Here is a 57,671-nt window from a genome sequence, read left to right as displayed (position 1 = left end):
CAGGTCGTCGATATGTTCGATACCGACCGACAGACGCACGGTGTCTTCGGTGACGCCGGCGCGCTTTAGCTCTTCGGGCGAGAGCTGACGGTGCGTAGTCGAGGCCGGATGGCAGACCAGCGACTTGGCATCGCCGATGTTCACCAGACGGGTGAACAGCTTCACCGCATCCTGGAAGCGGGCACCGGCCGCGCGGCCACCCTTGACGCCGAAGGTCAGCAGACCCGACGCCTTGCCGCCAAAGTATTTCTGGATCAGGCCGTGCGAGGCGTGGTCCTCAAGACCGGCGTAGTTCACCCATTCCACCTTGGGGTGGGCCTTCAGCCATTTGGCGATGGCGGTGGCGTTCTCGACGTGGCGATCCATACGCAGCGCCAGCGTCTCTAGCCCTTGCAGGATCAGGAAGCTGTTGAACGGCGAGATGGCCGCGCCGGTGTTGCGCAAGAGGACCGTGCGCACGCGACCGATGAAGGCGGCTGGCCCCAGCGCCTCGGTATAGACCACGCCGTGATAGCTGACCTCGGGTTCGTTCAAACGGCGGAAGCGCTCCTTGTGCTGCGCCCACGGGAACGTGCCGCCATCGACGATAGCCCCGCCGATAGAGGTGCCGTGGCCGCCGATATATTTGGTCAGCGAGTGGATGACGATGTCCGCGCCATGCTCGATGGGGCGGGTGAGGTAGGGCGTCGGCACGGTATTGTCGACGATCAGCGGCAGGCCCGCAGCGTGTGCCGCATCGGCCAGCGCCTTGAAGTCCACCACATTGCCCAGCGGATTGCCGATGGACTCGCAGAAGACAGCCTTGGTGCGGGCATCCGTGTTGGCGGCGACGGCGTCAAAGTCATCGGCGTCGATGAAGCGCACCTCGATGCCATACTGGGGCAGTGTGTGGGCGAACAGGTTGTAGGTGCCGCCATACAGGGTGCTGGTGGCGATGATGTTGTCGCCGGCCTCTGCGATGGTCAGGATGGCGTAGGTGATGGCCGCTTGGCCCGACGCTACCGCCAGGGCCGCAATGCCGCCCTCCAGTGCCGCAATGCGCTGTTCCAGCACATCGGACGTCGGGTTCATGATGCGGGTGTAGATATTGCCTGCCACCTTCAGGTCGAACAGGTCGGCCCCGTGCTGGGTGTCGTCAAAGGCGTAGCTGGTGGTTTGATAGATCGGCACGGCGACGGACTTGGTCGTCGGATCAGGCGTATATCCGGCGTGCAGCGCCAGAGTGTCGAACTTCAAGGACAAGAGGACCTCCCCATAAAACAGGCGGTCAAAATAACAGGGTCACCCGAAGGATGACCCTGTAGAAAACTTAGCTGTATGGGTAGAAAGTCTAAAGGTCGCCCCGCGCTCTCAAAATCTGCAGCAGGGTTTCGAATGAGAGCGCCGGTATAGGCGGCATCAGCGAGGTCTCGCCTGATGGATAACCGGACAGCAGCTTCACGACCACGGTCCCATCGGCATTGGCCCGTTCCACTTCAATCGAGATCCCGCTGGGGTGTTGGACAGTGCCTTTACCGGTTTCATCCAACGCGACGTGGATGGAATAGAGCTTGTCCATGCCCGTCGGATCGACAAGGCGCGAGTACAACAGCGAGGTGCCGCGCTGACCTGCCTGCGGGCCAATACCGGCAATTACATCAAACGATACTGCACCCTTGGTGATGTAGCCGTCAGCATTGACCGCACCGAAGATCGGGGCGTCATATCGAATGGCGACTTGCTCGACATAATCCAGTTGCCCGCCGGCGACATAGCTGGCCTGGCCCCTTGCACGCTCGACGCTTCCAAGCGTGGTCGCGATGAAACGGGAATGGCGGATAGATTCGCTCCACCCGGGGTTCTCGCGCAGTTCGTCAAAGGTGCCGTCACCGTCGGCGTCACGGTAGCAGTAGTAGTCTGTCGGCCTGTTCCACGCCGGAAAACCAGCCGTGTTGCGCCAGCACCACCATTCATTCTCGCCTTCAAGGAACTTCCATAGGGCGGCACCTGCGGGGCCGTATTTGTTGGCGTTGTTGACCGGTGTGGTGATGGTCACAAACTGGGCCGGGGAGATGTCCTGCGAGGCGATGATCTGGCCGTGATCGACTGTACGGAATACCGTGTCGGGCGTGACCGCTGTTCGAACGAGGACCAAGGGCTGCGCCACAGTGACCATGGCAGATAGTTGAGATGCGCGTCGGGCGGCTTCGGTGGCAGCCTCGCTTGCGTCGTCCTCGATCTCGTCAGGTTCGGCGATTTGGACGGCGTCCGCTGGCGGTACCTGTGTCGAGCCGATCGGTGTTTCGGGCGCGGCTTGCAGGAGCAGAGCGATGGCGATGGCGGAATAGACAGTCATGCGCGTTCTCAGCCCGGAATGAGGATAGGAGTGTAGGTGGTCGAGACACTCATGGTGGCGCGATAGATCATGCCCTCTTCAGGAGCCTTGAGGATGCGATAGCGGATATTGCCTTCCTCGTCGGTCGAGAGGATTTCGATCTCCAGCCCCATCAACTGCATCCGCGTCGGACCCTCGGGGTTCAGACGTGCCCGGGCGGTCAACCCCCTGATGGGGATGTGGCCGATGGCATCGTCCGGGCGGAATCCGGCACGTAGATAGATGATACCATTGCGGAAATCGCGTTTCCCCTGAAGCGCATAGATGGTCATGTCCATGGACGGACCGTCTTGCACATCGATCTGGGTATAGGGTGCAGGGGTCTGCAAGGCGATGCGGTTGCCCGTCTCGAACACGAACAGCGGCACCCGCATGAAGGGCGCACCCGAACGCATGACACTCTCGAAGCGACCGTCTTTGTCGGTGTCCTCGAAACAGACGAACTGATCCGTTGTCCACCAGCGGGCGTTGGATTCGGCTACCGCGCAATAGGCCCAGCCCGCCGTCGTGTGGATGCCGAACATCTTCGTGCCCGCAGGTAGCATCTTGGCCAGAGCAAAGCCCGACGGCGTGTCCGTATCCATGTCCAGCCTGGCCGCACGCATGGTGGTGGTGCGAAGGCGTATGACAGGATTGGTTCTGACACTGGCGATTTCCTCGCCAATGGCGACTTCGCCCTGTGCAGGCGGATGGATAATAAGCGGCGCGGTGTCTTGCGTGCGTGTCTGGGCTGATGCCTGAGCGGCATACGCCGCGCAGCCAGCAGCGATCACCGTCGTGATGATCCGGTTGATTGGTTTCAAGTATGCCCCCCAAAGCCGCCACCCTGTAATGGCGCAGCTTGAGAACAATGTAATCTTACTCGTCGGAGCGGGCAAAGAAAAAGCACCACCCGCGAGGGGCAGTGCCTTTTTGAACGGACTGGCTGTTCGACTTAGTTGTTGAACAGGAAGTGCATCACATCGCCATCCTTGACGATGTAGGACTTGCCTTCAGCGCGCATCTTGCCCGCTTCCTTGGCACCGGCCTCGCCCTTGAGAGCGATATAGTCGTCGTAAGCGATGGTTTCGCCGCGGATGAAGCCCTTTTCGAAGTCTGTGTGGATCACGCCCGCGGCTTGCGGGGCGGTGGCACCGACCGGGATGGTCCATGCGCGCGCTTCTTTCGGACCAACGGTGAAGTAGGTCTGCAGGCCCAGCAGCTTGTAGGCTTCGCGGATCAGGCGGTTCAGGCCCGGTTCTTCAAGGCCCAGGGTGTCGAGGAATTCAGCCGATTCCTCGTCGTCCAGTACGGCGATTTCGGATTCGATCTGGGCCGAGATAACGACCGAGTTGGCGTTGTCCTTGGCCGCGCGTGCAGCGACCAGATCAGACAGCTCGTTGCCCTTGTCGGCCGAGGCTTCTTCAACGTTCGAGACATAGAGTGCCGGCAGCGCGGTCAGCAGCTGCAGCATGTCCCATGCCTTCTTGTCTTCCTTGGAGATGTCGGCGAGGCGAGCCGGCTTGCCTTCGCGCAGCTGCTCGAGGGCGGCGTCGATCATCTTCAGGGTTAGTTGCGATTCCTTGTCGCCACCCTTGGCGCGCTTCTCGACCTGAACGCGGCGGCGCTCGAGGCTCTCGAGGTCGGCCAGCATCAGTTCGGTCTCGATGATTTCGAGGTCCGAGATCGGGTCGATGCGGTTTTCGACGTGGGTGATGTCGTCATCGACGAAGCAGCGGGCGACGAAGGCCACAGCATCGCAGTCGCGGATGTTGGCGAGGAACTGGTTGCCCAGACCTTCACCCTTCGACGCGCCACGCACCAGACCGGCCACGTCCACGAAGGTGATGCGGGCTGGAATGATTTCCTTGGAGCCGGCGATTTCGGCCAGCTTGTTCAGACGGGGTTCCGGCACGGCAACGTCGCCGGTGTTCGGCTCGATGGTGCAGAACGGATAGTTTGCAGCTTGCGCCGCTGCCGTCTTGGTCAGGGCGTTGAACAGGGTGGACTTGCCAACGTTGGGCAGACCGACGATCGCGACTTTAAGGGCCATGGTATTCCTCGTGAGCGCGTGCCTTTAGCCGTTCCAAGCCGATTTGTCAGTCCGCGCGATATGTTGGGGCCTCTATATGCGGAAAAGGGCGGCCTTTCGACCGCCCTTTAAAGGATTATTCCTCGCCGCCGACAACCGGCGGGGTCCGGATGGCAAAATCGACGGACTTGGTGCCTGCATTGGCGAAGGTCAGGTCGATCTTAACTGTCTGACCCGCCACCAGCGGCGCTTTCAGGCCCATCAACATGATGTGGTTGCCGTGAGGCTTAAGCTCGGTGCGTTGGCCTTTGGGCATGGCCAAGCCCTTGGCGAGGTGGGCCATCTTCATGACGCCGCCTTCCATCTTCATTTCGTGGACTTGCGCCATGTCGGCCTGAGCGGTCGCGACGCCCGTCAGGGTGTCATCGACGCTGGAGGTCAGGATGACGTAGCAACCGCCCGCCTTGGCTCCGTTCGGCGTCGGACGGCACCAAGCGTCCTCGATGGTGATCGTGCCCTCTACGGCGGTGGGCGTCGTCGGTGCTTCGACCGCCATGGGGGCGGCCGGAGCAGCCGGGGTGGCGGGCACTTCGGTCGGAGCTGCTTCATTTTGCTGGCCACAGGCCGCCATCGTCAGGGCAGCGGCAGTTGCGAGAACGAGTTTGAACTTCATGGAACTTGGTCCTTCGGGGGGCTTACTTAACGGGACGGTTGCGACCGAGGCGTCCGGACAGGAATGCGTCGGCCAACAGGGCGACCAGCAGGCTCGCGCCGGTCAGAGGATAGAGGATTGCTAGAGGAGTGACGATAGCCAGAACGCCGCGGTAACGGGCGTCGGGCAGGGACGGCGGGGCACCGCTGCGCAAGGGCGAGAGGCGCGGCGGCCTGCGTTTCCACCACATGACAGCGCCGCTGATGCACAGGAGCCAGATGCCAACACAACCGGCCAGCATAACGATGCGGTTGATCCAGCCATACTGCATGCCTTGGTGGACCATGATGCCCCATTCCATACCCTTGGCCATGGGGCCGAAGTCGGCATAGCGCACGTCGGCTTTCACGGCCCCGGTGGAGGGCTCGACATAGAGGATGCGGGTGTCCTCGACCCGTTGGGGCTGGGTTGAGACGGTCCATGTGTGGCTGAGGTCGCGAGGGATGGAGATGACCAGCGGGCGGGCCATCTTTTGCGCATCGATGCTTTCGATAACGTGCTTGAGCGATGGCGCACCCACGCTGGATGCATCTCTTGCAAGTCCGGTACCTTCCATCGTCCAGCCGAGGGGAGCGGAGCCATGATGGGGCGCGTTTTGCGTCCACGGTGTGGCCTCGGCAGGCGCGGGCGGGCGGCCCAATGCGGTCGTGCGCATAACGCCCATGAACTGGTCGCCCCACACCGCAGACCACGGCATGCCCGTCACGGCCAGAAAGGCGATAATGCCTGCGGTATAGAAGCCTGTGAGTGCGTGCAGGTCCCGCCAGAAGGGGCGGCGGCGGACATCGGATTCGCGCGTTAGCAAGACAGCTCCGCGACGTTTGCGCGGCCACCACAGATATATTCCTGTGGCGCAAAGGATGATTGCCCAACCTGCGACAATCTCGACGACAATGTTGAGGGCCTTGCCCAACGACCCGCCGAACACGCTGAGGGAATGAAGATCCCTGACGAGTTCGGTCGGGCCTTCGTCGGGGCTAATGCCGGTAAGGTCGGCGGTGTAGGGATTAACGAAGGCGCGCAACCGACTGCCGTCAGGGCGTTCCACGCCGATCTGGACAGCCTCGCTATCGGAAGCCGGTAGGTTCACACGGGCCGCCTTCCCACCCGCAGCCGTTTGTGCGGTGACAACCCAGTCGTCGGGTGTAGCCTGTGGCGCGCTGATGGCTACAGGCAGCATCTGGCGATGGGCCAACCGCTCTATCTCGTCTTTGAACAGATAGATGCCACCGGTCAGCGACAGCAGCATTAGAAACGGCATGACGATCACACCGGCATAGAAATGCCATCGCCACACAGTGCGATAAGAACTGTTCAGGACAGGGGCGGCCTGCGTTGGGTATTTTGAAGACATGGAAAAGCTTCCTGAAATCTCGGGCTCAGGCGCGGTTCAGCGCCACGGAACGGGATTTCAGGCGAGCGGCGGGGCCGTCGAGTGCGGGCGCGGCGGTGCACGCGAGGGCGGCGGAGGCGATGCGCGTAGTGGCGCGTAGGCGTCCGTTGTCGCCAGCTTGATCGCAAGGGCAGGTACCGGAGCCGGGGGCATCGGCAGCGACGCAACCAGCGGGAGGATACAGGCCGCGCATTTGGCTCCTAGAGCCTTGTGCGGCGGGGCGTCGGTCTCCCCGACGCGGATCGTCTGTAGCCCCTCGCTGGAGCAGATGATGATCGATTGCCCCGGCTGGACCGCCGCCATGGCGGCATAGGGCATGAGTGAACCCAGCACGATGGCGAACACCGCCGCCAAAAAGGCCAGCGAGCGATGTATCGACCAGTTGTCCGCTTTACATGAGTTCACACGGCTTACTACGGCGTCAGGCCCCTTTAGGGAACAGTGCAATCAGCCGCATCTCGACAGGGTGTGTCGGGTGTGACAGCGTTCTTGGGAACACAACGGAGTTTCCCTTATGCGCCGATTGTCTGCATCTATGGGTTTGCTGGCGACCACCGCCCTTTGCGCTGCTGTCGCCGGTTCGGCGATGGCTCAGCAGGTCGAGACAGGAGCGGGCGGGCCGGACCGTCTGGCACTGACGGTCTATAACAACGACATCGCGCTGGTTGAGGATGTGCGAAGCCTGAACATCGCCTCGGGCCGTGTCCGTCAGGAGTTTCCGGGCGTGTCGGCTTCGATCCGGCCTGAGACCGTGACGCTGTCGGGGCAGGGGCTGTCGATCGTCGAGCAAAACTTCGATTACGACCTGCTGACCCCGCGCAAGCTGATGGAAGGGGCCGTTGGCCAGCAGATCGAGGTCATCCGCACCAATCCGGGCAATGGGGCCCAGTCGCGCGAACAGGCGCGGGTATTGTCGGCCAACGAAGGTGTAGTGCTCCAGATCGGCAACCGCATCGAGGTACTGCGGGACGATGGCGCGCCGACGCGTGTCGTGTTTGACGGTGTGCCGCCCAACCTTCGTCCCCGCCCTACGCTGAGTGTCACGCTGGATGCGACGGGGACGCCGCGTCGTGATGTGACCCTGAACTATCTGACCAGCGGGCTTCAGTGGAAGGCCGACTATGTCGCGCGCTTTGACGAAAAGGCGGGCAAGCTGGACCTCAACGGATGGGTCACGCTCACCAACAGTTCCGGCTCGACGTTCAGCAACGCTGTCACGCGTGTTGTCGCGGGGCAAGTTAACGTCAGCGGCGGCAATAGCTATCGTGGCGGCGGGCGCGGCAATGGCCTCAACACCGGATCGAACGCCGAGGCAGGCGACGCGCACGTCTATCTGTTGCCGGAGCGCGTGACGGTCGCCAACAACCAGACCAAGCAGGTCGGCTTGCTGGACGTCAGCAATGTTCCCGCGACCAAGCGCTATGTCTTCCAGATGGGCGGCTTTGGCACCTTTGAACAGGCGCAGGCCGCAGATGTGGGCATCGTCTTCCGCAGCGAGCCAGCGCTGCCCGCAGGGGTGATGCGCGTCTATCTGCGCGGCGAAAACGGCGAGCCGCGCTTTATCGGCGAGGATCAGATCAGCCACTCGCCAGCGGGCTCCGATCTGGTGATCTCGACGGGCAAGGCATTCGATGTGACGGTACAGCCGCGTCTGGTGTCGTCCGAGAAGGTCTCGACCCGCCGCACGGACCGCGGCCGCACGCGATTCGTCATGGAATATCGCGTTCGTAACGCGACGGGAGAAGCCAAGACCGTAGAGGTACGCCAGCGCACCTATGGCCGCGATACCGAACTGACAGCCCAGAGCATCGAAGGCGATCTGGCCGATGCCTACACCGCTGTGTGGAAGGTGCCTGTTCCGGCCAATGGCGAGACGGTCCTGACGGCCACCATCACGACGGGCGGCTGATATGCGCCCGTTGTGCGCCGTATTGGCGTGCGCGGTCGCGTGGGGGCCTCTAATGGGGGCGACCCTGCCTGCAGTCGCGCAAGAGGTGTCGGTGCCACGCGCCGAGGCTGTGTCCGAGAAGCCCGAGAGCGTTTCTGTCGTGGTGTACCGCGACACGCCCGTCGATACGAACGAACTGCTTCGTCGCTCACGCCAAAGCTGGTCACGGCTGGATCAGGAAGGTCTGGCGCTGATCGTCGAGAAGCGGGTGGTCGACGTTCCGGCGGGCGATGGCGTTATTCGCTTCAAGGGATTGGCGACGGGGATTGTGCCACATAGCGCGACGGTTGAGGGGCTGCCTGCCGAACTGCTGGAGCAGAATGCCGACTATGACCTGATCTCGCCAGCAAATGTGCTGGAGCGGGCGATTGGCGAGACGGTGACGGTTGTTCGGGCCAACGCCTCCAGCGGCGAGGTGGTTGAACAGTCGGGCGTACTGCGTGCGGGCACCAATGGTGCCGTGGTTGAAATCGACGGTCGGTTCGAGGCGCTGGATTGTTCGGGTCTGACCGAGCGACTGGTGTTTGAGAGTGTGCCCGAGGGGCTGGGCGCGACGCCGACGCTGTCGATCAAGACGCGGGCGGAGCAGGCAGGTCGCTACGAGATCACGTTGGCCTATCTGGCGACGGGTCTTCAGTGGTCTGCGGACTATGTGGCGCGGGTGTCGCCGGACGAAAGCACGATCAATCTGGAAGGTTGGATCACGCTGGCCAATTTCGGCGGCACCAGCTTTGCCGATGCGCCTGTGGTTGTGGTGGCAGGTGATCTGGCCCGTGATGCCGACACGCGGCCTATCCAGTTACGGACGCGCTATGCCAACACCACGTGCTGGCCCCAGCAGAGGTCGCATGAGGGGTGGGAGTATGCTGAGTACCGCGCCGAATATGAAGGCCCGCCACTGCCGCCACCACCGCCTACGCCCGCTCCTGCGATGATGCGAGCGATGGCCGAGGAGATTGTAGTGACGGGTAACCGCGTGAAGGCCAAGCAGGAGGATCTGGGGGATTATAAGGCCTATGTCCTGCCACACCTTACCACTGTGGCTGCGCGGCAGACGAAGCAGGTGCTGTTCCTTGCACAGGACAATATCGCCGTAGAGCGCGTGCTGGTGGCTTCAATCCTGCCCGACGATGAGGCGGCCCCGCCAAGGCCTCTGACGGTTGAGTTGCGGGCCAAGAACGACGAAGCGTCCGGCTTGGGGCTTCCCGTGCCGGAGGGCAGCGTGGCCTTCTATATCTCCACCGCTGACCTTCAGACCGCCTATGCGGGGCGGGATAAAATCTCGGACACTGCTGTGGGGTTATCGCTCAGGTTGGACTTTCAGCCCAACGCCTTAGTCACCAGCAAGGTGTTGGAAACCGGGAGTGAACACACAGGTTTTGGCACCAGTCGTCGTCAGGTCGACAGCTATCGGCTCACATTGAATAATAGTTCCGATCGGGCGGTCGCGGTGGAGATGCCACTGGATTGGCGTTCTAACGCACGAGGCTTCCGGATCGAGCACGAGGGCCTGCGGAGCCACATCGATGCAGACACCGGACAACGGGTCTGGCGCACGCGGTTGGCGGCAGGGCAGACGCGGACGTTTGACGTCCGCTGGTCCTACGACGACCCGGAGTAGGCCTTAGCCGCCGTTCGCCGCTTGGCGCGGGCTGAACTTGGGCGCGGGGGCGAGGCGCATCACTTCGCCCTGATAGCGTTCGTCGTCGCCATTGATGGCGAAGGGCAGGGCATCGGCACAGGCTTGCAGCATGGCGTCCAGCCACGGCTGGTCGGCCTTGGCAAAGTCTCCCAGCACATGGGTGTGCACCAGCTTCGGATCGCCGGGGTGGCCTACCCCCATGCGGGCCCGGCGGAAGTCGGCGCCGAGGTGCGAGATGGCCGAGCGGATACCGTTCTGACCCGCTGCGCCGCCGCCCTTTTTCATGCGGAAGCGACCGGGGGCCAGATCGATTTCGTCGTGGAAGACGATGATCTTGTCGACTGGAACCTTGTAGAATCGCGCAGCCTCGCCAATGGCGCGGCCGCTCTCGTTCATATAGGTCTGCGGTTTCATCAGCAGGATCTTCTCGCCCTCGATCTCGCCATCCTGAATCTTGGACTGGAACTTGGCCTTCTCGGGGCCAAAGCGCCAACGGCGTGCGATCTCGTCAGCGGCCATGAAGCCGATGTTGTGGCGGTTCTTTTCGTACTTTGCGCCGGGGTTACCCAGACCTGCGATGATAATCATGGGGCTTCTCTAGCCTTGGAGACGGGGCAAAGAAAAGCCCCGCAGCGTTTCCACTGCGGGGCTTTGATCTTTAGAAGTCGAAGCGGATTAAGCTTCGGTTGCTTCTTCCGAAGCTTCTTCTTCAGCCTTCGGGCCGCCCGGCGACTTGACGGTCGCGATCATGAAGTCGCGGTCCGTGATGGTCGGGGTGGTGCCGGCCGGCAGGTTGGTGATGTCCGAGAAACGGATGTTGGTGTCGTTCTCGACCTTGGCCAGGTCAACGATGAACGATTCCGGCATTTCGTCAGCGCGGATCAGAACTTCAACTTCGTGACGAACGACTTCCATGGTGCCGCCCTGACGGACGAACGGAGCTTCGTCGCCGTTGATGAACTGGACCGGCAGCGAAATCTTGATCGGAGCCGATGCGTCAACGCGCATCAGGTCGAAGTGCATCGGACGATCCGAAACCGGATCGAAGTCGACGTTCTTGGCGATGACCGGCTGGGTCTCTTCACCGTACTTCAGGGTGACCAAGTGACCCAGCAGCTTGCCGGTGTACAGCGACTTGCGGAACTCGCGCTCGCTCACCGAAATAGCAACCGGGGCCTTGTCGCCACCGTACAGGATGCCCGGGACAGCACCAGCGCGACGAACAGCGCGGGCGTTACCGGTGCCAACGCCTTCACGGACGTCAACGTTCAGAATGATCTCGGCCATAGGGCTCGCCTTCAATACAAGTAAACGCCTGCGCTGAACCTTAGCCCGCGCGGCGGGGTCATGAACCCATCGAATTCAAGAGGGCGGTCCATTACACGGAACAAGGGGGGGACGCAACCGTCCCCGCCCAAATTGCCCGTAGAATCTCAGTTTAGCCGGTAGGTTGTGACTGAGAATCTGCGGGCTGAACCACACTTATGGTCGGCACCGACGTTGGTCGGGGGCCTGCATATTGCGAAGTGCACTGGGCCAGATCGCGGACGATGTGACGACCGGTGCAGAAGATGTCTTCATAGTTCGGACGCGAGGCAGCCAGACACTGATAGAGCATCAGCTTAGACATGCTGAGGCAGAACTCGTTGTTCGATTCTACCGTCAGTGCGTCGGTGTTGGCTTTGGCTTCGTCGCCCGCAGCGCCGAGAGCGGCGAGTGCGGCAATCGCCAGCGAGTTCACAACGGCGGGCGTGTAAGGCGCACCGCGCAGAGCGCGTTCGGAGACCAGACCGTTACCGCTGTGCGCGGCAGCGAACAGGCGTGCGCTTTCCTCAGCGGACGGCAGACGCGGTACGGAGAGGCTCTTTGCGCCTTCCAGACGGGTGGTACGGTCGGCGACGTGCTGCGTAGCCCAGCGACGACGCGGATCGTTGCGTTCCTGAATCTTGTAGGCGTCGGCCTCTACGCCGTCGGCGATATAGGTGAGGGCGTCGATGTCACGAATCAGAGTCGTTACCATCAGACCTACGGCGGCGTCGGCACCCGGCAGGGTGGCGGCATAGGCGGGATCGGCGACGATTCGGCTGATCATCTCCTGACGCTGGGCCGGATTCGAGCCGTATTGGCGCACGCCGGCGACATACTCAGGCGACTGGAGCGCGAGGATGGCACCGTAGGCGATCATGCCGCGCGACATCTGGGCCGCGTCATAGGCTGCCCCCTTGCGGATTTCAGCCTGGATTTCTTCAGCACTCTGGAAGCCACCGGCCTTGATGGTGTTCAGGTCGCGCACAAAGGCCACATAGACCGATGCCGCCTCGGCGACGCTCTGGTTCAGGGCGATGGGGGGAGGCGGGGCTGCGGGCGGCTCGACTGGCGGGGCCTCTGGTGCAGGCGTCGAACAGCTGGCCAATACGGTGGCCGCGGCCAGAGCGGCGGCTGTGAGGGTACGACCTGCAGTCCATTGACGCAGAAGGGCCGGGCGCGGCTTGAAATCGGGCATCAGCGGGCTTCCCTAGTACTTCGCTTATAAGGACGCGTCCGGAGACGCGACATTAAATGGGGATTAAGGCCGACCAATACGGTGCGAAAATGGTTAGCCGAACCTTAATCGAAGAGCTTTGAAACGGATTCTTCGTTGGCAATGCGGCGGATCGCTTCGCCGATCAGAGGGGCAACGCTGACACTACGAATCTTGTTGCACGACAAAACGGCTTCCGGCTGTTCGATGGAGTTGGTGATGACCAATTCCTTCAGCGGACCGTTGGTTACGCGCTCGACAGCAGGGCCCGAAAGGACGCCGTGGCTGATGTAGGCCGAAACCTCGGTTGCGCCTTGAGCAATCAGGGCTTCGGCGGCGTTTACGAGGGTGCCGCCAGAATCGACGATGTCGTCAAACAGGATGCAGCTGCGGCCCGAGACGTCACCGATGATGTTCATCACCTCGGATTTGCCCGGTTCCGGACGGCGCTTGTCGACGATGGCAAGGTCGCAATCCAGACGCTTGGCCAGGGTGCGGGCGCGAACCACGCCGCCGACGTCCGGCGAAACGATGATGACCGAATCGCGCGGCTTGGTTTCCTTGATGTCCTGAGCCAGTACCGGCATGGCGACCAGATTGTCGGTCGGAATGTCGAAGAAGCCTTGGATCTGGCCGGCGTGCAGGTCCATCGTGAGAACGCGGTCTGCGCCCGAACGCTCGATGATATTGGCCACCAGCTTAGCGGAGATCGGAGTGCGGCCGCCGGTTTTGCGATCCTGACGGGCGTAGCCGAAGTAGGGCATGACACAGGTAACGCGGCGGGCCGATGCGCGACGCAGGGCGTCGACCATGATCAGCATTTCCATCAGGTTGTCGTTCGCTGGGAAGCTGGTCGACTGGATGATGAAGACGTCTTCACCGCGGACGTTCTCTTCGATGACGGCGAAGACCTCGTTATCCGCAAAGCGCTTTACCTGCGCCTTAGTAAGCGGAGCATCGAGGTGGTTGGCAATCGCTTGAGCCAACGTCCGGTTCGAATTGCCTGCGAGCAGCTTCATGACCGGTCATCCTTTCGCCGTGTTCGGACTGAAAAAAACTGTGTCCAATGATGTTGCAGCGCTCTCTAGGCCGTGTAGGGAGTCGCATCAACCCGCGTTTCGCCTATTTCCGCGCATTGGCATACGGTTGTGCGCTGTTATAGAGAACGCCAAGGATATGTGATGCGAGTGTGCATCCCGTCTCCGGCAATTTAAGAGGTCGCTCTTGCCCGAACTCAAGTCTCGCTCCGGTTTGTTCCGCTCTGGCCTGTTGCTGATGGGTGTCGCTGCGGCGTCGCTCACGCTGTCTGCGTGCTCGGGCACCAAGCCCCGCCAGCGCCTTGCCTATGAAGAGCGTCCGGTCGAAGCCCTGTACAACACGGGCTATCAGCGCCTTCAGTCGCGCCGCTGGAATGATGCTATCGACTACTTCCAGGAAGTAGAGCGTCAGCACCCCTATTCGGAATGGGCTCGTCGCGCGATCCTGATGCAGGTGTACGCCTTCTATCAGAACAATAATTACAATGAGGCGATTGCTGCGGCTGACCGCTTCATCGCCCTTTTCCCTGGTAACCCCTCGGCGGCCTATGCCTTCTATATGAAGGCCGTCTGCAACTTCGAGCGCATCGTCGATGTGGGTCGTGATCAGGGCTATGCCGAAGCGGCTCTGGCTGGTCTGCGTGATGTCGAGCGTCGCTACCCCAATACGCCTTATGCCACCGACGCCCGCGTCAAGATCGACATGGTCAACGACCAGCTGGCCGGTAAGGAAATGGCTGTTGGCCGCTTCTACCAGCGTAACAGCCAGCCGATCGGTGCCCTGAACCGCTATAAGTCCGTGATCGAAAATCCGGCCTTCCAGCGCACTTCGCACACGCCTGAAGCGCTGTACCGTCTGGTCGAGCTGAACCTGCAACTGGGTCTGCGCGAAGAGGCTGTGCGTAATGCTTCGGTTCTGGGCCACAACTTCCCGGGCAGCGTCTGGTACCGCGATGCCTTTGCCCTGTTGACCGAAGAAGGCCAGCGTCCGGAAGGCATCGATGAGCCGGAAGGCCACAAGAAGTCGATCTTCAGCCGTCTGAACCCATTCGACTGATCCTGACATTTGAGCGCAGAGGCCACAAAAGCCTCTGCGTTCTCGTTACGTTTCCGGTTAGGATCATCCGGAATAACGCGAATCATATTGATCCATGCTGACCAGTCTTTCCATCCGCGACGTGGTTCTCGTCGATGCCCTTGACCTCGACGTGGAGCAGGGGTTGACGGTTCTGACCGGTGAAACCGGTGCGGGTAAGTCGATTATTCTGGACGCTCTGGGCCTTGCCCTGGGGGCGCGTGCTGATTCCGGACTGGTGCGTCGTGGGGCCAAACAGGCTGTGGCGACGGCGGTATTCGTCACCCCGAACGATCCGGACCTGATTGCAGCGATCGAAGAGCGCGGCTTTGAAGCCAAGGTGGGGGACGAGTTGATCCTGCGCCGTATCCTGTCCGCGGACGGGCGTTCCAAAGCCTATATCAATGACCAACCTGCGGGGGTAACGGCCCTCAAGGAGATCGGTTCGCGTCTTGTCGAAGTGCACGGTCAGCACGAGACGGTCGGCCTTTTGGACTGGCGCACGCACCGTGGATTGCTGGATGCCTATGGTGGCCTTCAGCCGCAGCTTCAGGCGGTGGCCGAAGCGGCGCGACTGCTGAAAGACGCCGAGCAAAAGCTGGCAGAGCTCCAGTCGGATGCCGCCAATGCTGCGGCCCGTGCCGAAGAGATTTCCCACAACCTGTCCGAACTGGACGTTCTGGATCCCAAGGAAGACGAGGAAACGGCACTGGCCGGTGACCGCGCTGTCCTTGGTGCGGCGGAAAAGGCGTTGGCCGATCTGGCCGATGCCCGCACCCAGTTGGGCGGGGACAAGCTGTCGCAAAAGTTGAGCGCGGCGTTGCGGGCGGTCGAGCATGCTCGCACGCGGGCAGGGCAGGCGGGGATCGAGGGCGATCACCCTGTCATCAAGAGCCTGTCAGATGCGGTCGAGGCCATCGACCGCACCATGGTCGAGGCGATGGAGGCGATTGCCGCCGTCGATGCCGCTGCCGATGCCTTTGATTTTGAACCGGGCCAGTTGGACAAGACCGAAGAGCGACTGTTCGCCCTTCGCGCCACGGCCCGCAAGCTGAACACCACCGTGGATGCGCTGCCGTCGCTGCGGATCAAGCTGCGCGAGCAGTTGCGCCTGATCGAGAACAGCGAAGAAGCCCTGACCAATGCCCGTCGCGAGGCGGCGCTGGCGGCTCAGGCGTATGACGCGGCCGCATCGGTGCTGTCTGAAGCGCGCGGGGATGCTGCTGAACGGTTGAAGGTCGCGGTGCTGGGCGAGCTGGGACCGCTGAAGCTGGAACGCGCCCAGTTCCGTGTCGCGCTGGAACCCATTGAGGCTCGCCGCGGACCGGAAGGCCGCGAGAACGTGCGCTTCCAGGTGGCCACCAACGTCGGTACCGATTTCGGCCCGCTGGACAGTGTGGCGTCGGGCGGTGAACTGGCTCGCTTTGCCCTTGCAATGAAGGCTGCTCTGGCCAGCCGCGAGGACATTATCCAACCGGTGATGATCTTCGACGAAGTGGATCAGGGCGTCGGTGGTGCCGTGGCCGAAGCGGTGGGGGGACGTCTGAAACGTCTGGCAAATGGCGCGCAGGTTCTGGTGGTGACGCACAGCCCGCAGGTGGCGGCATGCGGCCATACCCACTGGAAGGTGCGCAAGGCCGACAAGGACGGTATGACGACCTCGACGGTTGATCCGTTGAACGAGACTGATCGTCTGGAAGAAATCGCCCGCATGCTTTCGGGTGCGCACGTTACGGACGAGGCGCGCGGTGCGGCTCGCCGCCTGATCGGCTAGGTTTCGTCCGGCAAACCTTGGTCTGCCTTTACCCTGCCTCAGTAAGCTCCTATCTGCGCCCCCATGCCGCTTCACATGATCAAATTGGCCGTTGGTGTGCCGGACGTAGAATGGCTGGAACGCCGCGCCTCCAAAGGCGCGCCGTTGATCGTGCATACCCGCATGAGCCCCAAGCGAGCACCGGAAATGGAAGGCGGCGGTTCGCTGTACTGGGTCGTCAAAGGCTCCATTCTCGCGCGCCAGCCGATCATGGACATCAGCACCATCGGTGAGGGTAAAGCCAGCCGCTGCGAGATCACGCTGGAGCCCAAAGTCATCCGTGTGTCGCCGACGGTTCGTCGAGCATTTCAGGGCTGGCGCTATCTGGAGCCGAAAGATGCTCCAGTCGATCTGGATGTGATCGACACCGGAGAGACGCCCCCCGAACTGGCCGCCATGTTGCGCGAACTGGGAGCGTGGTAGGCCGTCATTCCGGCTTATACCTTCTCCAGATCATTCCAGTGGACGGCTTTGGTGCCGTCCTTCTTTTTTCTGACCCCTGTCCTATCGGAACGCCCTCTTGTTCAGTCCCGCTCACAAGCAAACCCTGAAAGACCTGCTGGTCCTCGCATGGCCGGTCGTGCTGGCGCGCGTGGGTATTATGACGATGGGTCTGACCGATGCGATTGTGGTGGGGCACCATTCGTCGCGCGAACTGGCATTCCATTCTCTGGCATGGGCACCGACTTCGATCATCCTGACGACGGCTGTCGGTCTGATGATGGGCGTTCAGGTGATGACCGCCCGCATGCGTGGCGAAGGCCGCTATGAAGAGGTCGGCGCGGTGCTACGTCGGGGGCTGGTGTATTCGCTGCAGCTGGGCCTGGCGGCCATGGTGCTGTTGGCGCTGGCAGGGCCCCTACTGCTTCCGCATCTGGGGTTCGAGGATGGATTAGGTGAGGGCGCAGCCTTGCCGCTGGTCGTCTTTGCCTTGTCGATGCCCTTCTATCTGATTTCGGTTGCGGCACAGTTCTTCCTCGAAGGTCTGGGCAAGCCCAAGCCGGGCATGTGGGCGATGTGGATCGCCAACATCGTCAACATCGCGCTGAATATCGTGCTGGTGCCGGATATGCTGGGCCTTGGTATTCATGGCGCGGCAGCGTCGGCGTGGGCGACTTTTGGTGCGCGTGCGGCGCTGGTGGTGTTCCTCGTGATCTACATCCTGCGCATGCCGGAAGTGAAAGCGTGGGGCCTGTTCAGCAAGCCCACGCGCGACCCCGAGACCGAACGCGAACAGGTCAAGGTCGGCCTCGGCGCTGGTGCATCCAACTTCATCGAAGTGGGGGCGTTTTCGGCCATGACCATTGCCGCGGGTCTGATTGGTGCCAACGAAACCGCAGGCTGGGCCATCGTGATCAACACCTCGGCCATCGTCTTTATGCTGCCGATGGGCCTGTCGTCGGCGACGGCTGTGCTGGTGGGCAAGGCCTATGGCGCGGGCGACCACGAGGGCGTGAAACGGGCAGGCTGGATCGGCATGGGCGTTGTGGCTGTGCTGGCCACCGTGGTTGGGCTGATTATCTGGCCGACCGCGCACCTGATTACGGGTGCCTATACCAATGACATGGCAGTGCTGGCGATTGCCGCCCCCGCGCTGGCGCTCGCGACATTCTTCTTCGTGGCCGATGCCGTTCAGGTCGTCGCCGCGCACGCCAATCGCTCGGCGGGCGATGTGTTGATGCCCAGCCTTATGCACTTTGTGTCTTATGGTGTGGTGATGATCCCGCTCGGCTTTATTCTCGCCCCGACGATGGGCGTGAACGGGTTGGTTACGTCGGTTATCGTTGCCAGCCTTATCTCGGGTGTGCTGCTGGGTGTGCGTTTCCACATCATTTCCAAGCGTGCAGCCCTCACTTCGCACCAAGCGACAGGGTGACGCGGCGCGAAAGCGTCTCTATATCCCAAGCCTTACTCTAGTTTAGTGGACGATCATGGCCCGTATCCTCATCACCTCGGCGCTGCCCTACATCAATGGCATCAAGCACCTTGGGAATCTGGCCGGGTCTATGTTGCCCGCAGACGTCTGGGCCCGTTTCAAGCGCGGCGAAGGCCATGATGTGCTGTACATCTGCGCCACCGACGAGCACGGCACGCCGGCCGAACTGGCCGCCGCCGCTGCGGGGCAGGACGTTCAGACCTATTGCGATGAACAGCACCTGATCCAGAAGAATGCAGGCGAGGCCTTTGGCCTGAGCTTTGACTGGTTCGGTCGTTCGTCGGGCCCGCAAAACCGCGCCCTGACCCAGCACTTCTGCCAGGCGCTGGAAAAGAACGGCCTAATCGAAGAGCGCGTCGATCGCATGATATATTCGATCGACGATGGCCGCTTCCTCCCGGACCGTTATGTCGAGGGTACCTGCCCGCACTGCGCCTATGAAAAGGCGCGCGGCGATCAGTGCGACAACTGTGGCCGTCTGCTGGACCCGACCGACCTGATCAATCCTTATTCGTCGGTCTCGGGCAGCCGTAATCTGGAAGTCCGCGACACCCGCCACCTGTACTTGCTGCAAACCAAGGTCGAGGATCAAATCCGCGCATGGGTGAACAGCAAGGCCGACTGGCAGCCGCTGGCCAAGTCCATCGCCAACAAACACCTTGATGAAGGTCTGATCGACCGTGGCATCACCCGCGACTTGTCGTGGGGTGTGCCGGTTGTCGGTCCCGACGGTGGTCCGCGTCCGGGCATGGAAGGCAAGGTCTTCTACGTCTGGTTTGACGCGCCGATCGAATACATCGCCGCCACCGAAGAGTGGGCCGATGCCAACGGCAAGACGTGGAAAGACTGGTGGCGTCTGGACGAAGGCGCAGAAGACGTCCGCTATGTCCAGTTCATGGGCAAGGACAACGTCGCCTTCCACACCGTCAGCTTCCCTGCGACCATCATCGGTTCGGGCGAGCCTTGGAAGACCGTCGACCAACTTAAGGCCTTCAACTGGCTGAACTGGTACGGCGGTAAGTTCTCGACCTCGATGAAGCGTGGCGTCTTTATGGATCAGGCGCTGGAGCTTCTGCCTGCCGACTACTGGCGCTGGTATCTGACCGCCTATGGTCCGGAACATTCGGATGCCGCGTTCACGTGGGAGCAGTTCCAGAGCGCGGTGAACAAAGACCTCGCCGACGTGCTGGGCAATTTCGTGAACCGTATCGTCAAGTTCACTGAATCGAAGTTCGACGGCGTCGTGCCGGAAGGTGGCACCGCTGGCGAAGTCGAAGCCAAGCTGGAAGCCGACATCCGTGCGGCTCTCGCCGAGGCGACCGAGCTCATGGAAGCCATGGAGTTCCGTAAGGCTGCGGCCTCGATCCGTGCGGCGTGGGTGCTGGGTAACGAGTACCTGCAGTTCGCCGCACCGTGGACCGCGCTCAAGACCGATCGCGATCAGGCGGCTGTGGGCGTGCGCACGGGCCTGAACCTCGTGGCTCTGTTTGCGCGTCTGGCGGCACCGATCCTGCCGTTCACCGCACCGAACATCGCGGGCACCGTCTCGTCGACCGATCTGAGCTGGCCCAAGGCGGACGAGGACTTCCTCAACGCCCTGCCGGTTGGCCAGAAGGTTCAAGCCGCCAGCGTCCTGTTCACCAAGATCGACGACACCATGGTCGCCGAATGGTCCGAACGCTTTGGCGGTGCGGAAGCCTAAGGGTCAACCGCTGACGGGGAGGATGGAATGTTTGAAATCGGTTCTGTCGATCCGCAACGTCTCGCTGCCATTCAGGTGCGCTTGGCGCAAACCGGACGGGCTCAGGTTGAAAACGTCCTCTCTCCCGCATCGGCCAAGGCTCTGTACGAGCGGGCCGTGGAGGCGCAGTTCAATGTGGTCACCCGCAAAAGCGATGGCCACATGGACATGCCGTCCGAGTGGCTGAATATGCTGACGCCCGAGCAGAAGTCGACCTTTGCGCAGGCGGTTCAAAACGCCGCCACCCACGACTTCCAGTATCTGTACGACAACTACCCCTTTTATGACGCCACTTCGGCGGGGCATGCCGACGCCTTCTGGCAGTCGGTGGTCGAGTTCCTGAACGGCGAGGCCTTCCTCGGTCTGGCTCGCACTCTCACCGGCGAAGATCGTATCGCACTGGCGGACGCGCAACTGACGCGGTTCCGGCGCGGGCATTTCCTGACCGAGCACAGCGACGAGGCGGCGGGCAAAAATCGCTTCTATGCCTATGTGCTGAACCTCACGCCCGCGTGGCGCATCGACTGGGGTGGGTTGCTGGCCTTTCACGGAGAGGACGGCAATGTCGAGGAGGCTTTCACGCCCCGCTTCAATACGCTGAACCTGCTCAAGGTGCCGACGCCGCATTCGGTCACTCAGGTCGCGCTATCCGCAGGGGGGCACCGTATCTCAATCACCGGGTGGCTGCGCGGTCGATAGGCAAAAAGAAACCCCCGCAGATCGCTCTGCGGGGGCTTTTTATTGATCGACGGGCTCAGCTTTGAATGATCGGATATCCGGCCTGTGCCCAGGCCGTGATGCCGCCTGTCAGATTGACGACCGGCTGGCCGTCCTTGGCCGTCGGGCCGACGAACTCGCAAACCCGACCGCTGCGACCGCCCGACTTGCACTGGACAATAATGGTCTTGTCCTTGGGCAGGTCCAGCGCATCCCATGCTTGCGGCATTTGCGATAACGGGGCGAGGGTGGTGCCCTCGATGCGAGCGGCGTCGTATTCGTCCTGTTCACGCACGTCGATCATGACGGCCTGACCGGAGGCCAGCAAATCGCGGGCCTCCTCTACGGTGACTTCATTCACGCTCATGTTGCGGGCTCCGGTATAGGGGCGGTGGAAGACGAAGGTGTCTCGGTTGCCGTGGTCGTGGGCACTTCAACAGCATCGGGTTCTTTACCGCTCTTCTTCAGGTGCTTGGCGGCTTCTTCATCACTGATGGCGAGGAAGGCCGGAACCTTGGCGTTGAAGCCTGCGAGGTGGCCAGTGCGTACGATCACTTCGCGACCGCCATCCCAGATCATGTGCAGGGCGACGTACAGAACGACGACCAGACCGATGTAGCCGATCCACGAATATTTATGCAGCAGCTTGGCGATGAAGCTGGCGGCGATACCCATCAGGGCAATCGACAGGACCAGACCGAACACCATGACCCACGGATGTTCGTGGGCGGCACCGGCGACGGCCAGCACATTGTCCAGCGACATGGCGACGTCGGCGATAATGATCTGGGTGAGAGCGGCACCAAAGGTTTTGCGCTTCAGGCCCAGCTCTTCGGGCGACGGACCGGTGCCGTGCTCGATACTCTGGGCCAGTTCCAGCTCTTTCTGGGCCTCGGCCTGGTCGTGCGTGGCCTGTTCGCGCAGTTCGCGCCACATCTTCCAGCAGACCCAAAGCAGCAGGAAGCCACCGGCCATCAGAAGACCGATGATGGCGAGAAGTTGAATCGTAATGAGTGCAAAGCCGATGCGCAGAACAACGGCGATGGCCAGACCCGCAAGAATGGCCTTACGGCGCTGGTCTTGTGGCAGGGCGGCGGCGGCAAGGCCCACAGCAACAGCGTTGTCGCCTGCGAGCACAAGGTCCATCAGGACTACTTGGCCGAGCGCGACCAGTTGGCTGACGAAATCAGGGGAAGATAAAAAGTCCATGCTCGTAGATTAGACCCTGCCGGAGCATGCGCCAAGTTGTCGCGCACCTCCGGCATGGGCCTTATTCGTCAGGCGGTGCGCTTTTGGGCGCGGGCAGCCTCGTAAAGGGCGATGGCCGCAGCGTTGGACACGTTCAGCGATTCAAAACCGCCGGGCATCGGGATCTTGGCGATGGCTTCGCAGTGCTCGGTGACCAAGCGACGCACGCCGTCGCCTTCGGAACCCATGACGATCACGGTCGGGCGATGGTCCAGAGCCTCTTCCAGAGTCATCTGTGCAGCGCCGTCCATGGCGATGGCGCGCCACCCGTAGTCATTCAGCTTTTCCAGCGCGCGCGACAAGTTGGTGACGCGGGCATGGGGCAGGCGTTCGGTTGCGCCAACAGATGCCTTGGCCAGTGCACCGGCGAGGGCAGGGGCGTGGCGATCCTGCACAATTATACCGCGTGCACCGAATGCGAGGGCCGAGCGGAAGATTGCGCCGACGTTCTGCGGATCGGTCAGCTGGTCGAGCATGACCAGAACGCCTTCTGCGGGGTCCGCCAAATCTTCGAGCGCAACGCCTTCCAGCGGCTGACATTTGAACGCGAAGCCCTGATGAACCGCGCCAGGAGGCAAGATTCGATTCAATTGTTGGGAATCAACGACTTCGATTCTGTGCCCGTGGGTCAGATTCTGCGACTCGATTTCCTCGGCGCGATCGGCCGTGACCATGAGTCTGCCGCTTCCGCGACGGGCTGGATTGGCCAGAGCGGCCAAAACAGGATGGCGGCCCCAAAGAAAATTGTCTGCGTTAACAGCGGCTTTGGGTGATTTTTTACCCTCAGACGGGGTTTTGGGTGCCTGTTGGTGCGAGGAATTACCTCGCGAGGCACCCTTTTCGTCGCGTCTGTGGAAAGATTGTTTTTTCACGGCTTTTTGGTCGTTGCGTTCTGAAAAAGGGGACACTATAAGACGGCCTCCGACGAGGCCACGGGCTTTCGGTGAAGGCGCTCTCCTAATACAGGCGTCGCCCGACAGCGAAGGCTTTTGTTGTTATCCGGTTTAATAATCGGCTGATGGCAAATCCAAGTCGGCACATTGCAAAGCGCGCTGGGGGAATGTCCCGAGCGGCAAAGGGGGCGGACTGTAAATCCGCTGCGTAAGCTTCGCAGGTTCGAGTCCTGCTTCCCCCACCACGCGCTTGCAATGGCCGAGTTCTTGGACCAGAACCCCCAAGGAAAATCGGGTGCGGATTCGTTGCTCTCGTTCGAGAGCGACCTGGCCGCATTCTTCGTGCGGGTATAGCACAATGGTAGTGCAGCAGCCTTCCAAGCTGAGGATGTCGGTTCGATCCCGTCTACCCGCTCCAGGTTTTATGAACTGAGCACAGCGCCCTTCCGTTCCGGACCCGGGCCACAGGAGTTTGGCCATGGCCAAGGAAAAGTTCGAACGCACTAAGCCGCACTGCAACATCGGCACCATCGGTCACGTTGACCATGGCAAGACCACGCTGACGGCTGCGATCACCATCACGCTGGCTAAGGCCGGTGGCGCGACTGCAAAGAACTACGCAGACATCGACGCTGCTCCGGAAGAAAAAGCACGCGGCATCACCATCAACACCGCGCACGTTGAGTACGAGACGGCTAACCGTCACTACGCCCACGTGGACTGCCCGGGTCACGCCGACTACGTGAAGAACATGATCACCGGTGCTGCCCAGATGGACGGCGCTATCCTGGTTTGCTCGGCCGCTGACGGCCCGATGCCGCAAACCCGCGAGCACATCCTGCTGTCGCGTCAGGTTGGCGTTCCGGCACTGGTCGTGTTCCTGAACAAGGTTGACATGGTCGACGACGAAGAGCTGCTCGAGCTCGTCGAAATGGAAGTTCGTGAACTTCTGTCCTCGTACAACTTCCCGGGTGACGACATTCCGGTGATCAAGGGTTCGGCTCTGGCCGCCGTTGAAGACCGCGATGCTGCCATCGGTCAAGACGCCGTTCTGAAGCTGATGGAAGCTGTCGACAGCTACATCCCGCAGCCGGAACGTCCGATCGACCAAGCCTTCCTGATGCCGGTTGAAGACGTATTCTCGATCTCGGGTCGTGGTACGGTTGTGACCGGTCGCGTTGAGCGCGGCATCGTCAAGGTCGGTGAAGAAGTCGAAATCGTCGGCATCCGTCCGGTTCAAAAGACGACCTGCACGGGCGTCGAAATGTTCCGCAAGCTGCTGGACCAAGGTCAAGCTGGTGACAACGTCGGCGTTCTGCTGCGCGGCACCAAGCGTGAAGACGTTGAGCGCGGCCAAGTGCTGTGCAAGCCGGGTTCGATCACCCCGCACACCAAGTTTGTTGCTGAGGCCTACATCCTCACCAAGGAAGAGGGCGGCCGTCACACCCCGTTCTTCACCAACTACCGTCCGCAGTTCTACTTCCGCACCACCGACGTGACCGGCATCGTTCACCTCAAGGAAGGCGTGGAAATGATCATGCCGGGCGACAACGCCGAGCTGGACGTCGAGCTGATCACCCCGATCGCCATGGAAGAGAAGCTGCGCTTCGCTATCCGTGAAGGCGGCCGCACCGTCGGCGCCGGCGTCGTTTCGAAGATCGTTGCCTAAGCAACAGCTTTGATCCGACCCTGACGGGCAACCGTCAGTGACGACAAACAAGACGGCCCTCCGGAGAAATCCGGGGGGCCGTCTTTGTTTGGCCAAGGGGCATTGTGTGCCCACCGGAATGGCTACGTGTCGATTAGGGCTCCTAAAACGCGGTTCCGATCTTGGTTTTTAGTCGAAGCGCCCCCAGTACGGCCCTGCCTGCACTGGTATTTTAAGGGATTGCCCCCTAATATTCCTTCTGCGGATGCCGTCTGATGCGCCGCGTTATGGGCTCTACCCCTTTCGATGTTGACCATCGCTATCGCCGTCGTACTGCTTCTGGTGGTGCTGAACGGTATGTTCGCAATGACCGAGCTCGCGGTCGTCTCTTCTCGTAAATCCAGACTTCAAGCCCGTGCCGAGCGCGGGGACCGCGGTGCGAGAGCCGCCCTGAAGCTGGCCGAAGAGCCAACACAGTTCCTTTCCGCTGTTCAGGTCGGCATCACGCTGATCGGTATTCTGGCCGGTGCATACGGTCAGGCCAGCATTGCGGGTCAGCTCAAATTGATGTTGGCCCAGACGTTTCCTGCCGTCGCGCCCTATTCGCAAGTCATTTCGACCGGCGTCGTGGTTGTGGGCATCACCTATATCTCGCTGATCGTAGGCGAGTTGGTGCCAAAGCGTCTGGCGCTGATCTTCCCTGAGACCATTGCATCGAAGATGGCCGGACCGATCTCGAAGATGGCGTTGGTTATGAAGCCGTTCGTGCTTCTGCTGACGGCTTCGACGTCGGGCATCCTCAAACTGATGGGCGTCAAGGACCGCGACGGTTCGGACGTCACCCAGGAAGAGGTCGAGAGCATGATCGCCGAGGGCACTTCGGCCGGTCTGATCGAGCCACAAGAGCAGGAAATGATCGAAGAGATCATGACACTCGGCGACAGGCCCATTCGCGTGGCCATGACGCCTCGACACGAAGTCTACTGGATCGCCCTGAATGAGGATGAAGCGACGCTGCGCAAGGAAATCCGGGAATGCGGATACTCGCGTATTGTTGTGACGCGCGACAGCGATGTCGATAGCCCCCTGGGCGTGGTCCATAAGAAGGATGTCCTGGACAGCCTGCTGGACACCGGCAAGATCAATCTTGAGCCGCTGATCAACGAACCGGCCTTTATCCCGCAGTCCACCTCGGTGCTGAAGGCTCTCGATATTCTCAAGAGCTCACGTGTGCACATGGCCTTCGTGGTCGATGAGTACGGCAGCTTTGAAGGTGTAGTGACGGCCACGGATCTTCTGGAGATGATCGCCGGCGACTTTGACGAGGATCACGACGAACAGCACGTGGCTATCCGCCTCAGAGAGGATGGAAGCTGGATCGTGGATGGGCAGGTCGATCTAGAAGAACTCGAAGAAGCGCTGGGCGAAGAGTTCGGCGAACATGAAGGCTTCCACACGGTGGCTGGCCTGGTCCTTCACAACCTCTCGCGATTGCCGGAGGAGGGCGAGGTGCTTCGTCTGGGGCGCTTCGAGGTTGAAGTAATCGATATGGATGACCGTCGGATCGACAAGTTGCTGTTCCGGACTTCATTCAAAGGCGACGATGCTGATATCAACGCCGCGAATTAGATCTTTGATATAGCTAAGCTTTCTACGGGCCTGCCGATGCAATCGGCAGGCCTTTTTTTGACAAAAATATACAATTGAAAAACCCGCGGTACTGAAGCGCTTTTGGCGACCTGTGCCTTGAGGCAACATCGTAAATATTTGCGGGGTCGTACTCCGCGTTGAACCCTTCCAGCCCTACGTAGTTTTACAAATACGCGGGACCGCGGACGGAGCCTGCTGAAAACAGCATCAGGTCCCCAGCTTGGCTGTTTTGATCTGAATATGACGATGGGACTGTGATTTAGGTTCGATATTCCCGTCACGGCCAAAAGCTCGATCTATCCACACGAGTGTTAGATCAAAAGATTTCCACTAAATATGTAAACTCGAAGCTTAAGCATTAGCTTTGCTATTGGCTGTTTACCTTATTGGGTAATTAGGCCGATCTATACATGTTTAACAAATTATAGCTTTGCTTCTAATCTTATCCCTTACGCGCGCTTAACCATTTATGTCTCCCTGCGTGCAGGAACAAACATTATTGATCTGCCGTTCCTCGAGACTAAGGTCGAATAATGTCCGCAATAGTGGGTCGATAGGGAGTCCGTTATGCTTAAGCTCGACGATATGAGTGGTTTCTCTGTACATAATGTTGGTAAGGGTGACCAAGTATCCGGGGTCTCTGGCCAACGCGATGCTTTTGTAATTCAGGCTCCTCCCGAAGATATTCTGAACTACGCCCGTGAGGGATCGGATTTGGTGATCCAGTTCCGTGATGGAACTAATATCAGGATCAACGGATACTTTGATCAGTATGACGATGGTGATCAGGTGGTCCTGGTCGACGGCGACCGTTCCTTCAGGGTCGACTTCTCCGATGCGTTGAGCTCCGAAGGCGATGGTATTGCCGAGGCGCTTGTGGCCTATGTCCCGATCGGGACCGAAAATAATGCGCTGCTGGCTCTATTGGGTGTCGCAGCTGCAGGGGCCGGGTTGGCGGCGGCTGTAAGCGGTGACGATAGCCCCAAGGTTTCTGAGCCGACGCCGCCGATCCGTATTCCGGATAAGCCTGCAAAGCCTAGCAGCTACGTCGACAATGTTGGCGACGTTCAATCCCCGTCCAGCACCGCCGCTACGACGGATGACACTACTCCAGGCATCAACATCGGGACCGGCCTGACCGATAAGCCCAAGCTTTATGTGAATGGGGTGGAGATCCCTTCCACCTATAATGCTGCGACGGGCGTGCTCACGCCAAACGCGCCCTTGGGCGAGGGTCGCAACACCATCACGATCACCCTCACCAGTCCAGAAGGCGGTGAGAGTGCGCCGAGCGAGCCGCTGGTGATTACGATCGATGCGACTGCGCCCTCAAAGCCAGCCGCTCCGACGGGTTATGAGGATAATGTGGGGGATGTGCAGTCTGCCAACAGCACTGCCGCGTCCACTGACGACACTACTCCGGGCATTAACGTAGGCGCAGGTCTTACTGATACGCCGCGGCTCTACGTCAATGGCGTGGAAGTACCTGCAACCTATGACTCCACGACTGGCACATTGACTCCGGTTAGCCCTCTTCCGGAGGGTTCAAGCACGATCACCTACACGCTGACGGATGCTGCCGGTAATCAGAGTGCGCCAAGCGATCCGCTGGTGATCACGATCGACAGTACTCCACCGGCGAAGCCCTCGCCGGCAACGGGTTATAATGACGACGCTGGCCCAATTACTGATTCAAGCAGCAACGCCCCTGTTACCGACGACCGGACCCCAGGTATTAACGTTGGCCCCGGCCTGACCGACACGCCTTCGCTGTACGTGGACAGTGTGAAGGTTCCGTCGACCTATGATCCTGCAACCGGTACCCTGACCCCGGTCGATCCACTCCCTGAAGGTCCCCATTCCATCACCTACACGGTGACGGATCCGGCCGGTAACGAGAGCCCTCCGAGCGACCCGATCGTTTTCGAGGTGGATACCACGCCGCCATCCAAGCCGGCGACGCCGACCGGCTATAACGACGACTTTGGTCCGATCACCGATGCCAACAGCACGGCTCCGACCACGGACGACAACACCCCGGGCATCAATGTGGGTCCGGGCCTGAGCCCAGAGCCGTCGCTGTATGTGGACGGTGTGAAGGTGCCGGCCACCTATGATCCGGCCACGGGTCTGCTGACCCCGACCACGCCGCTGGCCGATGGCCCGCACACCCTGAGCTATACGGTCTATGACCCTGCCGGCAACGAGAGCCCGCAGAGCGACCCGATCAGCTTCGAGGTGGATACCTCGGCTCCGGGACAACCGGGCGTACCGACCGGCTATAATGACGATGTTGCTCCCGTGACGTCGCCGAACAGCACGGCACCGGTGACCAATGATCCGCGACCTGGTCTGAACGTAGGGGCCGGATTGACCGATACTCCGGTCCTGTACGTCAACGGTACCAAGGTTGCTGCGACTTACGATCAGGCCAGCGGTACGCTGACGCCGGACGTGGCGCTGACGGACGGATCGTACGTTCTCACCTATAGCCTCATGGATGCAGCAGGGAACGAAGGGCCGCAAAGCCCGGGTCTGTCGCTGGCCATCGATACGAGTGCACCGACCCAGTCGGTCCTCATCTCAGGTGTCGACGACAACGCGGCACCGACGATCGGCAATGTTCCGAGCAACGGCTACACAAACGATGTTGCCCCGCTGGTATCGGGCACTCTGAGCGCAGGCCTGTTGGCGGGCGAGTACGTCGAGATCTTGCGTAACGGTTCGGTCGTGGGGACTGCGACTGTCACGAACTCGACCTGGACGTTTGCTGATACCGGGCTGGTGGACGGGTTGGCCTATACCTATTCGGCCCGCGTCAAGGATGCGGCAGGTAACCAGGGTGCGATCTCGAATAGCTACGTCATCAATATCGATGCGAGCGATCCGACGACCACTGTCGCTATCACGGATGTTCTGGACAATCAGGCACCGACTGTCGGTTCTGTCGCCAATGGCGGCACGACCAATGACTCGCAGCCTGAGTTGGTCGGCACCCTGACGGGCACGCTGAACGCCAACGAGCAAATCGTGATCTATCGCGGAACCGACCGCGTAGGTGTCGCGACAGTGAACGGGAGCTCCTGGACCTTTACCGATAGCGGTCTGACCAACGGTAGCTCCTATTCCTACACTGCACGCGTTGAAGACAGCGCAGGTAACGTAGGCGCGACCTCGGGTGCCTACGGCATCACCCTGCAGACTTCGGGTTCGACAACGACCGTGTTGATCGCCGATATCGAAGATAACTCGACACCGGTGACGGGCAGTGTTGGCAACAACGGCCATACCAACGACACCACCCCGCAGCTGTCGGGCACTATCAGTGCGCCGCTGGTGGCCGGGGAGCAGGTCCATATCTTCCGTAACGGTGTGGATATCGGCACTGCGACGATGTCCGGTACGGACTGGACGTTTGACGACAGTGGCCTGAACGACGGCAACGCCTATACCTACACGGCTGTCGTCATCGACAGCGCGGGTAACCAAGGCGCTGTGTCGAATGGCTACACGATCAATGTCGATACCGATGTACCAGGCCAGACCGTTGTCATCTCGCGCGCGGTCGACAATGTGGATCCTGTGTCTGGTCCGATCCCGGCCAATGGCACGACCAACGACGACACCCCGACGTTGGAAGGCACGCTGTCTGCAGGCCTGACCGGTACCGAGCAGCTGCACGTCTTCCGTAACAACGTCTTTGTGGGCGTTGCGACGGTGAGCGGTACGAACTGGACGTATCAGGACAGCGGGCTGGCAAGCCAGTCCACCTACGACTACTCGGCCCGCGTCGTTGATGCGGCGGGTAATGCGGGTACGCCTTCGAATACCCTGACCTTCACTGTAAATACCGACGGGGTCAGCCAGACCACGGCCATCATCGACATCAACGATGACTTCGGTCCGCAGACGGGCAGTGTGTTGAACAATGGCACCACCAACGACACGACCCCGACCCTGTCCGGTTCGATCGGTGCCCCGCTAACCGGTACAGAAACCGTGCAGATCCTGCGCAGCACCAATGGTGCGGCAGCGGTTGTGGTCGGGACTGCGACTGTCTCCGCAACCACCTGGACCTTCGCGGACACCGGGCTGGTTAACGGCAACACCTATACCTACACGGCTCAGGTTATTAACACGGCCGGCGACGTGGGCGGAGCAAGCAACCCGTATTCGATCACCATCGATACGGCGCCGCCGAGCGCGACTGTGGCTCTGACCGGTTATTCCGATAACCAGCCAGCCGATACGGGCGAACTTTGGCTTCGCCAAGCCTACCAATGACCTGTCGCCAGTGATCAACGGTAGCGTAACGGGCGTACTGGAGGCCGGTGAGGTCGTGGTGGTCTATCGCGGTGCTACGCGCCTCGGTGTGGCTACTGTGTCCGGCAATACCTGGACCTTCCAGGATAGCGGTCTGGCCTCGGGTTCGAGCTATAACTACACCGCCCGTGTCGAGGATGCTGCCGGCAACCAAGGAACGGCATCGGCTGTCGGTACTCTGGTCGTCGACAATGTCGCACCGGCAGCCCCGGCTGCTCCGACCACGTATAACGATAACTCGGCTCCGGTCATCGATGCCAACAGCACGGCGGCACAGACCAATGACCCGACCCCGGGTATCAATGTCGGGGCAGGGTTGACCGACACGCCGAAACTGTACGTGGACGGCGTCCTTGTGGCATCGACCTATGATCCGGTGGCGGGAACGCTTACACCCAATGCTCCAATTGCGAACGGCGCTCACACCTTTACCTACACCCTGTCTGACGGTGCAGGTAACGAGAGCGCCCAAAGCGGCGGCCTAGTCATCGGTATCGACACGCTTGCTCCGGCAACGCCGGCAACGCCGACCACCTACAACGATAACTCTGCGCCGATCCTGAATACGGCCAGCACGGCAGCGTCGTCCAACGACACCACTCCGGGCCTGAACATCCCGACGGGTCTGGTCGACACGCCTAAACTGTACGTCAACGGCGTCGCTGTAGCGTCCACCTATGACGCGGCCACTGGCACACTGACGCCGGTGACGCCGCTGGCAGATGGCAACTACTCGCTGACCTACTCGCTGGTTGATGCTGCGGGTAACGAAAGCGGCCAGAGCGGTGCTCTCCTGCTGAACGTGGATGCTTCGCCTCCACCTACGCCGGCGGCACCCACCCAGTACAACGATGACGTGGCGGGCATAATCAATCCGACCAGCAGCGCTCCGGTTACCAACGACAACCGTCCTGGTATCCTTGTGCAGGCAGGTCTGACCGAGACTGTGAAGCTGTATGTTGATGGTGTGGTGGTTGCGTCTACCTATGACGCAGCGACCGGCACCCTGACGCCCGCCGTAGCAGTCACCGACGGCGCGCACACCTTCAGCTACTCCATTACGGATGCTGCGGGTAATGAAAGCCAGCGCAGCGGTAACCTGTCGCTGACCATCGACACGGCGGCTCCGGCTACGCCGGTGGCTCCGACGCAGTATCACGACAATGCTGCGCCGGTACTCAACACGAACAGCACCGCCACATCGACCAATGACACCACGCCGGGTATCCGCATTCCTGCGGGACTGACCGAACAGCCCAAGCTGTACGTGAACGGTACTCTGGTCGCTGCTACGTATGATGCCGCGACCGGCACCCTGACGCCGACGACCCCGCTGGCGGAGGGCAACTATGCCTTCACCTACTCGCTGACGGATGCGGCCGGTAACGAGAGTGCTCAAAGTGGTGCGCTCAATGTCACCGTCGACTTCAGCGCTCCGAACCAGGCGATCTCGATCGTCAACTACACCGATGACGTGGGCTCGGCGCAGGGAACGTTCGCTAGCGGCGTCGTCACGGACGACCGTCGTCCGGTCCTGAACGGGACCGTCGGCAGTACTCTGCTGGCAGGTGAAGAAGTCCGCATCTATGAAGGCGCGACCCTGCTGGGGACTGCCACGATGTCGGGCAACTCGTGGAGCTTCCAGTTGCCGTCGCTGGGCGACAACACCACGCACACCTATACGGCTCGTATTGCCGATGCGTCGGGTAATGAAGGTCTCGCGACACCGGGCTTCGTGGTGAACGTGGACCTGGACATCATTATCAATACCCAGTCCACCCTGGACACGACCCCGTTGATTACTGGCTACACAGGCTTTGCCCTTGAGCCGGGTGAGTACATCGAGGTGACGGTGGGCGGAACGACCTACAGTTCGCAAACGGGTGCTGTGGTCATCGATCCGCTGAACAACACCTGGTACGTGCAAGTCCCCACCGCTCTGGCCACGGGAACATACAATGTCATTGCTACGCTGAAGACTGCGACCGGCACGGTTGTTCTCACTGACGCCACGAGCGGCGAGTTGATTATTGCTCCAGCTCCGGCTGCGCCGACTCTTCCGAGCGCCACGGATCCGAACTTCAAGCCGACTGCAGTCACGCTAGAAAACGGTGCCTGGCAGATCTACACCAATGGTAACCTGTTGGAGCAGACAGCTACCAACGTCACCAACTTCACCCAGTTCAGCGTCAATACGCTGCTGAACCGAAACACCCAGGTTATGGGTGCCGCCACCTTCATCGATTTCGATCGTGACGGGGATATGGACATCGTTGGTGTTGATAACGATTTCGCCGATGGTCAGCAGACGTTCGAGCGTAAGAGTTTCAACGGCACCATGTATCAGACCAAGGGCATGACGGGCCGCGACAACAAGGACTGGTACGGCTTCCAAATCGGCGGTGCAGCGGACATGCCGGACGGCCAGTACGCTGACTATAATCACGCCACTAATGACGCTTATGCGGCGGTTGTTTATACTATCAATGGTGGTATGGCGGCCTTCGACAAGGTCGGGGATGGTTATGCCGACATGGTCGTGGGTGACACGGCGTACGGCGATGGTACGGCTCGCGAAGGCCTAGACTCGTCGTTCGTTATGAACGACCGCCTCATGGGCGGTACGGCCTACTTCCACCAGGACAACGCCTATACCAGCACGGGCAACGCAGCCAATCAGCTGCAAGTAGCAGCGCTGACTGGCGTAATCAGCAACGTCAACCAAGACCAGTTGTCAGGTCACGTTGCGACGGCTGACTTGGATGGAAACGGTACCGTGGATATCGTGGGTTCGGGTGGTAACATCTTCCGCGTCCAAGGGTACCTCAACAGTGTCAATACCGGGACGAATGATCTGATTGTGATCAAGAATGCCGGTAACGGTGCCTTGAATACCAGTCAGATTGTACAGACCGTGTTCACTGATACCGGCGCTGGCTATGTTCTCTCCAGTGTCACTTTTGCCGACTTTGATGGCGATGGTGACTTGGATATGTTCAATGCCGAGCGCGGCCTGCTGCGGAACGACAATGGCTCCTTCAACGCCACAGCTGCGAATGCGCTAACTGGTATCCAGACGAGTATCCTGGCCTGGACGGGAATGAGTAATACTCACCGTGGTTCTGTGTCGGTCGACTGGAACGGCGACGGCAAGATGGACCTGATCACCACCAGTGATGTCGGCATCGCTGCCAAGCAGATGTCCTACTTCCAGAACACGTCGACAGGCGCGAACAACTTCAGCTTCGCTGCCGCTCAGGCGTGGACCAATGGAACCACCGTCTCCAAGGGTGTGTGGAGTGCTGGAGCTACCCCTGGATCGGGTCGTGGTTTCAGCGGTCTCATCGCCGCCGATATCGACTGGGATGGCGATAAGGACATCATGGCGTTCACGACGGGTGCAGGTACGTACTACGTCGAGAACAAGGACGCTAACATCAACAACGGTGCCAACACCGGGGTGCTTCACTTCCGCATCGTGGACCAAGAGGGCATCAACTCGCTGTTCGGTAACCTGGTCAAACTCTACGATCAGGCTACGGGTCAGTTGGTGGCGACCCAGATCATCAACCCGCAAGCTGGCCAACAGACCAATGACTCGTCTGCTTTGGTGAGCTTCTATGGCCTCGATCAATCCAAGACCTATACCGTCCAACTGCTTCGCAATATCGGCGGGAATGCAGCTCACGTTGGGTCTGGAGACTTCGGTGGCTATAATCTGACTGCCATCCAAGCGGCTTGGACGACTGGAGTATTCTACTCCAATTCTGCGGCTGGTAATGGTGGTCAAACGGCAACCACGGGTATTGGCGGTATCAACGCCGCGTGGGGCGGATTGCGGACCGGTAATGCCTGGGATGCGACTGTTCTGACCGCTGAAAACGGCAATGGCCAGTTCGACGCCAACCGTGGTCAAGGTGTGCTGGGTACCGGCTATAACGATACCTTCATGGCCTCGCGCGGTAACGACGTTTACAACGGTGCGGGGGGCTCGGTCATCGTGTCGGGCAGCCGTGTCTGGCTGGCTGACGGCGGTATCGATGTCGTCGACTACAAGGCGGCGGGCAATACCGCGATCACCGTGAACCTGTCGAATACCGGTATCCAGAACACCGGCTATGGCAACCATCGCTACGTCAACATCGAGGGTATCAGCGGCGCTAACGGTGCTGACACCTTCACCGACAATGCGGCGGACAACGTCTTCAACGGTCGCGGTGGCAACGACACCTTCAACCTGTTGAACGGCGGTAAGGACACGCTGATCTATGATCTGCTGACGGCCGCGGACGCTACCGGTGGCAACGGCCATGACCAGGTATTCGGCTTCAAGGTCGGTACCTTCGAAGCGACCCCGAATGCGGATCGCATCGATCTGGCTGATCTGTTGATTGGCTATACTGCGGACGCCGATGGTCCTGCCCACTACATCAATGGTGTCGCCACGATTGATGCCGGTGAGACCATCGGAGCGTACCTGTCCGTTGTCCGGTCGGGTGGCAACACCACCCTGATGCTGGACCGTGATGGTGCCGGCGGAGCCTATGCCCCGACTGCGCTCGTTACACTGAACGGTGTGGACGTGGATCTGGCCACCTTGCTGGCGAACCACCAGATCGTGATCGGCGGCTAACCCGCCCGATCCGGTCCAGAGATTGCGGCTACCATTCTTACCGAATGGTAGCCGTATTCTTTTGATGCCTATGATGATCAGGCGCGGACCATAGCGCTTTCACTGACTTCATCAGGAATGGCCGAGGAAATGCAGTTTAGCGGATAAGGAATTTTACTTATCCGCTGGAACCGAAATCGGTATCAAACGGTAACTACAGTACAGCTTTATCTGCCAAACGTCTTGTCTGGTTAGGGGAGCAAGGTGTCTGGGTGTCGTTAGTATTTATTACATGATTAATACTATACGAATGGGTGGTGGCTATGTATTCGTCAATCCTGTTTAGCGGGCGATTTACCGTATGAAAAATAAGCGCTTGCTTGCGATCTTAGCCATGTCGGTAAGCGTCGCGGCGATCTCTAATGCTGTTTTGGCGCAGGAGGTCGCAGAGCCGGTTGCCATCACGGTTTCGCCAGCGCCGTCGGAAGATCTGGTTGGTCTTAGAGAAGCGGTGGCCTCGGCCATCGGGACGCATCCGGCTTTAAGGCAGAGCGCATCTCTGATCGACCAGCGGCTGGCCGAGGAACGCATCGTTCGCTCCGATGGCCGTCCTGTCATCGAATACTCGCTTCAGCCTGGATACAATCCGCAAAGCGATAGGGATGCGATCCTCCAGCTTAATATCAGCGGGCGCGTGCCGGTTTACGACTTTGGCAAGATCAAAGCGCGCCGCAGCGCCGCCGCGAACCGCACCGTGCAGTACCGGCATCTGTTCGAGAACCAGGAAGAACTGATCGCCCTCGATCTGGTCAACGCCTATCTCCAATACGCGCTCTGGCGCGACGCGCTGGCAGCCGCCAACGAGCACATCGAGCAGCTGGGTGGCATACGCCAACGCATCGAAATGCGTATCGCCGCCGGCTTGGCGGATGTCTCGGATCTGCGACGGACAGATGTGTCTATCAGTCGGGCCAATCTTCAGCGCGATCAGGTTCGCAGCCAAATGGAGCAGGCCGAGGACCGCATCCACCTGATGTCTTCCACGGAAGGCCAGCCGGTTGGAACATTCGACGAAACCGCAGCAATGTTACGCGCGTCTCAGACACCTAGCGTCGATAGTGCAGACGACGTTCCTGTGGTTGCTGCTGCCCGGTCCGAATGGGATGCGACACGCGACGAGGTGCGGGGCGCACGGGCCAACCGCTATCCCAGTGTCAGCATTGGCGTGACCAACAGTAGCTATCTGATGGATGACCGACGCCCGGGCCAGGACAGTTCGATGTTCGACAATCGCACCCAGTTCGGCCTTTTCCTGACGGGTCGGGTGGCGCTCGGCGGAGGCGCGCGTCATCAGATCGCGGCGGCAGAGGCGGCCAGCTCAGCAGCCGCGTCGCGTTACCAGTCCGAGCTGCTCAGGCTGGATATGGCTGTGGTGGCTCTAACACGTCAGCGTGCCGAGGCGACAAATCGCCTTGGCGGATCGGGCGAAGTGGTCTCGGTGTTGGAAAACGCGCGCGATCTTTATTGGCAGGAGTACATCCTGTCCAAACGTAGACTTACCGAAGTCTTTGATATCGAACGTGAAATTTATCAATCCCGTGTCGATCAACTGCAGGCGCGCGCAGATCAACTTAGCGCCGTCGCAGAACTCCTCGGCGTACAAGGGCAATTGATCAGCACGTTGGAAATTCCCAGCAGGGGAGGCGGTGGCCGATGACTACTGAAACAGATCACAAGATCGAGGCTTTCCGTCATGCCGCCGAGGCCGGCGGGGGTAATTTCGCCACAGACGAACTGGCCTATGTTTGTGCCACCGAGCCCACCCGCTCGGCGGATGAAGTGCTTGGTCAGTTTGCACAGGGGCAGGGGTTCGAAGTGAGGGCCTTCTCGGTCGGAGGGCTCAAGCGTCCCGATGCAGCCGAGTTGCCTCTGGCTATCTTTGGCGTATCCCAAAGCTGGGCGGTGACCGCCTTTGATGGCACCAACTACCATGCTGTCGAGTTCAGCGAGGGAGGGCGTACTGTTCGCGAGATCAGTGCGGATAAGTGGTCCAGCTTTGCTTCGGGTGTTGGCAGCAACCGCGCCTTCACCCTTCTGCCTCTCGCGGCGGTTCGCGAACGTCTGGCTGCGGAACACGTCGTCACCAAACCGCGCAACTGGCTGTGGGATGTTTTCCGCGAGCACCGGCGCGTGTTCCTTGATCTGTCATTGGCTGCAGTCGTCAGCAACCTTCTGGGTATCGCTACCTCGCTATTTGCGATGCAGGTCTGGGACCGTGTTGTTCCTGCGCACTCAACCAATACTCTGTGGGTTCTGGTTATCGGCGTGACCGTTGCGATGGTGTTCGACTTCATCTTGCGCAAGGCGCGGGTCACGATCACCGATCAGGTAGGCCGCGAGGCCGATCTGGCCGTTTCGTCTCGCTTCTTCGCCCACATGTTGGCGATCAGTAACGATGCGCGCCCTCGCGCCCCGGGCACCTTGATCGCGCAGCTGCGAGATCTGGAGCAGGTGAGGGACCTTTTGACGTCGACGACGCTGGGAGCCTTGCTGGACCTGCCGTTCCTCGTCGTATTCCTGTTCATCATCTGGTTGCTGGGCGGACCGTTGGTGATCGTGCCGCTGCTGGCTATCCCGATCGTCGCGCTGCCGGGCCTTCTGTACCAGCGCAAACTGGCCGAGCTGTCCCGCAAGACGGCGATGGAATCCTCTCTGCGCAACACGATCCTGATGGAGAGTGTCCTGCGCGCCGAGGACATCAAGAACCTGCAGGCCGAAACCCAGTTCCGCCATCGCTGGAACCAGGTCAACGACGTGACTTCGCGCGTCAATGTCGAACAGCGCGGCATTGTTCACGGACTGCAAATCTGGAGCGCCTCCATCCAGCAACTCGCCTACATCGGCGTGGTTACGATGGGTGTGTACCTGCTGTTCAACCAGCAGATTTCCTTCGGTGCCATCTTGGCCTGTTCCATCCTGACCAGCCGCGCCATTGCGCCCATCTCCCAGATCGCCTTGCTCTTGGGCCGGCTGCAAAGCGCGAAGGTCAGCAAGGAAGGCTTGGACAAGCTTTTGCAACTGCCTACCGACCAGTTGGGCGATGGTCAGCTGCGCAACGTCAAGATCAAGGGTCAGTATCGGGTGGAGGGCGTACGCTTCACCTACGACCCTGAACTGCCGGTCGCCCTGACGGTAGAGCGCCTGAACATTGCACCGGGCGAGCGTGTCGGAGTGATCGGTAAGATCGGTGCGGGCAAATCCACCTTGCTGCGGTTGCTGGCCGGATCCTCCGACCCGCAGGTCGGCAAGGTGATGCTGGATGACGCGAACATACAGGCCTACGCGCCGTTCGATTTGAGGCAGGCGATCGGGCCCGTGCTTCAGGACTCGGCGTTGTTCTTTGGAACGCTGAAAGAGAACATCAAGATCGGCGTGCCCCAGGCGACGGACGAGGACATCCACAAGGCCCTGACCATGCTGGGATCGGACAAGATACTGCTGTCCCAGCCTGCAGGACTGAACCTTATCGTGCGCGAAGGCGGGCAGGGTCTGTCTTCGGGTCAGCGTCAGGCTGTACTGATGGCACGTGCGCTGTTGCGCGATCCGAAAATCCTCATTCTGGACGAACCGACCGCCGCGTTCGATGACGTGACGGAGCGCGAGTTCCTTCAGAGGCTGGATGCATGGTTGGGTGATCGCACACTCATCGTCTCGACCCACCGTGCCGCCGTTACGTCGCTGGTGAACCGACTGATCGTGATCGATCAGGGGCGCATCCTAATGGACGGCCCGAAAGACAAGGTGATTGCCGCCCTTTCAAATCAGGGCTCCACCCAAGTGAAGGAGCAAGGCCGTGGCGAATAAGCGGGTGTTTTAACTTCCTAAAGGGGTGGCGATGCGTTCACGCATGATCGTCTGGGTCATCGTGGCGGCGTTTGTTACGCTTGCCGTATGGGCATCGTTCGCCCAGATCGACGAGGTCGCTGTCGGGCAGGGCAAAGTTGTCCCGTCCACGCGCAGTATGATTATCCAGACCTTCGACCCGGGGACCCTCAAGGAGTTGAAGGTCAAGGAAGGCGATGTGGTCGAACGCGACGAACATCTGGTGACGCTGGACCCCGTTCAGGCGGAATCTCTGGTCGGTGAGGCAGACTCCCGCATCGATGCGCTTCAAGCGCGCGCTGCACGACTGGAGGCTGAGACACGCGGCGTTGGCCAGTTGGTGGTGCCCGAGGGTGTTGTTCTGTCAGCCGAAGCCCGCGAGCGCGAGCAAGCGGCTCTAACAACCAATCAGCGCGCTTTCCGCGATAATGTCGCCAGTCTGGAACGCGAACTGGCACTGGCCCGCGAGGAACTGGCGACGGTGGAGCCCTATCTGAAATCTGGCGCGGCCAATCCGCTCGAAGTCCTGAAAATCCGCCAGAAGATTGCCGAACTAACCACTCGTATCAGTGCCACACGCAGCCAGTATGCCGTGGGTATTCGCGAGGAATACAGCCAGACGATCTCCGAACTGGACCCCCTGAAAGATGTGCGTGTGAGCCGTGTGGATCAACTGCGCCGCACCATCATCCGTTCGCCGGCCCGCGGGGTGGTGAATGATTTGCGTGTGACCACGATTGGCGGCGTTGTGCCTGCCGGTGGTGCCCTCATGGAGATTGTGCCGCTGGACGACACCTTGCTGGTGGAGACGAGGATCAGCCCGCGCGACGTCGCCTTCATCCATCCGGGGCAGGCCGCCAATGTGAAGATCACCGCGTTTGATTCCTCGATCTACGGGAAGCTGCCCGCCACGGTCGAGCGTATTTCGGCGGACTCCATCACCGATGAGAACGATAAGCGTATCCAATACTATCGCGTCTATGTCCGCACCAAGAACGCGTATGTGCAAACGCGCAACGGGCGTCGCATGCCGATCATACCGGGCATGGTCGCCGAGACAGAAGTGAATACGGGTCGTCGTACCGTTATGAGCTATCTGCTCAAGCCTCTGAACAAGGCCAAGGAAGCTCTCAGAGAGCGCTAAGGCCGGAACAGAAAAAGGGCCACGCGGCAAAAGCTGCGTGGCCCTTTCCCTTGCAAGGAAGAGAAACAAAGGGGATCGGCGCGAGCCTATTCAGACTTGGTCTGATTGCTCCAGACCGAGACGACCCCCAGCACGATCATGAACAGGGTGAAGGCACCGATGATCGGGAAAACAGCGAGGGCAGCGGAAGCGGTCATGTGCAAATCTCCTTTGCCCAGACCCTATTCCCGCTCCAGGTTCGCGCCTTGAGACAGATCAAATAGCAAAGCTCTGCGTACCCGAATTTTTGTGCGCGTGGATCACCGTCAGTTTTACGCTCCCATCAGAGTTCACGCCGCTGACTTGAGCGACCTCTTCGCAGAGGGTGAGGGGGTGGGACCGGTGACTGATAAGGATCAGGCCCTGACCCGACGTCGCCAGATGGGCGCGCAGGTGTTTGATGACTTCACACTCTGTTGCCGCGTCCAGTCCCTCGGTCGGTTCGTCCAGAATGAGGAAGGGAGCAGGGCGTAAATACGCCCGCGCCAAGCCGAGGCGCCGTCTCTCGCCGCCTGATAGAGCGTTGCCGTTTTCGCCCGTGGGCATCGCCAAGCCCGATCCTGATGCCCGGATGCGAACATCCAGACAGGCGCGCTCGAGAGCGCTCCACAATTCGGCATCGGTGGCGTTCGGGGCGGCCAGTCGCAGGTTGTCCGCGACGCTGCCATTGATGAAATGGGTCTGCTGCGCAGCATAGGCGAACAAGCTCCGCGCCCGTTGTGGAGACAGGCGCGACAGGTCGTGCCCGCCCATGCGGAGATGACCTTCGGGCGCGGAGCGCAGCTTCATCAGTTGTTCGACAAGGGTGGACTTGCCCGCCCCCGAGGCACCGCAGATGCCGAGGCGGCTGCGCGGACGCAAGGGAGAGAGGCCCTTGATATCGATGTACGATTGAACGCGTTCGTCGGCGCGATAGGATTTTGCCGTAGCCATCAGGGCATCCAGACGTGCCGTGGCCATCTCGACCTCGCCCCGCTGCCCGATAGCGCCGACCAGCGTGCCGCAGGCGTCCAGCACCGCGATGGCGCTTAACAAGGCCAGCGCCATCAGAGCCGCAGATCCCGATGCGGTGGTCAGGACGACGAGGACCACCGATGCTGCCATAGCGAGGCTCTGGACGAGGGCTAGCCACGCCGTACCTCTCGCCAGCTTTTCGCGTGCCTCGACATAGGGAACGGCGTCCGCATTGACCCGATCGCACGCCCACGACGACATGCCATAGGCGCGCAGTTCAGGGGCGGCCGCAGAGAGGCTGGAGAGTGTGTCCTTCAGTTGGCCTGCGGTGGTGCGAACCTGTCGTCCTGCCTCCTGGGTCACGCGTTTGGCCAGCAGGACAGCGCAAACGATGTAGGCTAGACCAATCAGGGCGACGCCCAAAGCCACCGGCCAGCCGGCAAATGCGCAGGTGATGACGCCCGCTGCGATGCCGGCACCGGCGCCCCACGGCGCAGACAGGCGCACGAACCGGTTCTGGACCGCATCGACATCCTGCATCAGTCGTGCCGAGGCCTCGCCGCTGGACAGCGACTGTCCTTTGTCCGAGCGGGCGATGGCCGCGAACAGTTGGGGGCGCAGGGCTGCCAGTGCGTGGAGCGCCGCATTGTGGCCGGTGACGCGTTCGCCATAGCGGGCCGCGGTCCGGACAATCGCCAACAGCCGGATCATGGCGCTGGGGATCATATAGTTGAACGCCTTGGCGACCAGCGGGCCGCCCAGACCTGCGATGGCGGATGCGGTCAGGAACCACGCCGATAGTCCCAACAGGACAACGGCCGCTACCGCGACAGCGGCTGCGCAGACGCTGGCGGCCAGCAGGTGGCCGAACTGGGCCTTCTCCTGTTGCCGGATCAGGTCGTGGATAGACGGGCGGCTGGTCACAGGCGGCTTCATAGGGACACCACACGGTCGGCCAGACGGGCAATCTCGTCGCTATGGGTCGCGATCAACGTCGTTCGGCCGCGTGCCACGTCTTTGAGAACGGGCAGGAGGGCGCGTTCGGACGCAGTGTCCAGATGGGCCGTCGGCTCGTCGAGGAGCAGGATAGGGGCAGGTTTCAGGAAGGCGCGCGCCAGACCGAGGCGTCGACGCTCGCCCCCTGACAAGCCGCCACCGCGTTCATCAATGACGCGGCTGAGGTCGCCCGATAGACCGGCCTGTGCGGCGGCCTGCATCACCTGGCGCGTCGTAGCGGCAGGATAGGCGAGGCGGATATTGTCCTCGACAGTTCCGGGCACGACCATGGGGGCCTGTCCGGCATAGGCGACAAAAGGCACCAGATCGAGTTCGGCGCTCAGGGCGATGCCATCCACGCGGATGGTGCCCGCGCCGACGGGGACCAGACCCAAAAGGCTGTGCAGCAGGCTGGATTTGCCCGACCCGCTGGGGCCGACGAGGGCAATGGTCTGTCCAGCAGCGATGTCGAGGGTGAAGCCCTGCACGACAGGTGCAGCACCGTCATAGGTGATGGCGATGCTTTCAAACGCGATAGCCGGAGCCTTGGTTAGGGATATAGCCTTGCGGTCTAGTGTAGGCTTGGCGGCTTCCAGCGCTTGCAGAGCGGGTACGGCGGAATCTGCGGCCTGCCGTTCGTGATAGGCGGCTGCGAGGCGTCGCATGGGTTGATAGACCTCCGGTGCGAGGGCCAGCAGGAAGAAGGCCTTACCCAAAGTCAGGGTGTCGGGCGCAGGAAACGGTAGAATGCGCAGCAGGTTAAAGCCGCAATAGACGGCGACCAGCGCGACCGAGAGCGCCGAAAAGAACTCCAGTATCGCCGACGACAGGAAGGCTACACGCAGGACCCGGGCGGTCCGCACGGCCAAAGCGTGGGAGGCACCGGCAATTGTGCGGGTTTGGGAGCCCTCGGCCTCGAATGCCAGAATGGCTGGCAGGGCGCGTATGCGGTCCAGAAACAGACCGGATAAACGCTCCATCGCCTGAAACTGACGGCGGCTTTCGCTTGCAGCCGCCATGCCGGTCAGCGCCATGCCGATCACAAACGGGAGCAGGGTGAACAGCAGAATGCCCGCAGCGAACGGGCTTGCAATCGCGGCTGCGGCAATCAGCACCAGAGGTACTATAGCGGCTGCAAATCGCGCGGGAGCGAACTTGGCGAAATAGCCGTCCAGCGCATCGATGCCCTCGATAAAGGCCGTCATGGCTGCGCCGTCGGACAGCTTTCCGACAAACACTGCGGGGGCCAGCGATTGACGCAGTCCCGTTTTGACGGTCCCCGCAACCTTGGCCGCTTGTCCCGCTGCAAACTGGGCCAAAAGTCCTCTGGCAACCAAGCTGCCGACCGCGAGCGCGGCACCCGGTGCGACCGCAGACAGAACGGGGGTAGATCCTGCTGCCGCGTCAATCGCTCTACCCATGGCCCAGCCCAAACCAGCAGCAAAGCCGATGGCTGGCAGGGCATCCGCAAGCGTGAGCAGACCCACGACCTGCATCGGCCGTTTCCAGTCGTTAGTTGCGGACTTGAGCCAGCGTGCCGTGGCGCGACTGTCGGGCAGGGTGTCGGTCATGGATATCCTTGCGAGCCTCCGCAAAGGCCGTGCGTACGCGATGAACCCACTTCTAACCCGCGCGCGCATAAGTTGGCTTTGATCGAGATCAAGGCGGACTATTCAACCCTGAGCTAGGGCAGCTGCAATGCCGATGGACATGCATCGGCGGTCAGGAGCCTTAGTCATGATCGACCTTGCGGTCGTGGACCTATCGCGCCTTCAGTTCGCACTGACGGCGCTATACCACTTTCTATTCGTGCCCCTCACACTGGGGTTGTCCTTCATGCTGGTCATCATGGAGTCGATCTATGTGATGACCCGTCGTCCGATCTGGCGGACGATCACCCGTTTCTGGGGCACGCTGTTCGGCATCAACTTTGTGCTGGGCGTCGCCACGGGCATCACCATGGAATTCCAGTTCGGCATGAACTGGAGCTACTATTCCCACTATGTGGGCGACATCTTCGGTGCGCCGCTGGCCATCGAAGGTTTGATGGCCTTCTTCCTTGAAGCGACGTTTGTGGGACTGATGTTCTTCGGCTGGGACAAGCTGAAGCCGCACGCCCACCTGTTTGTGACCTTCATGGTGGCACTGGGCACCAACCTGTCGGCCCTGTGGATCCTGATCGCCAACGGCTGGATGCAAAATCCGGTCGGTGCCGCCTTCAACCCCGACACCATGCGTATGGAAGTCGTGGACTTCATGGCGGTGCTGTTCAATCCGGTCGCACAGGCCAAGTTCGTGCACACGGTTTCGGCGGGCTATGTGATCGCATCGGTCTTCGTGCTGGGCGTCTCGGCCATCTACATGCTTAAGGGCAAGCACAAAGGCTTTGCCAAGCGTTCGATGACGGTGGCGGCAGCCTTTGGTCTGGCCTCGTCGCTGTCGGTCGTCATTCTGGGCGACGAGTCAGGCTATGCCCTGACCGATAACCAGAAGATGAAGCTCGCGGCGCTCGAGGCCATGTGGCACACCGAGGAAGCCCCTGCCGGGCTGACGGCCATCGGCTTCCCGAGCCTGAAGGATCGCCAGACCCATTACGAGGTCAAGGTCCCCTATGTGCTGGGCCTGATCGCGACCCGCAGCGTCGATAAGCCGGTTGCCGGTATCCTCGAACTGGTCGCCATTTCCGAAGACCGTATCGAGCGTGGCGTCGTCGCTTACGACCAACTCGAAAAGATCAAGGCCGATCCGACCGACATGCTTGCACGCGGCGAGTTCGAGAAGGTCCGCAACGATCTGGGCTATGGCCTGCTGCTGAAGCGTTTTGTCGAAGATCCGCGCATGGCCACCCCCGCTCAGATCAAGGAAGCGGCTTGGTACACTGTGCCGAACGTGCCGGTGATGTTCTGGTCGTTCCGCGTGATGGCGGGCATCGGCTTCCTGATGATCGGCCTGTTCGCGACGGCCTTCGTGCTGTGCACCCTGCGCAAGCACGAGACCAAATGGTTCCTGCGTCTGGCAGTACTGGCCATGCCGCTGCCGTGGATTGCGGCCGAGTTCGGCTGGGTTCTCGCCGAGGTGGGCCGTCAACCGTGGGCCGTTGAAGGCGTTCTGCCGACTTTCCTTGGCGCATCCAGCCTGACGGTTCCGCAGCTGTGGGCCACGATTGTCGGCTTCACGGTTCTTTATGGCGCGCTGGCGGTGGTCGAAGTCGGCCTGATCGTTCGCACCATCAAGAAGGGCCCGTTCCACGAGCAGGAACAACAGGCGCTGTTCGAGGACGAAGACGCCCCGATGGTTGCTCAGGAAGGATAAGCGAAGATGGAACTGCTTCTCGATTTTGCCACGCTTCGCGTGATCTGGTGGGCGCTGGTTGGCATTCTGCTGATCGCGTTTGCCTTGACGGACGGGTTCGACCTCGGCGTCGGTGCCCTGCTGCCCTTCGTCGCCAAGACGGATGAAGAGCGCCGCATGGTGATCAACACCGTGGGCGCAACGTGGGAGGGGAACCAGGTGTGGTTCATCCTCGGCGGCGGTGCGATTTTCGCCGCATGGCCGTTTGTCTATGCCGTCAGCTTCTCCGGCTTCTATCTGGCCATGTTCCTGGTGCTGTCGGCGCTAATCCTGCGTCCGGTCAGCTTCAAGTATCGCTCCAAGCGACCGGAAGCCAAATGGCGTTCGTTTTGGGATTGGTGCCTGTTCATCGGCGGCTTTGTACCGGCGCTGGTGTTCGGTGTGGCCATGGGCAATGTGCTGGCCGGTGCGCCGTTCCGTCTGGATGACACGATGCGTGCCTTCTATGACGGCAGCCTGCTGGGCCTGTTCACGCCGTTCACTCTGGTCGCTGGCCTGCTGTCGGTCACGATGCTGGTTCTGCACGGTGCCGCATGGCTGGGCCTGAAAGCTGAAGCTGGTCCGGTACAGGAACGCGCCCGCAAGATCGCCTTTGTGGCCGGTGCGCTGGGTGTCATTCTGTTCGCGGTCGGTGGCCTGTTCATCGCATTTGGCGATATGGGCTTCCGCTATGCGGGCGAGGTGGACATCAACGGTGCTTCCAACCCGCTGCGTACGGCCATGGTCGCCGCTCCTGGGGCATGGATGGACAATTATGCCAAGTATCCGTGGATGATGCTGGCTCCGGCGCTGGGCTTCATCGGTATTGTGATCGCCCTGATCGGCATGAAGTCGCGCAAGGAAGTGCTGGCTTTCGGTGGTTCGTCGGCTTCGGCTGCCGGTATCATCGCCACGGTCGGCGCTTCGATGTTCCCCTTCATTCTGCCGTCGACGGCGGATGCCAACTCCAGCCTGACGGTGTGGAACGCCTCGTCCAGCCATCTGACCCTGTTCATCATGCTGGGCTGCACGGTAGTCTTCCTGCCGCTGATCCTGATCTACACGGCGTGGGTCTATAAGGTGATGTTCGGTCGCTCGACGACCACGGCGCTGAAGACCAACCCCGACCTGTACTAAGACTAAGGAGAGAAACTGATGTGGTATTTCGCCTGGATCCTTGGCCTTGGACTGGCCGTGGCGTTTGGCGTCCTGAACGGGCTGTGGCACGAGTTCCGCCTGTTCGACGAAGGGGATGAGGGTCGCTCCGAACCCTGACCTTCGGATCTGACCTTCTGAAAGGCCCTCCCTGACTTCGGTCGGGGAGGGCCTTTCGTTGAGCTAACGAAATAAAATCAATAGGTTGAGCCAGATCAAAGCCGACCAAGACAGTAAGGCGCATGGTCTCTTCAGACATCGAAGCCCGTCTCCATTTCCACGGGTGATGTATTGAGGAAGACGCTTATGAAAACCTCTGCTGCTCTACTGGCTGCGGCCTCGGTTCTGTGTGTTGCCGGTGGTGCCTCGGCGCAGGCTCCGGCTCCCGAACAGGTCGGCAAGGGCACGCTGATCGTGACCGCTCGCATGACCGGTGTGCTGCCGCAGGCCGATGATGCCATTACCGATGCGGCCGGTGCGGCCGCGGGCCTGAATGTCGATGTGTCCGATGACTGGATGCCGACGCTGGGCTTTACCTATTTCGTTTCGGACCACTGGGCGGTCGAAGGCATTCTTGGTGCGACCCAGCATGAGGTGAAGGCCAAGGGCGCAGGTACCGATGTCACCGTACATGAAACCTGGGTCCTGCCGCCTATCGTGACGGCTCAGTATCACCCGACCCCGAACGCCCGCATCAGCCCCTATGTCGGTGCCGGTGTCAGCTACATGGCCTTCTTCGAGGGCAAGGACAAAAACGGTTTCACCGTCGATATCGATGACGGCTTTGGTGTCGCGTTGCAGGCAGGGGCCAATGTGAACCTGTCGGGTCCGTGGACCCTGAACGTCGATGCCAAGAAGGTGTGGTTCGATACCGACGCCAGCATCAATGGCGGCGCTCTGAAATCGAACGTCAGCCTTGATCCGTGGGTGGTCTCGGTCGGCGTAGGCCGCAAGTTCTGATCATGAAAAAGGGCGCGCTCCCAAGGAAGCGCGCCCTGATCATTCAATGCGAACTCAACCTTCGCCTTCGGCCAAAGCCAGCAATCGGTCCGGATCGGTGATCTCTACGTCGTTACCGGGCAGGAGCCGGATCATTCCCGACGTCTTGAGCTGGGTCATGACGCGACTGACTGTCTCGATGGTCAGACCGAGATAGTCGGCGATATCCAGACGGGTCATCGGCAGCAGGACGTGGTTGACCGCGCCGCCCAGTTGTTGCTGTCGCTCGCCCAGACGGATGAGGAAGCTGGCCAGACGCTCTTTTGCGGTCTTACGACCCAAGAGGACGATCTGTTCCTGTGCAGCCATCAACTCGTCACCGGCCAGCGAAACCAGTCGGTGTTCCAGCGCGGGCATGGCATTCAGCAACTGGTCGAAGTCACCGCGTTTGAACCGGCAGGCCTGCAGCGGCGTAAGCGCCTCAGCGGTCACCGTGGATACGCTGCGCCCGCCAAGGCCAAGGAAGTCGCCCTGGAACAGGAAGCCGGTGATCTGGCGACGGCCATCCGGCAGGATGCGGTACAGTTTCACTGCACCCTCGACCACGTTGAACACGAAGGGATTTGGATCACCCTCGTGGACCAGCGCCTGACCGGCGCTGACATTCACGTTTTCGCTGTTGCAGGCCATGTTTTGCAGTTCATGGCCCTTCAGATCAGCGCAAACGCCCAGCGGGCGTGCGCCGCAGGTGGCGCACGGGTGCACGTCTTCTAGCGCAATATCTTTTTGCTCGGACAAAGGACTTACGGTCTTCACTAAATAATCTCCGAGCGAGCGCAGCCCCGCATAAGCCTTACTATAGCGGTCTTCGGTATCGAAGGCGAACAGTGCGCAATCCTAGGTCAGGGACTTGGCTTCACCATTGGGCCGATTGTCCGAGCTTGGCGCGTCCGGCAGGATTCTCAGCGCGGCGCGCATGGAAGACGCCAGTTGGTGCAGCTCGCACTCCAGCGCTTCGCGCACCAGCGGCCGGACCCCCATCTCCCGCACGAACAGCGGGCCTGCCCAGACGGTCTCGCCATGGTCCAGATCAGGTTGTCGCCACCAGCAGCCGAAGCCGAGGATGCCACCCCTCTGGTTACGCGCCACCAGAATGCCCCGCCCGTCAGGATCGGCGCGCCAATCGCACAGGAAGTTCTGCCAGCGCGACTCCTCAAGATCCGGCTTGGCCCATACGGCGAGGCTGTAGGCCGCGGTCGCATCGTCCGGACCCAACGGCTTGATGATCAGGCCGGACAGGGGGAGGGAAGGCGTGGGTAGGGTCGAATGCAGATCAGGCATGAGACCATGTGAAGCACACCGTGCCTTTTGGCCTTGATTTGGATCAAGGGTGCTCCGACGCTGTTATGGCAATGTTCGTTCATAGTTAGCCAACGGTGGGAGAGACGCATGGCACCTTCGAATGTCGAACCGATTCACGGTCGGGCCGCCTTGGCGATTCTCAAACTGTTGAGCCGCCAGAGCCTGATGACTTTAGCGGTCAACCGTCCGGACGGACGTCCGCATGCCGCCACACTGGGCTATATGAACGACGGGCTGAACCTTTACTTCATCACCGCCACAGACAGCGAGAAGGCTGCGAATATCCAGGCCGACCCGCGCGTGGGTATCGCTATACGCGGTGACGCAGAAGAAGGCGAAGCGGTCGGTGTATCCATTGATGGCCGAGCCGCGATCCTGACCGACATGGCCGAGATCGAACATGTGCTGGGTCTGATTCTGGAACGCGCGCCGGAAATATCGCCTTGGGCTCCGGGGCTGGGCCAGACGGTTGTGTTCAAGGTGATTCCCGAAACCATCGAGGCTGTGGCCGTCATCGACAGCCGCAGCCACGCGCAGACCTATTCTATCGGTGATACCGAGGCTGTGATGGCCGAAGTCAGCTATGAGCCCAGCGCTGTAGCGCGACTTTTCTGAAAAAATCGGGGGTTAAGCGCAACTTGTGCCGTTTGGCCCCTTGAAATGCCCGTGGGGGTCAGGCATACGGCGGCCTCTGGCGAGGGTCGCGCTTCTGGATCACATCCGCAGCGCGAAGATCTTTGTCCGGGACACTAGGAGTTTAGCTCAGCTGGTAGAGCATCGGTCTCCAAAACCGAGGGTCGTGGGTTCGAGTCCCTCAACTCCTGCCATTCCCCCTGTTGCATTCGTATGGGAGTTCCCATGTGATGCAGCAGGAACCAGAGATTGAAGAGACGTCACATGGCCAAGGCGAAGACCCCGCGCGGCCGCCGCAATACGGCGACCCAGACTGCAGCAGCCCAAGGTGCCGCTACGGTTAGCGTCGACGCTCCGTCGCCCAAGAAGAAAACCTCGATCCCGCAGTTCGCTAGCGAAGTGCGGGCCGAGGCTCGCAAGATCACGTGGCCTTCGCGCAAGGAAACCTGGATCACCTCGGTGATGGTTTTCATTATGGTGGCTATCGCATCGGCATTCTTCTGGATTGTTGACTTCGCCCTGACCTTCGCTTCGAAAATCATCCTCGGCTTCGGCGGATAATAGGAAACGCGCACATGAGCGACGCAGCGGCCAATCCCCGCCATAAATGGTACATCGTCCACGCCTACTCGAACTTCGAAAAGAAGGTTGCCGAGTACCTGCGCGATCAAGCCAAGCAACAAGGCCTTGAAGACAACTTCTCCGAAATCCTCGTTCCTACCGAGGATGTCGTCGAGATCCGTCGTGGCCGTAAGGTCAACTCCGAACGCAAATTCTTCCCGGGCTACGTTCTGGTGAAGATGGAGATGACCGACCAAGCCTATCACCTGGTCAAGAACACCCCGAAGGTCACCGGTTTCCTCGGTGCCGCTGGTGGCACCAAGCCGCTGCCGGTTTCGGAACGTGAAGTCCAGAACATCATCGGTGCAGTGGAAGAGGGCGTCGAGCGTCCGAAACCCACCATCCACTTCGACATCGGCGAGAAGATCAAGGTCACCGACGGTCCGTTCGCCAGCTTCGACGGTACGGTCGAAAGCGTCGACGAAGAAAACACCCGTCTGCGTGTTACCGTCTCGATCTTCGGTCGCGCTACTCCGGTCGATCTGGAGTACAACCAGGTGGAGAAGGTCGGCGAATAAGCCACCTGCCACAGGTTCAAGATTTCAAAGGCCGCGTCCCTCCGGATGCGGCCTTTGTTTTATATCGGTTGATGTTTCGCATTGGTCGATTTGCGTTTGTGCGGGCGCTCTGTTAAACGCGCGCCTTCGCTTCGCAGTCGTCTGACTCGCGGTGCGTCAAATCCGTGGGAGGCAGCCATGCCAGACCACGGCTCACCGATCCGGCTTTTCCTGCCGGGTTCATTGTTAGGAGAGACAAATGGCCAAGAAGATTCTCGGCTACATCAAGCTGCAAGTGCCGGCACAGTCGGCCACGCCGTCGCCGCCGATCGGCCCGGCTCTGGGTCAGCGCGGTGTGAACATCATGGGCTTCTGTAAGGAGTTCAACGCTCGCACCGAGAAGGTTGCCAAGGGCACCCCGCTGCCGACCATCATCACCGTCTACCAAGACAAGTCGTTCACCTTCGTCACCAAGACGCCGCCGGCGACCTGGTACCTGAAGGAAGCTGCCAAGATTAAGTCGGGCGCTGCTAAGACCGGCCGTGAAACTGCAGGCAAGATCACCGTGGCTCAAATGCGCGAAATCGCAGAAGCCAAGATGAAAGACCTGAACGCTAACGATCTGGACGCTGCGACCAAGATCATCGAAGGCTCGGCTCGCGCCATGGGCCTCGAAGTTGTGGAGGCCTAATCCAGATGGCTAAGCAAACCAAAGCTCAAAAAGCACGCGTCGGCGTCTCGGAAGACCTGATCGCCTACGGCGACGCAATCAAGCTGGTTAAGGACAACGCCAAGGCGAAGTTCGACGAAACCATCGAAATCGCTGTGAACCTGGGCGTTGACCCGCGTCACGCTGACCAACAGGTCCGCGGCGTGGTGAACCTGCCGTCGGGCACCGGCCGTGACGTTCGCGTCGCTGTTTTCGCCAAGGACGCCAAGGCTGACCAAGCCCGCGAAGCTGGTGCAGAACACGTCGGTGCAGAAGACCTGTACGAGAAGATCGCTGGCGGCTTCATGGAATTCGACCGCGTTATCGCGTCGCCGGACATGATGGCCCTGGTTGGTCGCCTCGGTAAGGTGCTGGGCCCGCGCGGCCTGATGCCGAACCCGAAGGTCGGCACCGTGACCCCGAACGTTGCTCAAGCTGTTAAAGACGCCAAGGGCGGCGCAGTTGAGTTCCGCGTCGAGAAGAACGGTATCGTTCACGCCGGTATCGGCAAGGCTTCGTTCACCCAGGAAGCTCTGGACCTGAACGTCAAGGCTTTCGTCGACGCTCTGTCGAAGGCCAAGCCGGCTGGTGCCAAGGGCACCTACATCAAGCGTATCACGCTGTCCTCGACCATGGGTCCGGGCATCAAGGTTGATCCGGCTTCGGCTGGCGCCTGATAGGCTTGCCGTAAGGCAATAAGTTAGCGGCCCCGCAGAGCAATCTGCGGGGCCGTTTTCTTTGGCTCAGTAGCCGACCGTGAAGCGCTGGCGGGAGTGGGGACTAGCCCAGCTGTGCAAAACCAGAGATGTCTACGGGCTACCGCCGTGACGTGACTGCGGCTAGGATTTATTGGCTCATCAAGGACCTGCTTATGAACCAGCCGCTAAAGATTGCTGTCATTGCCGGAAGTGCCCGCACGGGCTCTATCAATCGTGCTTTTGCCTTGGCTCTTTCGCGTTTGGCGAGAGATGCAATGGACTTCGATATCCTGCCGGTCGAGGGTCTGCCGCTCTATAACGGAGATCTTGAAGCGGACATGCCGCCTCTGCTTGCAGAGCTGAAATCTCGGATAAGGGCTGCGGACGGTATTCTGTTTGTCTCGCCAGAGCATAACCGCTCTGTGACGGCGCTGATGAAGAACACGCTCGATTGGCTGTCGCGTCCTAATGGCGATAATGTATGGGCCGGCAAGCGTGCGGGGATTTGCGGGGCCTCGCCGGGCGCACGCGGGGCGGACCTGTCGCAGATGCACCTTCGCCAGATCGCGGTTTGCTTGGGTCTGGAGGTCATGCCCCAACCCGAGGTCTATGTGCAGGTGAAGGACGGCACCTTCACTCAGGCGGGTGATTTCGGCCAAGAGCGCGACATCGCGTTCCAACGACGTTTCCTTGAACGCATCGCTGCCTGGATCAGGCAACCCGAAGCGTAAACGTCCGTCATCGGATTATATTGCGGCCTTGACCCCAAGTGGCGAATGGAGTGAAAGGCCGCCTCTCTGCGCCGGTGCGGGGACAGATTTCGATTGGAACTTGGGCCGCGTGTGCGGCTAAGCTAGGCGTATGAGCAAATCTTCGAACGACAAACAGATCCGTCAGATCGCGGCCCTGCCGTGGCGGCGTCGCGGCGATGTGGTCGAGATTATGCTGATCACCTCCCGCGAGACGAAGCGCTGGGTCATCGCCAAGGGTAATCTCATGGTGGATCTGTCCGATCCGCTGGCCGCGGCTCAGGAAGCCTATGAAGAGGCGGGCGTGCAGGGCGATATCGCGTCCAGGCCTGTCGGTCAGTATCCGTATGACAAGCGTCTCAAGGACGGCCGCTGCGTGCCGTGCGTCGTAGATGTCTATCCGCTGGAAGTCCTTATCCAACTGGGGAGTTGGCCGGAAGCAGAACAGCGCGAGCGTCAATGGATGAGCGCCGCTGAAGCTGCCGCTAGCGTCCACGAGCCTGTACTGGCTGATTTGATCCGTTCGTTCGCAGCATCGATTTTGTAACGATGTTCTGGCTATACTGATCGTTGGGCGCACGGCGCGACGATCAGGGATGGGAAAATGAAAAAGTTTTTCGCAGGCGCAGCAGTCGCCCTGTGCGTTGTAATGGCTTCGCCAGTATTGGCGCAGTCCAACGACGCACCGCCTTCTAGCGAGAACCTCGCTCTGGCTCGCCGCGTGGTCGCGATCACGACGCCGGATTATGACAAGATGATCCTCGCCCAAATGCAGGCAGGCCTTGCCGAGGCGCGATTGCATGAGGCTGACCCTGAAATCGGCAAGTGGATGGACAAGAATGCAGGTCTCATCCTGCTGCCCCACATGCGCACCCTGCTTGATCAGATTACGACCGTCTATGCGCAGCGCTTCACCACAGCTGAACTCGAGGCGATGCTAGCCTTTTACGAGAGTCCACTGGGACGCGTGATCGCTGGCAAGGCACTTTCGATCGGAGTTGAGGTCAATGCCTTGGTAAATCCGATCATTGAGGCCTACGCCACCGAACTGCTTACCCGCATGTGTGGAGAATTTGACTGCGGCGAGGGCAAATCGCAGCCCGCCGCACGCTCGAAGTCCCAACAGCGTTGATTTTATCTTCGGGCGGTGTATAGAAGCCGCCTTCCTGATGAGTCTTCGGACTGATCAGGTCCTGTCCGAGAACTTCGGGGCGTGGGGGTCACCCATGCCATAACTGCCAGAATAGCCTTTCTGGTGCCGTGGGGAGATGGGGATGCAAAGACCTCCGTCCAGCCGTTTCGGCGGGATGAGGCACGCTTCCTTCGGACAATCTACCGGCTTGTGGTCTGTGCGGCAACGTACGGGGCATGAACCAAATCCGTCGTCGGGAATAAGCTCGGCGACGAATTCCTACTCTGGAGACCGCAATGGACCGCGCACAAAAAGCCGAGTCGATCGAATCGCTGAAGAGCGTGTTCGCCGACGCGGGCGCCGTGGTTGTGACCCACAATCTGGGTCTGACCGTTGCGGAGATGGAAGACCTGCGTGGTCGCCTTCGTAAAGAAGGTGGCGCGTTCAAGGTGGTGAAAAACCGTCTGGCGCTGAAGGCGCTGGGCGTCGAAGCCGGCAGCGAATACCACGACCTGTTCAAGGGTCCGGTTGGTATTGCATACGCTGCTGACCCGGTCACCGCCGCCAAGGTCTCGGCTGAATTCGCCAAGGGTAACGATCGTTTCGTTATCCAGGGCGGTTTCATGGGCGACAACGTTCTGGACGCCAAGGGCATCGAAGCCCTGTCCAAGCTGCCGTCGCTGGATCAACTGCGCGGCAAGCTCATCGGCCTGCTGCAAGCCCCGGCAACCAAGGTTGCTGGCGTTCTGCAAGCTCCGGCTGGCCAGTTGGCACGCGTCTTCAATGCTTACGCTACCAAAGACGCCGCCTAAGACCCTCCTGCATCTCTGCATATCTCTCTAAATCCAATTCTACCGAAGGAAGATCAAAATGGCTGACCTCGCCAAGATCGTTGAAGAACTCTCGGCTCTGACCGTTCTGGAAGCTGCTGAACTGTCGAAGCTGCTGGAAGAAAAGTGGGGCGTTTCGGCTGCTGCTCCGGTTGCCGTTGCTGCTGTTGGCGGCGCTGCTGCTCCGGCTGAAGCTGCTGAAGAGCAAACCGAATTCACCGTCATGCTGGTTGACGGCGGCGACAAGAAGATCAACGTGATCAAGGAAGTTCGCGGCGTTCGTACCGACCTGGGCCTGAAAGAAGCCAAGGAACTGGTAGAAGCTGCTCCGGCTGCTGTCGTCGAGAACGTCTCGAAGCAAGCTGCTGAAGAACTGAAGAAGAAGCTGGAAGAAGCCGGCGCCAAGGTCGAAATCAAGTAAGATTTCTGATCTGGCCTCTGGTACTCCAGAGACTGCTTTCAGGAACGGGTCGCAGGAAACTGCGGCCCGTTTTCTTTTGTCCGATGGCGGTTGGATCTAAGCGGACGCATGGAAACGGAACACCTCGATCCCCATTTGAAATGGAGAAGAGGAGTGCCCCCAATGAAAATCCTTATGGTTCTGACGTCGCACGGCAAGCTGGGCGATACAGGCGAGAAGACCGGCTTCTGGCTGGAAGAACTGGCTGCGCCTTATTACGCGCTCAAGGATGCGGGTGCGGAGATCACGCTGGCCTCGCCCAAGGGCGGCCAACCGCCGCTGGACCCCAAGAGCGACGCCGAAGATGCCCAGACCGAGGACACCCGCCGCTTCAAAGGTGACAAGGAGGCGATGGCTGCGCTGGCCAGCACACACAAGCTGGATGAGGTTAAGGCTGATGCCTTTGATGCCGTCTTCTATCCGGGCGGTCATGGCCCCCTGTGGGATCTGACCAACGACAACCATTCGATCAGCCTGATCGAGGCCTTTACCGCAGCGGGCAAGCCCACGGGCTTTGTTTGTCACGCGCCGGGCGTTTTGAAGAATGTGAAGATGGCCAATGGCGAGCCGCTTGTGCGCGGTAAGTCTGTCACCGGCTTTACCAACAGCGAGGAAGAGGCCGTTGGTTTGACCAAGGTGGTGCCGTTCCTCGTCGAGGACATGCTGGCCGAGAACGGCGGTGAGTTCAGCAAGGGGCCGGATTGGGCCTCTTATGTACGTACCGACGGCAAGCTGGTGACGGGTCAGAACCCTGGGTCTTCCAGAGCCGCAGCCGAGGCGCTGCTGGATTTGCTGAAATAAAGAAACGGCCCGGGAGATGATCCCGGGCCGTTTTGTATTCGACCTTAGCGGCGACGCGGGCTGAGGATTTCCGTCAGTCGATCACGGGTGCCTTCGATGCGCTCGAGGCGCGGATAGCGCAGACCCCCCGTGTAATTGAACTGGACGGTGCGGAACTTGTCTCCCCGCTTCAGCAGCAGCTTGATCGGGGCCGAGCCGTCCTTATTGGCGGTTACGGCATCGCGCAGGCGGCCGGCGTTCGCGGCTTGGTCGTTGATGGCGACCAGCTCCCAGCCCGGACCGATGTCGGCCTCGAAGGCAAGGCCGCCCCAGCGGATGTTGTTGATCCGGTTTGTCCCGCTAAGGGTAAAGCCCAGCGAGTACTGGAAGTCGGTCTTCCAGCCGGTCTGGATCTTCTTCTCGGCGTCGGTGAGGGCGTCGGTGTAGGTCAGGCGATAGCCTGAGCGTGCCAGACCATCCAGCGGGGCCTTGGCATCCGGCCCTGCCGCGTCCAGACGGGTGCGCAGGAAGGTGGCCCAGTCATGCGGATGCACAGCATTCAGCGCGGCAACGACGTCCTCGAACACATAGCCGCGTGGCGCATAGGAGCCGTTGTCACCGCCGAAGAAGCCCTTGGCGAAGTCGTCCAGCGACTTGCGGTCATTGGTGGCTTCGCGGATCAGGGTGTCGGCGTCCAGCCAGATCAGCAGGGCTTCGCGATAGTAGTCGCCCGTGCCGCGCATCCACGAGGTGTACGGGTTCGAGGTGCGGTAGCCCAGCAGGTTGTGGTTGTTGGTGTCCTGAAGCGGGCGCCAGCCACGGCCCGGCTGGTTGTCATAGAAGGCTGCCACCTCTGCGAACGAGGTGATGATGTCTTCGACGGGGGCCAGACCCGAACGCGCCGTCAGAACATCGCCCCAATACTCGGTCTGGCCTTCATAGACCCAGAGCAAGGTGTTCTGGGTAGGGATGTTGTGGTTGGCGGTCAGTTCGTCGGCAGGGCGGTTGCGCTTGCCGTTCCACGTGTGGACGTACTCGTGCGGCAGCAGGCCGATGGAGCCGAGGTTCTTGCCCCAGTTGGTGAAGAAGTCGGTCGGGATGGTGTTTTCCGACGAGCGGTGATGCTCTAGGCCGATGCCGCCCATCTGGTTGGTCGCCGCGACGAGGAATTCATAGCGGTCATAGGGGCGGGCACCGAACAGGCGGTCGGCCTGTGTGATCAGGCTCTCGTAGTAACCGATCTGTTTTGCGGTCGGATTGATGTAATCGGCCTTGTCACCGACGATGTTCAGGTGAACGCCCGCGCCGTTGGGATCAATATCCACGCGGTTAAAGTGCGCGCCGCCGAACAGGGGGCTGTCGATCAGGTTGTACAGGTCAACCGGCTTGAAGGTCGCAACGCCGTTCTCGAAGCTCTCGGTGTCGAGAGAAACGCCGTAGTTCCAGCCTGCGGGAAGCTTGATCGAC

Annotated in this window: 49 protein-coding genes, 3 tRNA genes and 1 pseudogene (2 of these 53 cut by a window edge); 34 read left to right on the top strand and 19 right to left on the bottom strand. The window is 60.6% G+C overall.

What is annotated here, in order from left to right; translation table 11 throughout:
* The 7 genes from LOX95_RS10035 to LOX95_RS10005 all read right to left on the bottom strand — a co-directional run.
* On the bottom strand, positions 1–1,242 hold the 5' portion of the coding sequence (locus LOX95_RS10035) for an O-acetylhomoserine aminocarboxypropyltransferase/cysteine synthase family protein (protein WP_242914344.1). The gene continues 36 nt to the left of window position 1, outside the view; only the first 1,242 of its 1,278 coding nucleotides appear in the window; the start codon lies at positions 1,240–1,242; its stop codon lies beyond the left edge, outside the window.
* Between the two features lie 88 nt (positions 1,243–1,330).
* On the bottom strand, positions 1,331–2,335 hold the full coding sequence (locus LOX95_RS10030; protein WP_242914343.1) for a hypothetical protein: 1,005 nt from the start codon (positions 2,333–2,335) through the stop codon (positions 1,331–1,333).
* Positions 2,336–2,343: 8 nt separating this feature from the next.
* On the bottom strand, positions 2,344–3,177 hold the full coding sequence (locus LOX95_RS10025) for a hypothetical protein (protein WP_242914342.1): 834 nt from the start codon (positions 3,175–3,177) through the stop codon (positions 2,344–2,346).
* 131 nt (positions 3,178–3,308) lie between these two features.
* On the bottom strand, positions 3,309–4,406 hold the full coding sequence (gene ychF / locus LOX95_RS10020) for a redox-regulated ATPase YchF (RefSeq protein WP_242914341.1): 1,098 nt from the start codon (positions 4,404–4,406) through the stop codon (positions 3,309–3,311).
* Positions 4,407–4,521: 115 nt separating this feature from the next.
* A complete protein-coding gene (locus tag LOX95_RS10015; RefSeq protein ID WP_242914340.1) occupies positions 4,522–5,058 on the bottom strand; it encodes a copper chaperone PCu(A)C in 537 nt (178 codons plus the stop codon).
* Between the two features lie 22 nt (positions 5,059–5,080).
* The gene (locus tag LOX95_RS10010) at positions 5,081–6,451 is read right to left on the bottom strand and encodes a PepSY-associated TM helix domain-containing protein (protein WP_242914339.1); all 1,371 of its coding nucleotides are present in this window, start codon (positions 6,449–6,451) and stop codon (positions 5,081–5,083) included.
* A gap of 57 nt (positions 6,452–6,508) precedes the next feature.
* Positions 6,509–6,895 carry a DUF2946 family protein gene (locus LOX95_RS10005; protein WP_242914338.1) on the bottom strand — a complete coding sequence of 129 codons (387 nt, stop codon included), beginning with the start codon at positions 6,893–6,895 and terminating at the stop codon, positions 6,509–6,511.
* Between the two features lie 109 nt (positions 6,896–7,004).
* Between LOX95_RS10005 and LOX95_RS10000 the strand changes: the two genes are divergently transcribed.
* Together LOX95_RS10000 and LOX95_RS09995 are read left to right on the top strand one after the other, a co-directional pair.
* Positions 7,005–8,399, top strand: a complete 1,395-nt coding sequence (locus LOX95_RS10000; RefSeq protein ID WP_242914337.1) for a DUF4139 domain-containing protein — start codon at positions 7,005–7,007, stop codon at positions 8,397–8,399.
* Positions 8,400–8,451: 52 nt separating this feature from the next.
* Positions 8,452–10,059 carry a DUF4139 domain-containing protein gene (locus tag LOX95_RS09995; RefSeq protein ID WP_242914336.1) on the top strand — a complete coding sequence of 536 codons (1,608 nt, stop codon included), beginning with the start codon at positions 8,452–8,454 and terminating at the stop codon, positions 10,057–10,059.
* 3 nt (positions 10,060–10,062) lie between these two features.
* Here the strand turns inward: LOX95_RS09995 and pth are convergent, their stop codons facing one another.
* From pth to LOX95_RS09975, 4 genes are all read right to left on the bottom strand, one after another.
* Positions 10,063–10,668, bottom strand: a complete 606-nt coding sequence (gene pth, locus LOX95_RS09990; RefSeq protein ID WP_242914335.1) for an aminoacyl-tRNA hydrolase — start codon at positions 10,666–10,668, stop codon at positions 10,063–10,065.
* Between the two features lie 87 nt (positions 10,669–10,755).
* Positions 10,756–11,367, bottom strand: coding sequence for a 50S ribosomal protein L25/general stress protein Ctc (locus LOX95_RS09985; RefSeq protein ID WP_242914334.1), 612 nt, complete (start codon positions 11,365–11,367; stop codon positions 10,756–10,758).
* 151 nt (positions 11,368–11,518) lie between these two features.
* Positions 11,519–12,583, bottom strand: a complete 1,065-nt coding sequence (locus tag LOX95_RS09980) for a hypothetical protein (protein ID WP_242914333.1) — start codon at positions 12,581–12,583, stop codon at positions 11,519–11,521.
* A 104-nt stretch (positions 12,584–12,687) separates the two neighbouring features.
* Positions 12,688–13,620: a ribose-phosphate pyrophosphokinase gene (locus LOX95_RS09975; protein ID WP_242914332.1), complete on the bottom strand. Its 933-nt coding sequence runs from the start codon at positions 13,618–13,620 to the stop codon at positions 12,688–12,690.
* A gap of 256 nt (positions 13,621–13,876) precedes the next feature.
* Here LOX95_RS09975 and LOX95_RS09970 point away from each other — a divergent pair, with 256 nt between their 5' ends.
* The 6 genes from LOX95_RS09970 to LOX95_RS09945 all read left to right on the top strand — a co-directional run bounded on the left by LOX95_RS09970 (position 13,877) and on the right by LOX95_RS09945 (position 20,902).
* Positions 13,877–14,695, top strand: coding sequence for an outer membrane protein assembly factor BamD (locus LOX95_RS09970; protein WP_242914397.1), 819 nt, complete (start codon positions 13,877–13,879; stop codon positions 14,693–14,695).
* Between the two features lie 94 nt (positions 14,696–14,789).
* Positions 14,790–16,487, top strand: a complete 1,698-nt coding sequence (gene recN / locus LOX95_RS09965) for a DNA repair protein RecN (protein WP_242914331.1) — start codon at positions 14,790–14,792, stop codon at positions 16,485–16,487.
* Positions 16,488–16,550: 63 nt separating this feature from the next.
* Entirely contained in the window at positions 16,551–16,949 is a 399-nt protein-coding gene (locus LOX95_RS09960) for a DUF1489 family protein (protein WP_242914330.1), read from the top strand.
* 97 nt (positions 16,950–17,046) lie between these two features.
* Complete coding sequence (locus LOX95_RS09955) at positions 17,047–18,402, top strand: MATE family efflux transporter (RefSeq protein WP_242914329.1); 1,356 nt, start codon at positions 17,047–17,049, stop codon at positions 18,400–18,402.
* Positions 18,403–18,457: 55 nt separating this feature from the next.
* Positions 18,458–20,164, top strand: a complete 1,707-nt coding sequence (gene metG, locus LOX95_RS09950) for a methionine--tRNA ligase (protein WP_242914328.1) — start codon at positions 18,458–18,460, stop codon at positions 20,162–20,164.
* A gap of 27 nt (positions 20,165–20,191) precedes the next feature.
* Complete coding sequence (locus LOX95_RS09945; RefSeq protein ID WP_242914327.1) at positions 20,192–20,902, top strand: 2OG-Fe(II) oxygenase; 711 nt, start codon at positions 20,192–20,194, stop codon at positions 20,900–20,902.
* Positions 20,903–20,957: 55 nt separating this feature from the next.
* Here LOX95_RS09945 and LOX95_RS09940 read toward each other — a convergent pair whose 3' ends face one another.
* From LOX95_RS09940 to rlmB, 3 genes are all read right to left on the bottom strand, one after another.
* A complete protein-coding gene (locus tag LOX95_RS09940; RefSeq protein WP_242914326.1) occupies positions 20,958–21,287 on the bottom strand; it encodes a rhodanese-like domain-containing protein in 330 nt (109 codons plus the stop codon).
* Positions 21,284–22,129 (bottom strand): TerC family protein, encoded by an 846-nt coding sequence (locus LOX95_RS09935; RefSeq protein ID WP_242914325.1) that lies wholly within the window; start codon positions 22,127–22,129, stop codon positions 21,284–21,286. Before LOX95_RS09935 ends, LOX95_RS09940 begins: the two co-directional genes overlap by 4 nt.
* Positions 22,130–22,197: 68 nt before the next feature.
* Complete coding sequence (gene rlmB / locus LOX95_RS09930; RefSeq protein ID WP_345791443.1) at positions 22,198–23,040, bottom strand: 23S rRNA (guanosine(2251)-2'-O)-methyltransferase RlmB; 843 nt, start codon at positions 23,038–23,040, stop codon at positions 22,198–22,200.
* 182 nt (positions 23,041–23,222) lie between these two features.
* On the opposite strand from rlmB, the gene LOX95_RS09925 reads away from it, so the two are divergent.
* From LOX95_RS09925 to LOX95_RS09885, 10 genes and pseudogenes are all read left to right on the top strand, one after another.
* Positions 23,223–23,306, top strand: a tRNA-Tyr gene (locus LOX95_RS09925).
* Positions 23,307–23,405: 99 nt separating this feature from the next.
* Positions 23,406–23,479, top strand: a tRNA-Gly gene (locus LOX95_RS09920).
* Between the two features lie 60 nt (positions 23,480–23,539).
* Positions 23,540–24,730 carry an elongation factor Tu gene (gene tuf, locus LOX95_RS09915; protein WP_242914291.1) on the top strand — a complete coding sequence of 397 codons (1,191 nt, stop codon included), beginning with the start codon at positions 23,540–23,542 and terminating at the stop codon, positions 24,728–24,730.
* 285 nt (positions 24,731–25,015) lie between these two features.
* Positions 25,016–26,338 (top strand): hemolysin family protein, encoded by a 1,323-nt coding sequence (locus LOX95_RS09910; protein ID WP_242914323.1) that lies wholly within the window; start codon positions 25,016–25,018, stop codon positions 26,336–26,338.
* Positions 26,339–26,926: 588 nt separating this feature from the next.
* The gene (locus LOX95_RS09905; RefSeq protein ID WP_242914322.1) at positions 26,927–30,643 is read left to right on the top strand and encodes an Ig-like domain-containing protein; all 3,717 of its coding nucleotides are present in this window, start codon (positions 26,927–26,929) and stop codon (positions 30,641–30,643) included.
* Positions 30,644–30,653: 10 nt separating this feature from the next.
* Positions 30,654–32,096, top strand: a pseudogene (locus LOX95_RS14335) (Ig-like domain-containing protein); the annotation flags it as partial.
* A gap of 2,535 nt (positions 32,097–34,631) precedes the next feature.
* On the top strand, positions 34,632–35,315 hold the full coding sequence (locus tag LOX95_RS14330) for a type I secretion C-terminal target domain-containing protein (protein ID WP_427846583.1): 684 nt from the start codon (positions 34,632–34,634) through the stop codon (positions 35,313–35,315).
* A 340-nt stretch (positions 35,316–35,655) separates the two neighbouring features.
* A complete protein-coding gene (locus tag LOX95_RS09895; RefSeq protein WP_242914320.1) occupies positions 35,656–37,011 on the top strand; it encodes a TolC family protein in 1,356 nt (451 codons plus the stop codon).
* Positions 37,008–39,158 (top strand): type I secretion system permease/ATPase, encoded by a 2,151-nt coding sequence (locus LOX95_RS09890; protein ID WP_242914319.1) that lies wholly within the window; start codon positions 37,008–37,010, stop codon positions 39,156–39,158. Before LOX95_RS09895 ends, LOX95_RS09890 begins: the two co-directional genes overlap by 4 nt.
* Before the next feature lie 31 nt (positions 39,159–39,189).
* Complete coding sequence (locus LOX95_RS09885) at positions 39,190–40,320, top strand: HlyD family type I secretion periplasmic adaptor subunit (RefSeq protein ID WP_242914318.1); 1,131 nt, start codon at positions 39,190–39,192, stop codon at positions 40,318–40,320.
* Between the two features lie 255 nt (positions 40,321–40,575).
* Here the strand turns inward: LOX95_RS09885 and LOX95_RS09880 are convergent, their stop codons facing one another.
* Both LOX95_RS09880 and cydD read right to left on the bottom strand, forming a co-directional pair.
* Positions 40,576–42,249, bottom strand: a complete 1,674-nt coding sequence (locus LOX95_RS09880) for an amino acid ABC transporter ATP-binding/permease protein (protein WP_242914317.1) — start codon at positions 42,247–42,249, stop codon at positions 40,576–40,578.
* Positions 42,246–43,880 carry a thiol reductant ABC exporter subunit CydD gene (cydD, locus tag LOX95_RS09875; protein ID WP_242914316.1) on the bottom strand — a complete coding sequence of 545 codons (1,635 nt, stop codon included), beginning with the start codon at positions 43,878–43,880 and terminating at the stop codon, positions 42,246–42,248. Before cydD ends, LOX95_RS09880 begins: the two co-directional genes overlap by 4 nt.
* 169 nt (positions 43,881–44,049) lie before the next feature.
* On the opposite strand from cydD, the gene LOX95_RS09870 reads away from it, so the two are divergent.
* The 4 genes from LOX95_RS09870 to LOX95_RS09855 all read left to right on the top strand — a co-directional run bounded on the left by LOX95_RS09870 (position 44,050) and on the right by LOX95_RS09855 (position 47,754).
* A complete protein-coding gene (locus LOX95_RS09870; protein WP_242914396.1) occupies positions 44,050–45,621 on the top strand; it encodes a cytochrome ubiquinol oxidase subunit I in 1,572 nt (523 codons plus the stop codon).
* Between the two features lie 6 nt (positions 45,622–45,627).
* Entirely contained in the window at positions 45,628–46,776 is a 1,149-nt protein-coding gene (cydB, locus tag LOX95_RS09865) for a cytochrome d ubiquinol oxidase subunit II (protein WP_242914315.1), read from the top strand.
* Positions 46,777–46,794: 18 nt separating this feature from the next.
* Positions 46,795–46,914, top strand: a complete 120-nt coding sequence (gene cydX, locus LOX95_RS09860; RefSeq protein WP_181543479.1) for a cytochrome bd-I oxidase subunit CydX — start codon at positions 46,795–46,797, stop codon at positions 46,912–46,914.
* A 186-nt stretch (positions 46,915–47,100) separates the two neighbouring features.
* Positions 47,101–47,754, top strand: coding sequence for an OmpW/AlkL family protein (locus LOX95_RS09855; protein ID WP_242914314.1), 654 nt, complete (start codon positions 47,101–47,103; stop codon positions 47,752–47,754).
* Between the two features lie 54 nt (positions 47,755–47,808).
* Here LOX95_RS09855 and LOX95_RS09850 read toward each other — a convergent pair whose 3' ends face one another.
* Together LOX95_RS09850 and LOX95_RS09845 are read right to left on the bottom strand one after the other, a co-directional pair.
* Positions 47,809–48,549, bottom strand: coding sequence for a Crp/Fnr family transcriptional regulator (locus tag LOX95_RS09850; RefSeq protein WP_242914313.1), 741 nt, complete (start codon positions 48,547–48,549; stop codon positions 47,809–47,811).
* An 81-nt stretch (positions 48,550–48,630) separates the two neighbouring features.
* Complete coding sequence (locus tag LOX95_RS09845; protein ID WP_242914312.1) at positions 48,631–49,074, bottom strand: hypothetical protein; 444 nt, start codon at positions 49,072–49,074, stop codon at positions 48,631–48,633.
* A 108-nt stretch (positions 49,075–49,182) separates the two neighbouring features.
* Here LOX95_RS09845 and LOX95_RS09840 point away from each other — a divergent pair, with 108 nt between their 5' ends.
* The 12 genes from LOX95_RS09840 to LOX95_RS09785 all read left to right on the top strand — a co-directional run bounded on the left by LOX95_RS09840 (position 49,183) and on the right by LOX95_RS09785 (position 56,225).
* Entirely contained in the window at positions 49,183–49,710 is a 528-nt protein-coding gene (locus tag LOX95_RS09840) for a pyridoxamine 5'-phosphate oxidase family protein (protein ID WP_242914311.1), read from the top strand.
* A 136-nt stretch (positions 49,711–49,846) separates the two neighbouring features.
* Positions 49,847–49,922: transfer RNA gene (locus tag LOX95_RS09835), tRNA-Trp, on the top strand.
* 70 nt (positions 49,923–49,992) lie between these two features.
* Entirely contained in the window at positions 49,993–50,289 is a 297-nt protein-coding gene (gene secE, locus LOX95_RS09830) for a preprotein translocase subunit SecE (protein ID WP_242914310.1), read from the top strand.
* Between the two features lie 14 nt (positions 50,290–50,303).
* Positions 50,304–50,867 (top strand): transcription termination/antitermination protein NusG, encoded by a 564-nt coding sequence (gene nusG / locus LOX95_RS09825; protein ID WP_242914309.1) that lies wholly within the window; start codon positions 50,304–50,306, stop codon positions 50,865–50,867.
* A 238-nt stretch (positions 50,868–51,105) separates the two neighbouring features.
* A complete protein-coding gene (gene rplK / locus LOX95_RS09820) occupies positions 51,106–51,537 on the top strand; it encodes a 50S ribosomal protein L11 (RefSeq protein WP_242914308.1) in 432 nt (143 codons plus the stop codon).
* A gap of 5 nt (positions 51,538–51,542) precedes the next feature.
* The gene (gene rplA / locus LOX95_RS09815; protein ID WP_242914307.1) at positions 51,543–52,232 is read left to right on the top strand and encodes a 50S ribosomal protein L1; all 690 of its coding nucleotides are present in this window, start codon (positions 51,543–51,545) and stop codon (positions 52,230–52,232) included.
* A gap of 194 nt (positions 52,233–52,426) precedes the next feature.
* A complete protein-coding gene (locus LOX95_RS09810) occupies positions 52,427–52,984 on the top strand; it encodes an NADPH-dependent FMN reductase (protein ID WP_242914306.1) in 558 nt (185 codons plus the stop codon).
* Between the two features lie 130 nt (positions 52,985–53,114).
* Positions 53,115–53,549: an NUDIX hydrolase gene (locus LOX95_RS09805; RefSeq protein ID WP_242914305.1), complete on the top strand. Its 435-nt coding sequence runs from the start codon at positions 53,115–53,117 to the stop codon at positions 53,547–53,549.
* Between the two features lie 57 nt (positions 53,550–53,606).
* On the top strand, positions 53,607–54,134 hold the full coding sequence (locus LOX95_RS09800; RefSeq protein ID WP_242914304.1) for a DUF2059 domain-containing protein: 528 nt from the start codon (positions 53,607–53,609) through the stop codon (positions 54,132–54,134).
* Positions 54,135–54,430: 296 nt separating this feature from the next.
* On the top strand, positions 54,431–54,946 hold the full coding sequence (gene rplJ / locus LOX95_RS09795; RefSeq protein ID WP_242914303.1) for a 50S ribosomal protein L10: 516 nt from the start codon (positions 54,431–54,433) through the stop codon (positions 54,944–54,946).
* A 58-nt stretch (positions 54,947–55,004) separates the two neighbouring features.
* The gene (gene rplL / locus LOX95_RS09790; protein WP_242914302.1) at positions 55,005–55,385 is read left to right on the top strand and encodes a 50S ribosomal protein L7/L12; all 381 of its coding nucleotides are present in this window, start codon (positions 55,005–55,007) and stop codon (positions 55,383–55,385) included.
* A gap of 162 nt (positions 55,386–55,547) precedes the next feature.
* Complete coding sequence (locus tag LOX95_RS09785; protein WP_242914301.1) at positions 55,548–56,225, top strand: type 1 glutamine amidotransferase domain-containing protein; 678 nt, start codon at positions 55,548–55,550, stop codon at positions 56,223–56,225.
* Between the two features lie 44 nt (positions 56,226–56,269).
* On the opposite strand, the gene LOX95_RS09780 is transcribed toward LOX95_RS09785, so the two are convergent.
* Positions 56,270–57,671 carry the 3' portion of a M61 family metallopeptidase gene (locus LOX95_RS09780; RefSeq protein WP_242914300.1) on the bottom strand. It continues 590 nt past the right edge of the window, so only the last 1,402 of its 1,992 coding nucleotides appear in the window; its start codon lies beyond the right edge, outside the window — the gene reads right to left on this strand; the stop codon is at positions 56,270–56,272.

This window comes from Brevundimonas pishanensis (genome assembly GCF_022750635.1).
Classification (GTDB): domain Bacteria; phylum Pseudomonadota; class Alphaproteobacteria; order Caulobacterales; family Caulobacteraceae; genus Brevundimonas; species Brevundimonas pishanensis.
This window is presented reverse-complemented; position numbering and strand designations above follow the sequence as displayed.

Excerpts from the sequence above, each read along its gene's own strand:
- LOX95_RS10030 (WP_242914343.1), bottom strand. The coding sequence starts at position 2,335 with ATGACTGTCTATTCCGCCATCGCCATCGCTCTGCTCCTGCAAGCCGCG.
- ychF (WP_242914341.1), bottom strand. The coding sequence starts at position 4,406 with ATGGCCCTTAAAGTCGCGATCGTCGGTCTGCCCAACGTTGGCAAGTCC.
- LOX95_RS10015 (WP_242914340.1), bottom strand. The coding sequence starts at position 5,058 with ATGAAGTTCAAACTCGTTCTCGCAACTGCCGCTGCCCTGACGATGGCG.
- LOX95_RS10010 (WP_242914339.1), bottom strand. The coding sequence starts at position 6,451 with ATGTCTTCAAAATACCCAACGCAGGCCGCCCCTGTCCTGAACAGTTCT.
- LOX95_RS10000 (WP_242914337.1), top strand. The coding sequence starts at position 7,005 with ATGCGCCGATTGTCTGCATCTATGGGTTTGCTGGCGACCACCGCCCTT.
- LOX95_RS09995 (WP_242914336.1), top strand. The coding sequence starts at position 8,452 with ATGGGGGCGACCCTGCCTGCAGTCGCGCAAGAGGTGTCGGTGCCACGC.
- pth (WP_242914335.1), bottom strand. The coding sequence starts at position 10,668 with ATGATTATCATCGCAGGTCTGGGTAACCCCGGCGCAAAGTACGAAAAG.
- LOX95_RS09985 (WP_242914334.1), bottom strand. The coding sequence starts at position 11,367 with ATGGCCGAGATCATTCTGAACGTTGACGTCCGTGAAGGCGTTGGCACC.
- LOX95_RS09980 (WP_242914333.1), bottom strand. The coding sequence starts at position 12,583 with ATGCCCGATTTCAAGCCGCGCCCGGCCCTTCTGCGTCAATGGACTGCA.
- LOX95_RS09975 (WP_242914332.1), bottom strand. The coding sequence starts at position 13,620 with ATGAAGCTGCTCGCAGGCAATTCGAACCGGACGTTGGCTCAAGCGATT.
- LOX95_RS09970 (WP_242914397.1), top strand. The coding sequence starts at position 13,877 with ATGGGTGTCGCTGCGGCGTCGCTCACGCTGTCTGCGTGCTCGGGCACC.
- recN (WP_242914331.1), top strand. The coding sequence starts at position 14,790 with ATGCTGACCAGTCTTTCCATCCGCGACGTGGTTCTCGTCGATGCCCTT.
- LOX95_RS09960 (WP_242914330.1), top strand. The coding sequence starts at position 16,551 with ATGCCGCTTCACATGATCAAATTGGCCGTTGGTGTGCCGGACGTAGAA.
- metG (WP_242914328.1), top strand. The coding sequence starts at position 18,458 with ATGGCCCGTATCCTCATCACCTCGGCGCTGCCCTACATCAATGGCATC.
- LOX95_RS09945 (WP_242914327.1), top strand. The coding sequence starts at position 20,192 with ATGTTTGAAATCGGTTCTGTCGATCCGCAACGTCTCGCTGCCATTCAG.
- LOX95_RS09940 (WP_242914326.1), bottom strand. The coding sequence starts at position 21,287 with ATGAGCGTGAATGAAGTCACCGTAGAGGAGGCCCGCGATTTGCTGGCC.
- LOX95_RS09935 (WP_242914325.1), bottom strand. The coding sequence starts at position 22,129 with ATGGACTTTTTATCTTCCCCTGATTTCGTCAGCCAACTGGTCGCGCTC.
- tuf (WP_242914291.1), top strand. The coding sequence starts at position 23,540 with ATGGCCAAGGAAAAGTTCGAACGCACTAAGCCGCACTGCAACATCGGC.
- LOX95_RS09910 (WP_242914323.1), top strand. The coding sequence starts at position 25,016 with ATGTTGACCATCGCTATCGCCGTCGTACTGCTTCTGGTGGTGCTGAAC.
- LOX95_RS09905 (WP_242914322.1), top strand. The coding sequence starts at position 26,927 with ATGCTTAAGCTCGACGATATGAGTGGTTTCTCTGTACATAATGTTGGT.
- LOX95_RS14330 (WP_427846583.1), top strand. The coding sequence starts at position 34,632 with ATGGCCTCGCGCGGTAACGACGTTTACAACGGTGCGGGGGGCTCGGTC.
- LOX95_RS09895 (WP_242914320.1), top strand. The coding sequence starts at position 35,656 with ATGAAAAATAAGCGCTTGCTTGCGATCTTAGCCATGTCGGTAAGCGTC.
- LOX95_RS09890 (WP_242914319.1), top strand. The coding sequence starts at position 37,008 with ATGACTACTGAAACAGATCACAAGATCGAGGCTTTCCGTCATGCCGCC.
- LOX95_RS09885 (WP_242914318.1), top strand. The coding sequence starts at position 39,190 with ATGCGTTCACGCATGATCGTCTGGGTCATCGTGGCGGCGTTTGTTACG.
- LOX95_RS09880 (WP_242914317.1), bottom strand. The coding sequence starts at position 42,249 with ATGAAGCCGCCTGTGACCAGCCGCCCGTCTATCCACGACCTGATCCGG.
- cydD (WP_242914316.1), bottom strand. The coding sequence starts at position 43,880 with ATGACCGACACCCTGCCCGACAGTCGCGCCACGGCACGCTGGCTCAAG.
- cydB (WP_242914315.1), top strand. The coding sequence starts at position 45,628 with ATGGAACTGCTTCTCGATTTTGCCACGCTTCGCGTGATCTGGTGGGCG.
- cydX (WP_181543479.1), top strand. The coding sequence starts at position 46,795 with ATGTGGTATTTCGCCTGGATCCTTGGCCTTGGACTGGCCGTGGCGTTT.
- LOX95_RS09855 (WP_242914314.1), top strand. The coding sequence starts at position 47,101 with ATGAAAACCTCTGCTGCTCTACTGGCTGCGGCCTCGGTTCTGTGTGTT.
- LOX95_RS09845 (WP_242914312.1), bottom strand. The coding sequence starts at position 49,074 with ATGCCTGATCTGCATTCGACCCTACCCACGCCTTCCCTCCCCCTGTCC.
- LOX95_RS09840 (WP_242914311.1), top strand. The coding sequence starts at position 49,183 with ATGGCACCTTCGAATGTCGAACCGATTCACGGTCGGGCCGCCTTGGCG.
- secE (WP_242914310.1), top strand. The coding sequence starts at position 49,993 with ATGGCCAAGGCGAAGACCCCGCGCGGCCGCCGCAATACGGCGACCCAG.
- nusG (WP_242914309.1), top strand. The coding sequence starts at position 50,304 with ATGAGCGACGCAGCGGCCAATCCCCGCCATAAATGGTACATCGTCCAC.
- rplK (WP_242914308.1), top strand. The coding sequence starts at position 51,106 with ATGGCCAAGAAGATTCTCGGCTACATCAAGCTGCAAGTGCCGGCACAG.
- rplA (WP_242914307.1), top strand. The coding sequence starts at position 51,543 with ATGGCTAAGCAAACCAAAGCTCAAAAAGCACGCGTCGGCGTCTCGGAA.
- LOX95_RS09810 (WP_242914306.1), top strand. The coding sequence starts at position 52,427 with ATGAACCAGCCGCTAAAGATTGCTGTCATTGCCGGAAGTGCCCGCACG.
- LOX95_RS09805 (WP_242914305.1), top strand. The coding sequence starts at position 53,115 with ATGAGCAAATCTTCGAACGACAAACAGATCCGTCAGATCGCGGCCCTG.
- LOX95_RS09800 (WP_242914304.1), top strand. The coding sequence starts at position 53,607 with ATGAAAAAGTTTTTCGCAGGCGCAGCAGTCGCCCTGTGCGTTGTAATG.
- rplJ (WP_242914303.1), top strand. The coding sequence starts at position 54,431 with ATGGACCGCGCACAAAAAGCCGAGTCGATCGAATCGCTGAAGAGCGTG.
- rplL (WP_242914302.1), top strand. The coding sequence starts at position 55,005 with ATGGCTGACCTCGCCAAGATCGTTGAAGAACTCTCGGCTCTGACCGTT.
- LOX95_RS09785 (WP_242914301.1), top strand. The coding sequence starts at position 55,548 with ATGAAAATCCTTATGGTTCTGACGTCGCACGGCAAGCTGGGCGATACA.